At 39.3% G+C, this 56,669-nt stretch carries 58 protein-coding genes and 1 tRNA gene (2 of these 59 only partly in view); 25 read left to right on the forward strand and 34 right to left on the reverse strand.

Translation table 11 applies throughout. From position 1 onward, the window contains the following. From ESB04_RS04475 to carB, 3 genes are all read right to left on the reverse strand, one after another. A protein-coding gene (locus ESB04_RS04475) for a hypothetical protein (RefSeq protein ID WP_129026523.1) crosses the window boundary here: on the reverse strand, nt 1-46 show its start. 275 nt of this gene lie to the left of the window's left edge; the window shows 46 of its 321 coding nt (coding positions 1-46); it begins with the start codon at nt 44-46; the stop codon falls past the left edge of the window. A gap of 73 nt (nt 47-119) precedes the next feature. Then, on the reverse strand, nt 120-368 hold the full coding sequence (locus ESB04_RS04480) for a hypothetical protein (protein ID WP_129026524.1): 249 nt from the start codon (nt 366-368) through the stop codon (nt 120-122). Nucleotides 369-386: 18 nt separating this feature from the next. After that, nucleotides 387-3,215, reverse strand: coding sequence for a carbamoyl-phosphate synthase large subunit (gene carB, locus ESB04_RS04485; RefSeq protein WP_129026525.1), 2,829 nt, complete (start codon nt 3,213-3,215; stop codon nt 387-389). Between the two features lie 208 nt (nt 3,216-3,423). On the opposite strand from carB, the gene ESB04_RS04490 reads away from it, so the two are divergent. Both ESB04_RS04490 and ESB04_RS04495 read left to right on the forward strand, forming a co-directional pair. Beyond that, nucleotides 3,424-3,915 carry a dihydrofolate reductase gene (locus tag ESB04_RS04490; RefSeq protein WP_129026526.1) on the forward strand — a complete coding sequence of 164 codons (492 nt, stop codon included), beginning with the start codon at nt 3,424-3,426 and terminating at the stop codon, nt 3,913-3,915. A gap of 7 nt (nt 3,916-3,922) precedes the next feature. After that, nucleotides 3,923-4,342 carry a molybdenum cofactor biosynthesis protein MoaE gene (locus tag ESB04_RS04495; protein WP_129026527.1) on the forward strand — a complete coding sequence of 140 codons (420 nt, stop codon included), beginning with the start codon at nt 3,923-3,925 and terminating at the stop codon, nt 4,340-4,342. On the opposite strand, the gene ESB04_RS04500 is transcribed toward ESB04_RS04495, so the two are convergent. Then, nucleotides 4,303-5,382, reverse strand: coding sequence for a LuxE/PaaK family acyltransferase (locus tag ESB04_RS04500; RefSeq protein ID WP_129026528.1), 1,080 nt, complete (start codon nt 5,380-5,382; stop codon nt 4,303-4,305). The genes ESB04_RS04495 and ESB04_RS04500 overlap by 40 nt on opposite strands. A 73-nt stretch (nt 5,383-5,455) precedes the next feature. On the opposite strand from ESB04_RS04500, the gene ESB04_RS04505 reads away from it, so the two are divergent. Next, nucleotides 5,456-6,010, forward strand: coding sequence for a hypothetical protein (locus tag ESB04_RS04505; RefSeq protein ID WP_129026529.1), 555 nt, complete (start codon nt 5,456-5,458; stop codon nt 6,008-6,010). A gap of 8 nt (nt 6,011-6,018) precedes the next feature. Next, nucleotides 6,019-8,205: a S9 family peptidase gene (locus tag ESB04_RS04510; protein WP_129026530.1), complete on the forward strand. Its 2,187-nt coding sequence runs from the start codon at nt 6,019-6,021 to the stop codon at nt 8,203-8,205. On the opposite strand, the gene ESB04_RS04515 is transcribed toward ESB04_RS04510, so the two are convergent. Next, on the reverse strand, nt 8,200-9,579 hold the full coding sequence (locus tag ESB04_RS04515; RefSeq protein WP_129026531.1) for a hypothetical protein: 1,380 nt from the start codon (nt 9,577-9,579) through the stop codon (nt 8,200-8,202). The genes ESB04_RS04510 and ESB04_RS04515 overlap by 6 nt on opposite strands. Before the next feature lie 196 nt (nt 9,580-9,775). On the opposite strand from ESB04_RS04515, the gene ESB04_RS04520 reads away from it, so the two are divergent. Together ESB04_RS04520 and ESB04_RS04525 are read left to right on the forward strand one after the other, a co-directional pair. Further along, nucleotides 9,776-10,435 (forward strand): phosphatidylserine decarboxylase family protein, encoded by a 660-nt coding sequence (locus ESB04_RS04520; RefSeq protein WP_129026532.1) that lies wholly within the window; start codon nt 9,776-9,778, stop codon nt 10,433-10,435. 74 nt (nt 10,436-10,509) lie between these two features. Beyond that, nucleotides 10,510-11,010 carry a DinB family protein gene (locus ESB04_RS04525; RefSeq protein ID WP_129026533.1) on the forward strand — a complete coding sequence of 167 codons (501 nt, stop codon included), beginning with the start codon at nt 10,510-10,512 and terminating at the stop codon, nt 11,008-11,010. 4 nt (nt 11,011-11,014) lie between these two features. Here the strand turns inward: ESB04_RS04525 and ESB04_RS04530 are convergent, their stop codons facing one another. From ESB04_RS04530 to ESB04_RS04555, 6 genes are read right to left on the reverse strand one after another with little or no spacing between them, the layout of a single operon-like run. After that, nucleotides 11,015-11,509: a GAF domain-containing protein gene (locus ESB04_RS04530; RefSeq protein WP_129026534.1), complete on the reverse strand. Its 495-nt coding sequence runs from the start codon at nt 11,507-11,509 to the stop codon at nt 11,015-11,017. A 3-nt stretch (nt 11,510-11,512) separates the two neighbouring features. Then, nucleotides 11,513-12,007 carry a hypothetical protein gene (locus ESB04_RS04535; RefSeq protein ID WP_129026535.1) on the reverse strand — a complete coding sequence of 165 codons (495 nt, stop codon included), beginning with the start codon at nt 12,005-12,007 and terminating at the stop codon, nt 11,513-11,515. 4 nt (nt 12,008-12,011) lie between these two features. Beyond that, nucleotides 12,012-12,788 (reverse strand): (Fe-S)-binding protein, encoded by a 777-nt coding sequence (locus tag ESB04_RS04540; protein ID WP_129026536.1) that lies wholly within the window; start codon nt 12,786-12,788, stop codon nt 12,012-12,014. Between the two features lies 1 nt (nt 12,789). Then, nucleotides 12,790-13,671, reverse strand: coding sequence for a sterol desaturase family protein (locus tag ESB04_RS04545; RefSeq protein WP_129026537.1), 882 nt, complete (start codon nt 13,669-13,671; stop codon nt 12,790-12,792). A 4-nt stretch (nt 13,672-13,675) separates the two neighbouring features. Next, nucleotides 13,676-14,671 (reverse strand): alpha/beta hydrolase, encoded by a 996-nt coding sequence (locus tag ESB04_RS04550; protein ID WP_129026538.1) that lies wholly within the window; start codon nt 14,669-14,671, stop codon nt 13,676-13,678. A gap of 4 nt (nt 14,672-14,675) precedes the next feature. Further along, complete coding sequence (locus tag ESB04_RS04555; RefSeq protein ID WP_129026539.1) at nt 14,676-15,998, reverse strand: (Fe-S)-binding protein; 1,323 nt, start codon at nt 15,996-15,998, stop codon at nt 14,676-14,678. A 201-nt stretch (nt 15,999-16,199) separates the two neighbouring features. On the opposite strand from ESB04_RS04555, the gene ESB04_RS04560 reads away from it, so the two are divergent. After that, on the forward strand, nt 16,200-16,820 hold the full coding sequence (locus tag ESB04_RS04560; RefSeq protein WP_129026540.1) for a hypothetical protein: 621 nt from the start codon (nt 16,200-16,202) through the stop codon (nt 16,818-16,820). 63 nt (nt 16,821-16,883) lie between these two features. On the opposite strand, the gene uvrA is transcribed toward ESB04_RS04560, so the two are convergent. After that, a complete protein-coding gene (gene uvrA, locus ESB04_RS04565) occupies nt 16,884-19,721 on the reverse strand; it encodes an excinuclease ABC subunit UvrA (RefSeq protein ID WP_129026541.1) in 2,838 nt (945 codons plus the stop codon). Between the two features lie 85 nt (nt 19,722-19,806). After that, a complete protein-coding gene (locus ESB04_RS04570; protein WP_129026542.1) occupies nt 19,807-22,686 on the reverse strand; it encodes a TonB-dependent receptor in 2,880 nt (959 codons plus the stop codon). Between the two features lie 319 nt (nt 22,687-23,005). Here ESB04_RS04570 and ESB04_RS04575 point away from each other — a divergent pair, with 319 nt between their 5' ends. After that, nucleotides 23,006-24,070, forward strand: a complete 1,065-nt coding sequence (locus ESB04_RS04575) for a mannose-1-phosphate guanylyltransferase (protein WP_129026543.1) — start codon at nt 23,006-23,008, stop codon at nt 24,068-24,070. Here ESB04_RS04575 and ESB04_RS04580 read toward each other — a convergent pair. From ESB04_RS04580 to ESB04_RS04590, 3 genes are all read right to left on the reverse strand, one after another. Further along, nucleotides 24,063-24,947, reverse strand: a complete 885-nt coding sequence (locus ESB04_RS04580) for a MerR family transcriptional regulator (RefSeq protein ID WP_129026544.1) — start codon at nt 24,945-24,947, stop codon at nt 24,063-24,065. The two genes, ESB04_RS04575 and ESB04_RS04580, sit on opposite strands and share 8 nt — an antisense overlap. A gap of 61 nt (nt 24,948-25,008) precedes the next feature. After that, a complete protein-coding gene (locus ESB04_RS04585; protein WP_129026545.1) occupies nt 25,009-25,641 on the reverse strand; it encodes a carotenoid biosynthesis protein in 633 nt (210 codons plus the stop codon). A 25-nt stretch (nt 25,642-25,666) separates the two neighbouring features. Next, a complete protein-coding gene (locus tag ESB04_RS04590) occupies nt 25,667-26,287 on the reverse strand; it encodes an NYN domain-containing protein (RefSeq protein WP_164969598.1) in 621 nt (206 codons plus the stop codon). A 165-nt stretch (nt 26,288-26,452) separates the two neighbouring features. Between ESB04_RS04590 and ESB04_RS04595 the strand changes: the two genes are divergently transcribed. Continuing rightward, complete coding sequence (locus tag ESB04_RS04595) at nt 26,453-27,862, forward strand: alpha/beta hydrolase family protein (protein ID WP_129026547.1); 1,410 nt, start codon at nt 26,453-26,455, stop codon at nt 27,860-27,862. 9 nt (nt 27,863-27,871) lie between these two features. Here ESB04_RS04595 and ESB04_RS04600 read toward each other — a convergent pair. The 7 genes from ESB04_RS04600 to ESB04_RS04630 form a co-directional block, all read right to left on the reverse strand. Further along, nucleotides 27,872-27,945: transfer RNA gene (locus ESB04_RS04600), tRNA-His, on the reverse strand. A gap of 93 nt (nt 27,946-28,038) precedes the next feature. Continuing rightward, nucleotides 28,039-28,650 carry a superoxide dismutase gene (locus ESB04_RS04605; RefSeq protein WP_129026548.1) on the reverse strand — a complete coding sequence of 204 codons (612 nt, stop codon included), beginning with the start codon at nt 28,648-28,650 and terminating at the stop codon, nt 28,039-28,041. 90 nt (nt 28,651-28,740) lie between these two features. Continuing rightward, nucleotides 28,741-29,181, reverse strand: coding sequence for a nucleoside deaminase (locus tag ESB04_RS04610; RefSeq protein WP_129026549.1), 441 nt, complete (start codon nt 29,179-29,181; stop codon nt 28,741-28,743). Next, the gene (gene aroC / locus ESB04_RS04615) at nt 29,181-30,266 is read right to left on the reverse strand and encodes a chorismate synthase (RefSeq protein ID WP_129026550.1); all 1,086 of its coding nucleotides are present in this window, start codon (nt 30,264-30,266) and stop codon (nt 29,181-29,183) included. Before aroC ends, ESB04_RS04610 begins: the two co-directional genes overlap by 1 nt. 5 nt (nt 30,267-30,271) lie before the next feature. Then, nucleotides 30,272-31,696, reverse strand: a complete 1,425-nt coding sequence (locus tag ESB04_RS04620; protein ID WP_129026551.1) for a BatD family protein — start codon at nt 31,694-31,696, stop codon at nt 30,272-30,274. A gap of 43 nt (nt 31,697-31,739) precedes the next feature. Beyond that, nucleotides 31,740-32,486: a transporter gene (locus ESB04_RS04625; protein WP_129026552.1), complete on the reverse strand. Its 747-nt coding sequence runs from the start codon at nt 32,484-32,486 to the stop codon at nt 31,740-31,742. Between the two features lie 37 nt (nt 32,487-32,523). Further along, complete coding sequence (locus ESB04_RS04630) at nt 32,524-33,369, reverse strand: hypothetical protein (protein ID WP_129026553.1); 846 nt, start codon at nt 33,367-33,369, stop codon at nt 32,524-32,526. A gap of 233 nt (nt 33,370-33,602) precedes the next feature. On the opposite strand from ESB04_RS04630, the gene ESB04_RS04635 reads away from it, so the two are divergent. Then, nucleotides 33,603-34,430, forward strand: a complete 828-nt coding sequence (locus tag ESB04_RS04635) for a phytanoyl-CoA dioxygenase family protein (protein ID WP_129026554.1) — start codon at nt 33,603-33,605, stop codon at nt 34,428-34,430. A gap of 32 nt (nt 34,431-34,462) precedes the next feature. Here ESB04_RS04635 and ruvX read toward each other — a convergent pair whose 3' ends face one another. Both ruvX and ESB04_RS04645 read right to left on the reverse strand, forming a co-directional pair. Then, nucleotides 34,463-34,873, reverse strand: coding sequence for a Holliday junction resolvase RuvX (gene ruvX / locus ESB04_RS04640; RefSeq protein ID WP_129026555.1), 411 nt, complete (start codon nt 34,871-34,873; stop codon nt 34,463-34,465). 18 nt (nt 34,874-34,891) lie between these two features. Further along, nucleotides 34,892-35,440: a YcxB family protein gene (locus tag ESB04_RS04645; RefSeq protein WP_129026556.1), complete on the reverse strand. Its 549-nt coding sequence runs from the start codon at nt 35,438-35,440 to the stop codon at nt 34,892-34,894. 95 nt (nt 35,441-35,535) lie between these two features. Here ESB04_RS04645 and ESB04_RS04650 point away from each other — a divergent pair, with 95 nt between their 5' ends. Continuing rightward, nucleotides 35,536-36,039: a phosphoribosyltransferase family protein gene (locus tag ESB04_RS04650; protein ID WP_129026557.1), complete on the forward strand. Its 504-nt coding sequence runs from the start codon at nt 35,536-35,538 to the stop codon at nt 36,037-36,039. Here ESB04_RS04650 and ESB04_RS04655 read toward each other — a convergent pair. Genes ESB04_RS04655 through ESB04_RS04665 form a run of 3 tightly spaced genes read right to left on the reverse strand, consistent with a single transcriptional unit; the run spans nt 36,036 to nt 38,246 of the window. Then, nucleotides 36,036-36,794: a shikimate dehydrogenase family protein gene (locus ESB04_RS04655; protein ID WP_129026558.1), complete on the reverse strand. Its 759-nt coding sequence runs from the start codon at nt 36,792-36,794 to the stop codon at nt 36,036-36,038. The genes ESB04_RS04650 and ESB04_RS04655 overlap by 4 nt on opposite strands. A 1-nt stretch (nt 36,795) precedes the next feature. Further along, nucleotides 36,796-37,434, reverse strand: coding sequence for a VTT domain-containing protein (locus ESB04_RS04660; protein ID WP_129026559.1), 639 nt, complete (start codon nt 37,432-37,434; stop codon nt 36,796-36,798). A gap of 50 nt (nt 37,435-37,484) precedes the next feature. Further along, nucleotides 37,485-38,246 (reverse strand): phosphosulfolactate synthase, encoded by a 762-nt coding sequence (locus ESB04_RS04665; RefSeq protein WP_129026560.1) that lies wholly within the window; start codon nt 38,244-38,246, stop codon nt 37,485-37,487. Between the two features lie 156 nt (nt 38,247-38,402). On the opposite strand from ESB04_RS04665, the gene ESB04_RS04670 reads away from it, so the two are divergent. Both ESB04_RS04670 and ESB04_RS04675 read left to right on the forward strand, forming a co-directional pair. Next, nucleotides 38,403-38,822 carry a DUF2147 domain-containing protein gene (locus ESB04_RS04670; protein WP_129026561.1) on the forward strand — a complete coding sequence of 140 codons (420 nt, stop codon included), beginning with the start codon at nt 38,403-38,405 and terminating at the stop codon, nt 38,820-38,822. Nucleotides 38,823-38,853: 31 nt separating this feature from the next. Then, the gene (locus ESB04_RS04675; RefSeq protein WP_129026562.1) at nt 38,854-39,303 is read left to right on the forward strand and encodes a PaaI family thioesterase; all 450 of its coding nucleotides are present in this window, start codon (nt 38,854-38,856) and stop codon (nt 39,301-39,303) included. On the opposite strand, the gene feoB is transcribed toward ESB04_RS04675, so the two are convergent. Together feoB and ESB04_RS04685 are read right to left on the reverse strand one after the other, a co-directional pair. Next, entirely contained in the window at nt 39,304-41,430 is a 2,127-nt protein-coding gene (gene feoB / locus ESB04_RS04680; RefSeq protein WP_317127018.1) for a ferrous iron transport protein B, read from the reverse strand. Between the two features lie 10 nt (nt 41,431-41,440). Next, nucleotides 41,441-41,665 (reverse strand): FeoA family protein, encoded by a 225-nt coding sequence (locus tag ESB04_RS04685; protein WP_129026564.1) that lies wholly within the window; start codon nt 41,663-41,665, stop codon nt 41,441-41,443. 192 nt (nt 41,666-41,857) lie between these two features. Between ESB04_RS04685 and ESB04_RS04690 the strand changes: the two genes are divergently transcribed. Genes ESB04_RS04690 through ESB04_RS04720 form a run of 7 tightly spaced genes read left to right on the forward strand, consistent with a single transcriptional unit; the run spans nt 41,858 to nt 48,004 of the window. After that, the gene (locus ESB04_RS04690; RefSeq protein WP_317127019.1) at nt 41,858-42,523 is read left to right on the forward strand and encodes a heme exporter protein CcmB; all 666 of its coding nucleotides are present in this window, start codon (nt 41,858-41,860) and stop codon (nt 42,521-42,523) included. Further along, the gene (gene ccsA / locus ESB04_RS04695) at nt 42,511-43,191 is read left to right on the forward strand and encodes a cytochrome c biogenesis protein CcsA (protein WP_129026566.1); all 681 of its coding nucleotides are present in this window, start codon (nt 42,511-42,513) and stop codon (nt 43,189-43,191) included. Before ESB04_RS04690 ends, ccsA (ESB04_RS04695) begins: the two co-directional genes overlap by 13 nt. Beyond that, complete coding sequence (locus ESB04_RS04700; RefSeq protein ID WP_129026567.1) at nt 43,188-43,397, forward strand: CcmD family protein; 210 nt, start codon at nt 43,188-43,190, stop codon at nt 43,395-43,397. Before ccsA (ESB04_RS04695) ends, ESB04_RS04700 begins: the two co-directional genes overlap by 4 nt. Nucleotides 43,398-43,401: 4 nt before the next feature. Further along, on the forward strand, nt 43,402-43,845 hold the full coding sequence (locus tag ESB04_RS04705; protein WP_129026568.1) for a cytochrome c maturation protein CcmE domain-containing protein: 444 nt from the start codon (nt 43,402-43,404) through the stop codon (nt 43,843-43,845). A 2-nt stretch (nt 43,846-43,847) separates the two neighbouring features. Next, nucleotides 43,848-46,400, forward strand: coding sequence for a cytochrome c biogenesis protein CcsA (ccsA, locus tag ESB04_RS04710; RefSeq protein ID WP_129026569.1), 2,553 nt, complete (start codon nt 43,848-43,850; stop codon nt 46,398-46,400). A 3-nt stretch (nt 46,401-46,403) separates the two neighbouring features. Then, on the forward strand, nt 46,404-46,676 hold the full coding sequence (locus tag ESB04_RS04715; RefSeq protein WP_129026570.1) for a hypothetical protein: 273 nt from the start codon (nt 46,404-46,406) through the stop codon (nt 46,674-46,676). Nucleotides 46,677-46,681: 5 nt separating this feature from the next. Next, the gene (locus ESB04_RS04720) at nt 46,682-48,004 is read left to right on the forward strand and encodes a hemolysin family protein (protein ID WP_129026571.1); all 1,323 of its coding nucleotides are present in this window, start codon (nt 46,682-46,684) and stop codon (nt 48,002-48,004) included. On the opposite strand, the gene ESB04_RS04725 is transcribed toward ESB04_RS04720, so the two are convergent. The 3 genes from ESB04_RS04725 to ESB04_RS04735 all read right to left on the reverse strand — a co-directional run bounded on the left by ESB04_RS04725 (nt 48,001) and on the right by ESB04_RS04735 (nt 50,754). Further along, nucleotides 48,001-49,149, reverse strand: coding sequence for a chorismate-binding protein (locus tag ESB04_RS04725; protein WP_129026572.1), 1,149 nt, complete (start codon nt 49,147-49,149; stop codon nt 48,001-48,003). The two genes, ESB04_RS04720 and ESB04_RS04725, sit on opposite strands and share 4 nt — an antisense overlap. Before the next feature lie 57 nt (nt 49,150-49,206). Next, nucleotides 49,207-50,223, reverse strand: coding sequence for an LLM class flavin-dependent oxidoreductase (locus ESB04_RS04730; protein WP_129026573.1), 1,017 nt, complete (start codon nt 50,221-50,223; stop codon nt 49,207-49,209). Between the two features lie 111 nt (nt 50,224-50,334). After that, nucleotides 50,335-50,754 (reverse strand): hotdog fold thioesterase, encoded by a 420-nt coding sequence (locus tag ESB04_RS04735; RefSeq protein WP_129026574.1) that lies wholly within the window; start codon nt 50,752-50,754, stop codon nt 50,335-50,337. A gap of 67 nt (nt 50,755-50,821) precedes the next feature. Here ESB04_RS04735 and ESB04_RS04740 point away from each other — a divergent pair, with 67 nt between their 5' ends. Genes ESB04_RS04740 through ESB04_RS04750 form a run of 3 tightly spaced genes read left to right on the forward strand, consistent with a single transcriptional unit; the run spans nt 50,822 to nt 53,276 of the window. Further along, entirely contained in the window at nt 50,822-51,463 is a 642-nt protein-coding gene (locus tag ESB04_RS04740; RefSeq protein WP_129026575.1) for a histidine phosphatase family protein, read from the forward strand. 2 nt (nt 51,464-51,465) lie between these two features. Continuing rightward, a complete protein-coding gene (locus ESB04_RS04745; protein ID WP_129026576.1) occupies nt 51,466-52,503 on the forward strand; it encodes a sensor histidine kinase in 1,038 nt (345 codons plus the stop codon). Nucleotides 52,504-52,532: 29 nt separating this feature from the next. Then, nucleotides 52,533-53,276, forward strand: a complete 744-nt coding sequence (locus tag ESB04_RS04750; protein ID WP_129026577.1) for a LytR/AlgR family response regulator transcription factor — start codon at nt 52,533-52,535, stop codon at nt 53,274-53,276. Here ESB04_RS04750 and ESB04_RS04755 read toward each other — a convergent pair. Continuing rightward, nucleotides 53,273-54,376: an AI-2E family transporter gene (locus tag ESB04_RS04755; RefSeq protein WP_129026578.1), complete on the reverse strand. Its 1,104-nt coding sequence runs from the start codon at nt 54,374-54,376 to the stop codon at nt 53,273-53,275. The two genes, ESB04_RS04750 and ESB04_RS04755, sit on opposite strands and share 4 nt — an antisense overlap. Before the next feature lie 107 nt (nt 54,377-54,483). On the opposite strand from ESB04_RS04755, the gene ESB04_RS04760 reads away from it, so the two are divergent. Next, on the forward strand, nt 54,484-55,182 hold the full coding sequence (locus ESB04_RS04760; RefSeq protein WP_129026579.1) for a response regulator: 699 nt from the start codon (nt 54,484-54,486) through the stop codon (nt 55,180-55,182). Between the two features lie 42 nt (nt 55,183-55,224). Then, a protein-coding gene (locus tag ESB04_RS04765; RefSeq protein WP_129026580.1) for a glycoside hydrolase family 10 protein crosses the window boundary here: on the forward strand, nt 55,225-56,669 show its 5' portion. Its footprint extends 61 nt past the window's final position; only the first 1,445 of its 1,506 coding nucleotides appear in the window; the start codon lies at nt 55,225-55,227; its stop codon lies beyond the right edge, outside the window.

The raw sequence follows: 56,669 nt of genomic DNA on the forward strand, positions 1-56,669 counted from the left end.
TTAAAACGGCTAGCAAGAAAAAACACCATGTCAACAATTTCCTCATGCAGGTAAGTAATAATTTTACACTTATAATTCAGTTAACCAAAAAAACAGAAAATCGTTCAAAAAATAAAAAATTAATCTTTAATTTCTTCAAAAGGCACATAATCACCTTCATCTACCTTAGGTGATCTTGTCTTAGTCTTAGCTTGTGGGGGAACAAAATCAACATCAATGCTTCCCTCTCGCTTGGTCGTCTTTTGACGATATGCCTGTTCAGATTGCTGCCTGTGAACTTGAGTAATGATATAACTCTTAAAAAGCAATTTGAACAATGGCCTAATGACGTAAATGAACAAGAAAATAAGTCCTAATATCTTTAACATCTTTTTGTTTTTTGTCTACTAACGACTCAAATACAAATTTCGTTCCCCATACACTTTTCTAAAAAATTCATCCTTCAAATCTTCAATAAAGTAAATGGCTTCACCTGTAGATTTCATCTCAGGACCTAATTCCATATTGACATTCGGAAATTTATTGAAAGAAAATACAGGAATCTTAATTGCGTATCCTTTCTTAACAGGCTGGAAGTTAAAATCTTTCACCTTCTTATCTCCCAACATTACCTTGGTGGCATAATTAACATAAGGCTCTTGGTATGCTTTACAAATGAATGGTACTGTTCTAGAAGCTCGCGGATTAGCTTCAATGATGTAAACCACCTCATCTTTCACGGCAAATTGGATATTCAATAAGCCCTTTGTCTTAAGTGCTACTGCAATCTTCTTTGTATGATCTTCAATTTGCTTGATGACATTCTCAGATAAATCAAATGGAGGCAATACTGAGTGAGAGTCTCCTGAATGAATACCAGCCGGCTCAATATGTTCCATAATTCCAATGATGTACACATCTTCCCCATCACAAATGGCATCCGCCTCTGCCTCAATGGCATTTTCAAGGAAATGGTCTAACAAGATTTTATTGCCTGGAATATCACGTAAAATATCTACTACATGCTGTTCTAACTCTTGCTCATTGATGACAATTTTCATGGATTGACCGCCCAAAACATAACTTGGACGAACTAACAATGGATAGCCCAATTCACGACCTAAAAGCACGGCATTGTCTGCATCTTCACAAACACCAAATTTAGGATATGGAATATCTAAGTCTTTCAATAAACTAGAAAATGCTCCCCGATCTTCCGCTAAATCCAAGGCCTCAAAGGATGTTCCTAGAATTTTAATGCCATACTTGGATAATTTTTCTGCCAATTTTAAGGCGGTTTGGCCTCCCAATTGTACAATTACCCCCTCCGGCTTTTCATGTTGAATGATATCGTACACATGCTCCCAAAATACAGGCTCAAAATATAATTTATCAGCAATATCAAAATCCGTAGAAACCGTCTCTGGGTTAGAATTTATCATGATAGTTTCGTAACCCGCCTCTTTGGCTGCTAGTACCCCATGTACACAGGAATAATCAAACTCAATTCCCTGGCCGATTCGGTTAGGGCCAGAACCCAAAACAACTACTTTTTTACGATCTGAGGATTTAGACTCATTGTCCATGGAATCCGTACTTTGTCCAAAAGTAGAATAATAGTAAGGGGTTTTTGCCTCAAACTCCGCCGCACAAGTATCTACACATTTATACAAACGCTTGATTCCTAAACCATTACGCTTATCATATACCTCAGACTCCAAACAACGTAAGGCATGAGCAATTTGGCGATCCGCAAATCCTTTGTGCTTCGCTTCCTCCAATAAATCGGTAGGAATAGTCGCTATGGTATAGCGTTCCATTTCCTTTTCTACTCGAACTAAGTCTTCAATTTGGTTTAAAAACCACTTATCAATTTTAGTTAATTGCTGAATGGTCTTAAATGAGATACCCATTTTAAAGGCATCGTACACGTGGAATAATCTATTCCAAGATGGATTTGCCAAAGAATGCATGATCGCATCTTGATCTCTTAATTCTTTACCATCTGCACCTAGTCCATTGCGTTTAATTTCCAATGACTGACATGCTTTTTGCAAGGCCTCCTGGAAATTACGACCGATACCCATGGTTTCACCTACCGACTTCATTTGAAGTCCTAAAGAACGGTCAGCTCCTTTAAATTTATCAAAATTCCATCTCGGAACCTTCACAATCACATAATCCAATGCTGGCTCAAAATAAGCTGAGGTGGTACCTGTTATGGCATTACTTAACTCATCTAAATTATAACCAATGGCCATTTTAGCAGCAATTTTAGCAATTGGATACCCCGTTGCTTTAGAAGCTAATGCAGATGAACGAGAAACACGCGGATTAATTTCAATGGCAATGATCTCATCCGTTTCAGGATTAAGAGCAAACTGTACATTACATCCACCTGCAAATTTACCAATGGCATTCATCATCATGATGGCCATATCACGCATCCTTTGGTAGACCGTATCTGGCAAAGTCATGGCAGGAGCCACCGTAATGGAATCTCCTGTATGAATACCCATTGGATCAAAATTCTCAATGGAACATATGATAATGACGTTCCCTAAATTATCTCGCAATAGCTCTAATTCATATTCTTTCCAGCCCATAATAGACTGCTCCACCAATACCTCATGTGTAGGAGATGCATGTAAGCCTTTGTTTAAAGCTGCATCGAAATCTTTGGGATCATTCACAAATCCACCTCCCGTTCCTCCCAAAGTGAAGGAAGGACGAATAACCAAAGGGAATCCCGTTTCCTGAGCAATCTCTTTACCTTCCAAAAAGGAACGAGCCGTTCTACCTTTACATACACCCACACCTAATTCCAACATCTTCAAACGGAATTTTTCACGATCCTCCGTGGTTTCAATAGCCTTGATATCTACCCCAATGATCTTCACGCCATACTTTTCCCAAATTCCAGCCTCATCACAATCAATCGCTAGATTTAGGGCCGTTTGACCTCCCATGGTAGGTAAAACTGCATCCACTTGATGCCTCTCCAAAATATGAATGATGGAGTTCTTATCTAGAGGTTTTAAATACACATGATCGGCATTCATAGGATCCGTCATGATGGTAGCTGGATTCGAATTGATGAGGATTACTTCAATTCCTTCTTCACGCAATGATCGGGCAGCTTGAGAGCCAGAATAATCAAACTCACAAGCTTGACCAATTACAATAGGACCAGAACCGATAATAAGAACGGAACGGATGGATAAGTCTTTTGGCACGGGATAAATTTATTTTGTATCAAGAGAAAACAAATTTTAAGACCTTTACACTTAGGCTCAAAAATTGTACAAAGTTAGTCGTTGAAGCCCATATTGGGAAACGTTATCGAAAATAAAAATTAGGAATTTTGCGGATTCAGACCATTTACTTGATTTGATTTCCTTTCGTCCCATTATTTCCCGTAATTTTGATAAAAATTAAAATCGCGTGATCAAAATAATCGTGGCTTGTGACGAAAAAAACGTCATCGGTAAAAACAATCAGCTGATTTGGCACCTACCTGCCGACTTGAAGCATTTCAAAAATTTGACTATGGGACATTCCATCATCATGGGAAGAAAAACCTTTGAATCCATAGGCAAGGCACTCCCAAACCGCAATAATTTAGTAGTAAGTCGCCAAAGCCACCTAAATGTGGATGGAATCATATTATGCCACTCTTTAGAAGAAGCTATTCTAAAAGCCAAAAGCCTTTCGCGCGATGATATTTTCATCATTGGTGGTGCCGAGATATACCGACAAGCCCTTCCACTTGCTGACCAAATTATCCTCACTCGCTTACATGATTATTTTGATGGAGATGCCTTTTTCCCCGAACTTCCCAGCGAGCAATGGGAAGTCATTCATGCTGAAAGAGGAATCACGGATGAGAAAAATCCTTATCAATACAGTTTCATGACTTACCAAAAAATCTCATAGCCAACTCATGGAAAGAAAAGTTGCTTTATTGGAACAGGCTATACAGCTAGATGCTTTTTATCCCTTTTTACAGGATGATGTAGCCGGGGGAATCTGCTTGTTCATAGGTACCATTCGAAACAAGAATCAAAATAAAGAAGTGCTTTCTCTGGATATGGAGGCCTACCCTCCTATGGCTGTCAAGCAAATTAACTTACTGATTGATCAGGCGGGAGAAAAATGGCCCATACAAAAAGTAGTGATGGTGCACCGTACGGGTCCATTACAAATTGGGGATATTGCTGTACTGATTGGAGTAACTTGCATCCACCGAGCGGAAGCATTTCAAGCGTGCCAGTGGTTGATTGACCGACTAAAAGAAGAAGTGCCTATTTGGAAAAATGAATTTTACGAGGATGGTTCATCTTGGCTAGTTCCCCACCCTTGAGCTAACATGAGGTTACAGCCTCTTTGCTCTGAATTATCGAAGCGGCCCAATACCTTGAATCGTAGTCCATCGGCTTCTAATGAGCCCAAATCTTTGGTTTCTATAAAGGAACAAGAATCAATATTGGCCAAATCAATCACTTTAATTCCTCCTACCCTTCCTGCTTGCGTTACATGTCCGAATGGATCATTTACCTCCCTTAGCATGACCCGCATGGATACTCCCGGATTAAAAATTCCGTCCTTTTCGGCATAGGCCTGAGAAAACAATTCCGTCATACCATATTCTGAAGCCACTTGACTAAGGTGCATTTTTCCCTTTAGAAATGCATGGACTTCCTCACGTAACCACTCCTCCCTTCTTCCCTTCATGCCGCCCGTCTCCATGACCATGACCCGACCACTCGCCACCGCTTCTTTCCAAAAAGAAAAATCCTGGCCTGTATCCACCCAGTCCAATAAACCGAAAGTCACCCCCATTAACCATATTTTGCGGTCTGTTTGTAAAGCTGCCTTCAAATTATTCACCAAGGCATCGTATTGATTGAGGTAAAAACCAGCTAATTCCGACCGTGATTCTTTGATAAAATGATCCATCATAAAGACCAAGGAGGAGGTACTTCGTTCCAAATAAGAAGGCAAAAGGGCAAAAATGTGGTAGTCTTGCAATGAACCGTATTGTGCTTCAAAAATTCTTTTGGCCTGTTGTTGGTAAAAACTTGGATCACAAACTACGTGCTTGGAGGGAATTTGTCCAGTGGTACCTGAACTTTCAAATTGAAATAAAATAGGATCAAAACCCGTTTGTACTAAGTGACTTTTAAAAAATTCAATGGGTAAAAAAGGAATTTCTTTCAGCTGAGTAATCGTGGAAGGATCTTTACCCAACAATTCAACATAGAGATGATACAAAGGATTATGGGCAAACTGATATTGAAAAACAGCCAATGCCAAACTTTCAAAATCAGCTTCTTTCATCTGACTCACCCGATTCTTCAAGCTCCGAGAGATGCTTTCCCAATCCTCTTTTCCAACCTGCATAGCTTTTTTTGAAATTATGCACAAAATTAATGCAAATCATTAACTTTACGCTTGTATTGACCATCGAATCTTCATGATTAAACTAGGTAGTCTTATCATTGGTATTGCGCTATGCACCTGGGCCTTCGTTGCCTGTGTTCAGGAGCCGGAATATGGTACTACTCCGAATATTGAATTTGAATCAATCAAAAAAATCACCAAAATAAGTAACGACGGATTCGGAGGCAAAGCCAAGATTGACTCCGTGGTTATGACCATTAAATTCCAAGATGGTGATGGCGATTTAGGAATTACCACAGCTGAAAAAAACTCCGATCCTAAATACAAGGATTACAGAAATTTTGAAGTGGATGTATTACTAAAGAAAAACGGTAGATTTATCCCCATCACTTTTAGTCCAAAACTAGGAGGTTTAATGAATTTCCCTTTTAAACCTGACCAAAAGCCAGGTCCTATAGAAGGAAGTATTTCCTACTCCACCCAATTCGTATACGCATTTTACAAAGGCTATTCCCCAGAATTTACAGAGAAAAATGATACCCTAGCCTTCCGAATATCCATAAAAGACAAAGCATTTCATCAAAGCAATACGGTTGAGACCAGTCCAATCGTCATTTTTCAAGACTAAATTTTCCTATGATTCCACGTTTTTATCAAACCCTCAGCTTTGCTGTCCTATTCCTTTTAGCCCATGCTAGTTTTGCTCAAAAAAGCGTCAGCTTAGAAGATGTTTGGCAAAATTACACCTTCAGACAAAGAAGCATTCAAAACTTAAATTGGACTCAAGATGGCCATCATTATACGGAATTAAAAGAGGGCAAAATCATCAAATATGCTGTAGAAGACCCTAAGAATTCCGAAGTTCTATTTGATGAAGAGTTAAATCGGATCGATGGTAAAAAAATTCAAGTTCAATCGTTTAGTCTATCTTCTGATGAAAAGAAGATTTTAATTTCTACCGAATCAGAACAAATTTATCGCCGTAGTTCCAAGGAAAATAATTTCATCTTTGACCGTCAAACCAAAAGCCTTGTTTCTTTATCTAAAGCCGGCAAGCAAATGCATGCGAGTTTTTCACCCGATGGGAAAAAGGTAGCTTTTGTACGAAATAATAACTTGTTTTTGGTGGATCTAAGTTCTGGTAAAGAAAAAGCAATCACAACATCAGGTAAGTTCAATCATATTATTCATGGCGCTTGCGACTGGGTTTATGAAGAAGAATTTTCTTTTGCAAAAGCCTTCCAATGGTCACCTGACAGCAAAAAAATTGCTTATTATACTTTTGATGAGACCAAAGTACCCGAGTATAATATGCAAATGTGGGGAGATTTGTATCCGAAAGATTATCGCTTTAAATATCCTAAAGCAGGAGAAGCTAACTCCATAGTTAGTTTGAGCGTATATGCCTTAGACTCCCAAAAGAACATCCCTATCCAAGTAGGAAAAGATCAAAATCAATATATCCCACGCATGAAATGGACGGCTAGTTCCGACTGGGTTTCATTCATTCGTTTGAATCGCCTGCAGAATCACATGGAAATTTTGCATGCCTCTGCTAAGGATGGCTCCTCCAAAGTTGTGTATGAGGAAAGAAGCAATACTTCTTTGGAAATAGAATCTATCGGAAATGATATCACTTATTTAGCTGACCAAAAGCACTTCATTTTATCTTCAGAAAAATCAGGTTTCAAGCATTTATATGTGGCTGAAATAGCCACAGGTAAAGTAAATCCCATTACCACTGGCAACTGGGACGTGGATGATTTTTATGGTTACGATGAAAAATCTCAAACACTTTACTTCAATGCGGCTGCTAAAACAGCCATTCAAAGAGAAGTATATAAGGTTCAATTGGACGGCTCCAATTTTCAAATGATCTCGACACAAGCGGGCACCAATACGGCCAATTTCAGCCCAGATTTCTCCTTTTATATGCTATACTTTAGCTCAGCGAAAGAGCCCTTACAAATTAGCTTAAAGAGTAGCCAAGGTTCCTTGATTCGAGTATTGGAAGAGAATAACAAACTAAAGCAGCAGTTAAAAGAGTATGCCATTTCAAGCCGTGAATTTTTACAAATTCCTTTAGCCAATGGCGAATTCTTAAATGCCTATTGCCTTAAACCCAAGAACTTCGATCCGAATAAAAAATACCCGGTATTAATGCATGTATATGGTGGACCGGGTTCTCAACAAGTATTGGACGCCTATCCAGTAAGTAATGATTTTTATTGGTATCAAACCTTGTTAGATAAGGGTTATTTAATCTATTGTGTGGATAACCGCGGAACTGGTGCCAGAGGGGTAAATTTCAAAAGAATCACATACCAGAACCTTGGAAAAATTGAAGTGCAGGATCAAATTTATTCTGCCCAATATTTAGGTAAACTTCCTTACGTGGACGCGTCTAGAATTGGAATTTGGGGCTGGAGTTATGGAGGATTTATGTCGTCCAACTGTTTAATGCAAGGTGCCGATGTATTCAAAACAGCTATATCTGTGGCACCGGTAACCAACTGGCGTTTCTATGATAGTATTTATACGGAACGTTATCAAAGAACACCTCAAGAAAATGCCAAGGGGTATGACGAGAACTCACCTGTAAATCATGTCAATAAATTAAAAGGAAATTTATTGTTGGTGCATGGAACGGGCGATGATAATGTACATTTCCAAAATGCAGTAGCCTTACAGGAGGCATTAATAAAAGCCAATAAACAGTTTCAAAGTTTCTATTATCCTAACAAGAATCATAGTATTGCTGGAGGAAATACCCGATATCATTTATACCAAATGATGACAAACTTCCTTTTGAAAAATTTATAATTTTTTGAGCATTTGATAAACATCCGGATGCAGGCGATAGGTAAACATCCGCTGATCTTTTTCGTCGGATTGAATATCCAAAATCTGTTCTTTACCCAGCAAGAGGCGAAGTGACTTTGTCAAATTTTCAAACATTTTGGCTCTAAATTGTCGTTGTGATTCTGGTGAACTTTTATGTTTACCAAAAAAAGCAATGATTTGATGTCCAGAGATATAGCCTGTTTTGTAGTTCAAAATCAAAAAATCAAGCAACATTTTTTCGTTTTCCCCCAACATGATTTTTAAGTGATTTCGCAATCTTTTCTTTTTCCATTTTTGGAATAGAAATAAAGCTAAGACCAAAAAACCTATGGCTACCAAAATGAAAGTCCCTTGTATAATGGATTGATACCATGGTACTTGATGTAGCTTGCCCAGATATTCCGCCTCACGAAGCAAATCATTTACCATAAATCGATAATTTTTGACATTATTCGGTGAAACTTGAATGGCCAAATTAGTCCAAATCAAGGTATCTCCATTAATATGCAATGCCTTATCAAAATTACTGGCATAGTAACCTTCAAGTACCAAACGATTTCTATTTTTCCAACAATAGGTTTTGAAATCATCCAACACATCAATGATAAACAGGGTATCAAAATTCTTTTCTCTACCAGATTTATCCAACAAAAAGAAATATCGTCCATTGAATAAATAATAACGAGATATATCCTTTTCCAAAAAAGATTTAATTTCCTCCAGTTCGATGGCCCCCTTAATGACAAATTCACTGGTGGAAAAATTGTATTCATATATATTCCAATCAAGTAAATCCAATTTCTTTGTATCCGTATCATTGACCGAGTGATTTCCCATAGTTACGAACCTATCTCGACTGGGAACATAAGCTGACAAACCCATGGTGATTGCAGGAGGAACATCACCTTTTGCTTGAATACTCAACCATTCCTTACCTTCTGCATTGTATTTGGTCAGAATATTGGTAGAAGTCCAAAATCCATATCCTCCAAAAGAATAAAGAATTCCATTTCGATAAAATGTATGACTTAAGCAATTGGCCCCTCGATAATAAGTTTCATCAATTCGCCTAAATACCAATTGCTTTTTATTAATTTGATATACTTGATTAGTACAGGAAATTATAAGATAAGCCCAGTCAGAATTTTCTATTTTAAATTCTTTCACGGCATAATTTGCCGAAATCAAATCTGCTTTTTCAATATTTTCAAGGGAAAGCTCTCCTAAGTTAGACCAGGGTAAACCATTCTTGGTTCTCGAAAGTTGATTATTTTCAAAATTAATCTTGTAAAAATAACCAGCACTTGGACTAAACCATTCTAAAGTTTGGGCAAAGACATTTCCCTGTATCATCAAAAAAAGACTTAGAAAGTAGCTGCCTAAACGCATATTAGATTTCAAATGAATAATAAAAATGCAATTTTTTCAATTAAAATTGTCTAATTCTTAGGTATAGATTAAAGAGCTATACCATATTTTTCAACAAAAATGGCTAATTTTACGGATTAAAGTTTAATCTTTTGACCGGATTAAACCATAAAAATTGCTTATGACCCTACACAGAGAAGGAAAATCGCTCTTATTGACAGCCATCATTATTGTATTGGCTATTAATGCCTTAGTGGCTTATTTTTTACCTGAACAGGTTTATATAAGAGAGGCTGTCGTAGTGGTAACAGCAGTGTTTTACTTGCTTTTAGTTCAGTTTTTTCGCGTTCCAAAACGAGTAACGAATATCAATCCACAACATATCATAGCCCCTGCTGATGGCAAAGTAGTGGTGATTGAAGAGGCTGTTGAAACGGAATATTTTAAAGATAAGCGCAGGCAGATATCCATTTTCATGTCGCCCATCAATGTACACATCAACTTCAATCCTATTTCAGGGATTGTATCATATTTTAAATACCATCCGGGTAAATATTTAGTGGCTTGGCACCCCAAATCCAGCACAGAAAATGAGCGTACAACCTATGTGGTCAAGCACGAAAATGGTACGGAGGTATTGTTTCGTCAGATTGCGGGAGCTTTAGCTAAACGCATCTGCTGGTATGCCAAAGAAGGGGAGGCTGTAATACAAGGTACCGAATTCGGTTTCATCAAATTTGGCAGTCGAATTGATATTTACTTACCTTTAGACGCAGAAATTTGTGTTCAATTAGGGGATAAACCCGTTGGTGGTGAAACTGTCATTGCAAAATTGGCATAATTAATTCTTCTTTTCTTGCTCATCGGTTTCTTGATTGATCATTGATTATTCGTTCTTAATCAAAAAACATTCTAATGTACAGACATTTAACTGATTTTTACTCGGATTGGGCATATGAATCCCAAAGAACTATCCATATGTTTGAGGCGATCGCTGATGAGCATTTTAAAAAAAGTAAACAAGAAAATTTCAGAAGTATCGCTAGGCTTGCTTGGCACATTACAGAAACCATTCCTGAGATGTTGCTGCATGCAGGCATAAAAGGCTTGCAGGAGATTCATCCCAGCACAGCACAGCAGGATGTTAAATCTTTAATTCTTGTCTATCAAACGACATCAGAAGCCGCATTAAAGGCGCTTTCCTCCCAATGGTCCGATAATATGTTGGATGAAAAAATACCGATGTATGGAGATCAATGGAAAAGAGGCGCTGTACTAAGTATCCTAATCAGGCATCAATCACATCATCGAGGTCAATTGAGTGTTCTATTAAGACAGGCAGGCAGGGTTATACCAGGCATGTATGGACCTACGAAAGAGGAATGGAAAAATATGGGCATGGAGGCAATGGACTAATGCTTTAAGCCCAGGTCCCTAAGTTTTTTTCGATCAAGGCGATAATGGCTTGCAAACCTTTTCTATCTACTTCTGAAAAGTCATCCAATTGGTCAGAATCCACATCCAATAACATACTGACTTCACCAGCTGAATTCATAACGGGTAATACAATCTCCGATTTTGAAGCAGAGGCACAGGCAATATGGCCTGGAAATTCATCTACATTGGGAACAATAATACTTTCTTGATTTCTGAAAGCATGTCCACAAACACCTTTATGATAGGGGATGCGGGTACAGGCCACTGGACCTTGGAATGGACCCAATACCAATTCATTTTGTTTATTGAGGTAAAAACCTACCCAAAAAAAGCCAAAATACTCATGGATAGCCGCTGAAATATTGGCTAGATTGGCATATAAATCCGTTTCTCCAGTAATCAATGCCTCTACCTGAGGAAGCAATGCTGCATACTTTTGCTCCCTAGTTCCTTCTACTTTTTTTAAATCCTCCGCCATAAATTAAATGGTAGTTGCCACAAAATACTTACTTAACCAAGAGTTCTTAGCTGAAATTGGCCAATTACTTCTATACTCTCCTAGATCCTTTACCTGAGGGACAGCTATGGATGAGTCAGGGTGTATGGTACCTTCTGCAACCGCTTGCTTTACTCCTAAAAGAGGCAATAATCGCAAATGATCTCCTTCCGCTAGTGCCACAGAACGGTCAAAAAAATCAATTCCTAAGCGAACAGCTAGGTCTTTAAACCAAGTGGTTGAGGCATCTATGGAACAGCCAGAGGCAGCATGAAGTTGCTCATCCACGGCAATCATAATGATTTGCTTGTACTTGATTTCAAAAGAAGCTAAAAGGGATACACCATGTGCATTCCAATCTTGAACAGCTTGCTTTAAATACATCTGAACAAAGTCTAACTCTTCTTCATTCATGGCCCGAGAGGCTTGATATATCCAAACTCGGGAATGATTCGGTAATTCTGGTAAGGCTACGTACATAAATTTAAATCATGGTTTGCTGAACCAATTCAGCTAAATCAACTACTTGTATTTCTTTATCTTTGCCATGTTTGTTCAATCCATCTTGAATCATAACCATGCAGAAAGGACAAGCTAATGCCACTTTTTGGACTCCTGAATCAATGATTTCTTGCGAACGTTTGGACTGAATATCTACATTTCCGGGCTCTGGCTCCTTAAACACCTGGGCTCCCCCAGCTCCACAACACAATCCTTTAGTTCTACAACTTTTAAGTTCTTTTAGTTCCTTTTTAAGACCTTGAATGATATTTCTTGGCGCTTCATAAATCCCATTACCTCTTCCCAAATAGCAAGAGTCATGATATGCAACAGCTTCCTTTTCTTCTTCTTTTAATTGAATTTTTCCTTGGGCAAGGAGCTCTGCCAACAAAGTACTGTGGTGAATTACCTCATAATTCCCCCCTAAATCTGGATATTCATTTTTAAGTGTATGGAAGCAATGAGGGCAAGCTGTGACAATTTTTTTGACGCCATACATGTTCAATACTTCAATATTGGACATGGCTTGCATTTGGAATAAAAATTCATTGCCACTTCGGCGAGCAGGATCACCCGTACAAGATTCTTCGGTACCTAATACGGCAAATGAAATTTGTAAATTTTGTAAAATCTCACAAAAGGCACGTGTTACTTTCTTATGTCTATCATCAAAAGAACCTGCACAGCCTACCCAAAACAAAAATTCAGGGCTTTCTCCACTAGCAGCCCATTCGGCCATTGTTCTAATTTTAAGTTCCATGCTATTCTTTTTTTGACTTTTTTTCTTGACGCATTTGTTCTACAGTTAACCTGCTACCATCAGGACTCCAACCTGGAGGTCCAAGTACATAATTCCAAGCAGTCTTGAGATTATCGGAATGAAGCAGATCTTTAGCAATTTGTACCCATTCAAAAAAGGCTATTTTTGCAGGGTTATAACTTTCTATTTGTTTAGTTAAACCATAATGAGGCCTATTTTCCTCTTGCTGAAAAGTACCAAAAATTCGATCCCAAATGATCAAAACACCAGCATAATTTGTATCTAGGTAATCCAAATCTGTACCATGATGCACTCGGTGATGTGAAGGGGTATTAAAGATGTACTCAAACCATGCTGGCATTTTTTTGATTAACTCAGTATGTATCCAATATTGGTATAACAAGCTAATCTGTTGAAAGAAAAAAACGATGAATGGATGTACCCCCATCAATAGGATCCAGATGTAAAATAAAAATGCACCGGATAAATTCCCCGTCCAGGTTTGTCGAAGCGCAGCCGCTAAATTGTATTTGGGCGAGGAGTGATGAACCATGTGAGAGGCCCAAAAGTATCGTACTTCATGAGATATACGATGAAACCAATAATAGGTTAGATCATCTGCAAAGAAGGCAAAAACCCATACCCACCACCAGTCGACTGATAAATCAAACAATCTCCAATGATCATAAACATAAAAATAGCAAACATAAATGACCGATTTAGTCAGCAAACCAATGAATAAATTACCCAATCCCAATCCGATGGAAGTCATAGAATCTTTGGCTTCCACAAAATCTTTATGTTGTTTAAAAACCACATAGGACTCCAATATGACCGTAGTCAAAAAGAATGGAACCGCATAAAGAATTAAATTCGGATTCATAGATTTAAGGTAAATGAACAACTTCTTTCAAAAACTGAATACTGGCTTGTAAAGGCAGATCCGTTCTTTTGGCAAGTATGGTGGAAGTAATAACATGATTTTCAGACAAAGGAAATGCCATTTCTTTTTTCTGTGAGGCTGAGGTTCCTAATAAAGGAAACATATCTTTCATGGCTTTAACCGAAACAACGGGATCTTGATGAGCCTCATCCTGATAATAATAACCCATGAAAACAGGACATTTCACTTGTTCAAACACTTCTTTTTTCATCTGATGAGTCAAAAAGTTCTGAAGTTCTACCGCTCCCTCCAATCGGTAATGTAAATTCCAATATTTGTCATGGTCCGCATTTTGAGCAGGAATATCCCTGTAATTACCTCCTACCACTTTTCTGGCAATTTGAAGTCCCCAAGGATTATCCATTAAAACTGCTGCCGGATCAGCGATGGCGATACAAGGACTATACAAAAGTAATGCTTTAATTTCTGGATGGCGGGCCGCCAATGCGAGGGATAAGGCTCCTCCAAAAGACGTGGCTAGAACTATCACCTGATCACCCATTTTTTTGGCTAATGCCAATTGATTCTCCACACTTTCAAAATAGTCATCCGCAGTAACATGTTGCAAAACACTATCCGAGGTGACGAAACCATGTCCTGCCACGCGAGCAAGCAATAAGTTGGCTCCAAAAGTTTTGGCAATTGATCTATGAATCGGATCTCCCTCCATTTGAGAAGCCGAAAAACCATGTACATACATAAAAACAATTGGCGTTTTCTGAGGGTGCAATGAATCTGCCCAAACTATTTTAGCCTCATTGTTTGCCTTAATTTGTGGAAAAGCTGCTTCTTTTTCTTGAAGATATTGGGCAAGTGCAGGCAAAGAATCTGGAATATTTTTCCATGTCACCCCTCGATTAAGTTGAGGTGCTTTCGGGCTTGGTCCAAGAGAAAAAAACAGAATTAGACCTATGATAATGGGAATAAAAACCTTTTTCATTTGCTTATGATTTTGCCCAGTTTAATCGATCCGATGGGTTAAATTTCCATGGTGCTTGGTTCGTTTCTATGTTGGCAAACATACTATTCCAAGCAGCTGGGGCATCTGATTGCTCCATAATTTGATAGCGACGTAAGGCCAAAATGATGTTTAATGGAGATAATTCCATGGGACAAGCCTCCACGCAAGCTTGACAAGTAGTACAAGCTCTAAGTTCCTCCGCAGAGATATAATCCCCCAAAAGAGATTTACCGTCTTCGGACCATTGTCCTCTATTTTGAGATAAGACTTTTCCAACCTCTTCAAGTCTATCTCTTGTGTCCATCATGATTTTCCTAGGAGACAAAGCTCTTCCCGTTTGATTCGCGGGACATTGCTCCGTACACCTGCCACACTCTGTACAAGAATAGGCGTCCAGCGCATTTTTCCAAGTTAAGTCCATAACATCTTTGGCACCAAAGCGCAATTGCTCAGGTACAGTTGCATTGGCATCAACAGGTTGACCTAACATCAATTTAACTTCATGTGCCACAGATGGCATATGCGCTATTTTGCCGGAAGATTCGAGGCTCGAATAATAGGCAGCAGGAAAGGCAAAGAAAATATGCAAATGTTTGGAATAGGTAACATAAAGGGCAAAACCTAAAATGCCTAAAATATGGAACCACCAGGCCACACGTTCCAACATCAACAAGGTGGAAGTGGATAAGTCCGAAAACATGGGGATTAAGTTTTTAGAAACAACAAATGCCCCAACCGGCTCAAAATGCTCGACTTGTCTTGCCTGTAAAATGGCATCACTAGCATTCATGGTCCATAAAGCGAGCATCAAGATACATTCAATAGCCAAAATGGTATAAGCATCTTTCAATGGAAAACCAGCTAATTCACGATGGTTTTGAACTTGTAGACGAGGCACCTGAATAATCGACCTTCGCATAAAAAAGACCAAACAGGCTACAAAAACACCCAAGGCTAGCAGTTCAAAAAAGTCTAATAAAAAAGGATAAATGCTTCCAAGATAGGGCGCAAAGATTCGATGCGTTCCGAGAATTCCATCCAAAACAATCTCAACTATTTCCACATTGATTAATACGAAACCAGCGTAAATCAAGAAGTGAAAAAAGCCTACCAAGGGTTTTTGAAACATTTTCTTTTGACCAAAAGCCAACAAAAAAACACGTTTCCATCGCTCGCTGGATTGATCATTTAATTCAATAGGCTTAGCCAACTGAATAGTGGAGATAATTAGTTTGAATCGTTGCGTTACCAAATAACCCAGCCCTGAAAGGACCAAAATAAAAAGTACTTGGAGAATAATTTGCATGATTGATGAGTGTTTTGCTGAATCTTTTTGCCCTAACGCTGTCAAGGTTTTAAACCTTGACAGCGTTGCAGAAATGCTGATAAAGCTAAGTTTTTTTACTCAAAGTTTTTACCACATTTCTGATATTTTTTACCAAAATTTTAAGATTATCTTTTCGAAAAGTTTATGAGAATTAATAACAAACATCCAAATCCACTAATCATGAAAAAAAACACATCTTACATGGTTCCAGACCAACTTTATCATGTCTATAATCGGGGGATAAATAAAGCCAGAATTTTTAAAGAATTTAGGAACTATCGTTTTTTCTTAAGCAAGTATCAAAAGTACATCAGCCCGATCGCTGACACCTATGCCTATTGTTTGTTAGGAAATCATTTTCATTTTCTACTTAAACTTAAATCTGCACAAGAAATATATGATTTTAAAAAAATCAAAATAGAGCAGCGCGACCAAATTGATATTTGTAAACTAATCGCCATTCAATTTGCCACACTTTTTAATAGTTATGCTCAAGCTTTCAATAGGACTAACGACCGAACGGGTGGATTGTTTGAAAGACCATATAGGAGAATTCCAGTGGAGGATGAATCTTATTTCACGCAATTGATTAAATACATTCACCTAAACCCAGAATACCATGGCATAGCGCATGATTTTAAGCAGTATAAAAACTCATCTTATCAAGATTTCACGAGCTTGAAAAGGAGTTTTGTTGATAAAAAATCAGTACTGGATTATTTCGATGGCATGGAAGGATTTAAAGAATTTCACGCGACTGAGATGAATGAAAAAAACATTATCAATTTACTGTTAGAATAAACTGAAAATCATTTCGTTTTCGCAACGCTGTTAAGGTTTCGAACCTTGACAGCGTTAAAAATTTCAAACCATATTCAACTCTTTCTTCAAGAATCTCCCCGTATGACTATTCTTCACTTTGGCCACCTCCTCAGGAGTTCCTTCTGCTACAATTTGACCTCCCGCTAGCCCTCCTTCAGGTCCTAAATCAATGACATGATCAGATACTTTAATCACATCTAAATTATGTTCAATGATTAAAACAGTATTACCTCGATCTACGAGTTTTTGTAATACATCCAACAATAATTTGACGTCTTGAAAATGTAAACCCGTGGTCGGCTCATCCAACACATATAAGGTTTTTCCCGTATCCTTTTTAGACAATTCCTCCGCTAACTTCACACGTTGTGCCTCCCCTCCAGATAAAGTCGTGGCATGTTGCCCCAATGTAATATACCCTAATCCCACCTCCAACAATGTTTTCACCTTCCTGTGAATCTTAGGCTGATGTTCAAAAAATTCTAAGGCCTGCTCCACTGTCATATCCAACACATCTGAAATAGATTTTCCTTTAAATCGCACTTCCAAAGTCTCCCGATTGAAACGTTTGCCTTTGCATGATTCACATTCCACCAACACATCAGGTAAAAACTCCATTTCGATCTTTTTCCTTCCTGCACCCTCGCAACTTTCACAACGACCGCCTTTTACATTAAAACTAAATCGACCTGCTTTATATCCACGAATCTTTGACTCTGGTAATTCGCAGTAAAGCGTCCTAATGTCGCTGTACATATTAGTATAAGTTGCAGGATTAGAACGAGGTGTCCTACCTATCGGCGATTGATCCACTTCAATCACTTTATCGATAAGCTCCAAACCCTCTATTCCCTTGAAATCTTTAGGATCTCGCTTAGCCCGATCAAAGTGCTGTTTTAATTTCAAGACTAAGGTATCATGAATTAAAGTAGACTTCCCCGATCCAGAAACTCCTGTTATAGATATCATTTTCCCCAAAGGAATGGTCACGTTTACCTGTTTTAAATTATTGCCTGAAGCTCCCCATAACTTAATTTCTTTGCCCGAACCCTTTCTTCTTTTTGTTGGCAATTCAATGGCCAATTCCCCACTCAAGTATTTTGCCGTGGGTGTTTGTAATTGTAAGAATTCAGTAGGAGTCCCCTGGCCCACCACATGTCCTCCGTGCCTACCTGCACCAGGTCCTACGTCCAACAGGTAATCAGCCTCCAACATCATGTCTTTATCATGCTCTACTACCAATACGCTATTCCCAAGGTCTCTTAGGTCCTTCAATGCTTGAATAAGTTTTTCATTATCTCTTTGATGCAAACCAATACTAGGTTCATCCATAATGTACAAAACTCCCACCAATTGTGTACCAATTTGAGTAGCTAATCGAATACGCTGGGCTTCTCCTCCAGAAAGGGTTTTCATGGGTCTATCTAAGGTCAAATAGGTTAACCCAATCTGAGTTAAAAAACCAATTCGCTTTTGAATCTCTTTCAATACTTCCTGCCCTATTTGCTGTTGCCTAGAAGATAGTCTAAGATATAATCCCTCCATCCATTGCTCCAATTCCAAAATATCCATCTGAGCCAACTCTCCAATATGCTTACCATCTATTTTGAAACAAAGAGCTTCCTTTTTTAAGCGGTAACCTTGGCAATCAGGACAAGTTTTTACCTCTAGAAAATCTTTCAGCCAATCTTGTGTTTTTTCAGATCCACTTTCTTGCTGCCTCTTTAAGAAATTGATTATCCCATCGTATTTGGTTGTCCACTCTGTTCCTACATATTTCTTAGAAGGTACCGGAACTGGTTCATCCGTTCCATACAACATGATTTCAACAGCCTTGCGTGGGAACTTAGCTATAGGTGTAGATAAACCTACTTGAAATGGCTTCAACAAAACTTCCAATTGCTTAAATATCCACAAATCACGGTATTCACCTATGGGCGCAATTGCACCACGAATGATACTTAACTCTGGGTTTGGGATAACAGATTCCTCCGTAATCTCTTCAATTTGGCCTAAACCATTACAGGTTGGGCAAGCTCCATATGGACTATTGAATGAAAAAGTATTGGGTGCTGGCTCATCATAAGACAAGCCCGTCAATGGATCCATCAAGGTTTGAGAAAAATAATGAATCTGAAGTTTTTCATCTAAAATATAGACCTGCCCCTTACCCAAATTCATGGCCGTCTGCAAGCTTTGAGAAATCCTAAAACGATCTTCCTCTTTGACAATTAATCGATCGACCACAATCTCAATATCATGCACCTTAAATCGATCTACCTGCATTTTAGGTTCTAGCTCCAAGATTTCTCCATCTACCCGAACTTTGGTATACCCCCATTTAGCAATTTGCACAAACAACTCACGGTAATGACCCTTTCTTCCTTTTACCACAGGTGCCAATAACAGAACCTTCCCTCCGTCAAACTGCTGCAATAAAGTTATAATGATTTGATCGACCGACTGCTTAACCATTTTTTCACCCGATAGGTAACTAAATGCTTCAGAGGCTCGAGCATACAGTAAGCGTAAAAAATCATAAATTTCAGTGGTTGTGCCCACTGTAGATCTAGGATTTTTAGAGGTGGTTTTTTGCTCTATGGAAATCACGGGAGAAAGACCCTCTATTTTATCGACGTCAGGGCGCTCCATGTTTCCTAAAAAACTTCGGGCATAGGCAGAAAAACTTTCCATGTATCGCCTTTGTCCTTCAGCATAAATAGTATCAAAAGCTAAACTGGATTTTCCCGAACCCGAAATACCTGTGATAACCACTAATTGATTTCGGGGGATTTGAACATCGATGTTCTTTAAATTATGCTCTCGAGCACCTAAAACTTCTATGTGAGAAAATCCGGTTAAATCTTTAGGTGGCTGCATATATGGCTACAAATCAATCCATAAAAATACAAAAAAAGAGGCCGTCCTAGTAGGACAGCCTCAATAAAAATTAATCTGAAATATATTATTTGTTCAACAACTCGTCAAACGTAATACTTACGTAGTAAATACTTCCCACCGTTGGGTTACCCCATCCAGTAGTATAAGCAGTTCCCAACAAGTTAGAAGCCCCTACTTTTACTATGGACTTAATGCTAGCTACCTTCTTGCTGATTTGAGCATCTAAAGTACTAAACGATGGTATAATACTTTGTTGGGTTTGATTTAAGATTTGATTTACAAAACTTGACTGCCAAACGTACTCATCTTGGTATCTCCATACAGTGCTAAAGCCCCATCCTGAACCACCAATATTACGGTTACCTAAAGTAAGGTTGGTACGGTAAGCTGGAGTGTTATATGCCAATTGATAATTGCTTAATCCTCCATTATCATTCACTGTGTTATAAGATACATTACCTCCTAAAGTCCAGTTAGATGGCAAACGGTAATCTAAGCTCAAACCCCAGCCGCTAGTTTTCACCAAGTTGTCTACATTAGATGGGAATGAGAAAACTTTATTACCTACCACTGTATTGTCTCTATGCTGCTGTGGAGTTTGTACTACCACTTGACCTGCTGAGAAATTCGTGAAGGTACTTTGATAGTAGTAGAAATCCGCCAATAAGTTATTGCCTAAGTTTCCTTTGTAACCCACTTCAAAAGTACGAACCTGCTCAGGCTTCCAAGCTTTAGCCGTATATACTTCAGGCTTTCCAGCTAACACCGATTGTAAAGTAAAGGAGTTGCCTGACAATTTATAACGATCTTGTACTACTGGAAGTCCTCCCAATAAACGAGCAGATGGAGTATTCAAGTCGATGTACTGATCTTGCGTGGTAGGAATACGGAAACCTGTTTGATAAGACGCTCTGAAATTTGACTGACCTACGGTTAAAACCCCAGAAATTCTTGGGCTAAATTGTCCTTCGAAGTTCTCGTTTTTATCATAACGCATGGAACCAGTCAATTTAAATTTATCTTGGAACATCTTCTTGGCTAATTGTAAGTATCCACCATACTCATGAATGGAAAATTCTTGGCCATTATCTTGACGGGCAAATAAAGTTCCCTCTGAGTTCAAAGCATAAATACGGTAATTGGCCCCAACAATCATTTCTAATTTATTATTCATTGCCTCCGTGAAGTTGTACATACCTTCATAGTGGTACAAAGCCGACTTATCTAAGAATCTTGCTCCCTGTGGAAGTGGCTTACCTTTGATTGCCTCCACCGCATTAGTAAATGCAGCAGTTCCTGGAATCAAGCGACCCACATCCGCTGTAGCGCGTGCATTGTTATGATAAGTTGGGAAAGCCGCCTGAGTTGTTGCAATGGCATTACCTACTGCTAAGGTTGGATTACCTGTTTGTGCCAAGGTGGTTGCTAATACCGTTCCAAAATTAGTCAATGCCTGGCCAGCAAAAGTCGAGAAATACTGAGGGTACCATGAAGTACTAGGCTTAGCGGCTTCATTCACTAATTGACCTAATGTTCCCGTAGCATAAGCATCTCCAGAATTCTCCTGGGTAGTATAAGCTCTTACAAAGAAGTTCGATCCTTTTAATTCAGCCTTGTATTGGCCCATACTAAAGTTCTTGATTGAATAACGGTCAGCACCTGTATAAACTGTAGTTCCTTGTCCATAAGAACCTTGTAAAATCAATTCCACTTTGTCGTTAAAACGGTAATGCAAGGCTGCATTGAACTTCATATTACGATTAGCGTAAGAAGCCAAATCGCGCTCAGCATATCCTTCACGTGAGATGTTGACATTAGGTACAATGTAACCTAAAATAGCCGAAGGAGACAATAAACCTCCCGTAGCTCTAGATATCTGATTTATACCTGCCGTCAAAGGGTTTGTAGGATCGCCTAACAATGGAGTCAGGGAGCTTAACATGTTCACATTGGTCTCATCACCATAGATGTTTACACCATTATATGCCAAGTTGGTAGAACGACCCCCAAAATCCAACGTTCTTCCATTCAATAAACTTTGGTCACGGTAATCAGATGCTTGCCAATCTTCCGCACTCAATGTATTGAAATTCAATTTGAATGCCCATTTATTATTGAACGCTTTGGCATAACGAAGAGAAATATCGCTGTAAGGAGTGTTTTGGACGGTACGGTTGGGTGCATCCATAAAACCACCTTTCACTTGTGCGCTTAATCCTTGGTATAAGAATGGGCTCTTAGAGTTCATTAATAAGATACCATTCATGGCATTAGGACCATATAAGGCAGAAGATGCTCCTGGCAAAACCTCCACGTTTTCTAAGTCCAATTCAGAAATACCGACAATATTACCTACAGAGAAGTTCAAACCTGGGGCTTGGTTATCCATACCATCAATCATCTGAACTACACGCACGTTACCGTTACTTCCAAATCCACGCATGTTCACCGAAGAAAATGAAACTGATTGAGTCACCAATTCCACTCCTTTTAAATTGCGAAGTGCATCATAAAATGAAGCAGATGGAGTTTCTCTGATGCTTCTAATATCCATTTTCTCTACAGATACTGGAGATTTCATCACGCTTTCTTCCACTCTACTGGCCGAAACTACTACGTCTTGACCCAAGACAGACTGCTCTTTAAGACTAATTTTTAAGTCGGTTTTGTTACCAGTGACATTAACTTCTTGCCTCTCATATCCCACCATGGAAATTACCAAAGTAAATGGTGTTGGAGTGGATGTACTCAAGGAAAAATTTCCCTTGGCATCAGTAATAGTACCAATAACTTTACCTTTAACGGCAACACTGACACCAATTAAAGCTTCTTTGGATGCAGCATCTGATACTTGCCCCCCTACTTTGGTCTGAGCAATCACAGAAAAACTCATCAAAAACACGACTAAAATAGCGGGTAGGAATTTGGAAAATAGTCTTTTCATGTTGATAAATTTAGATAACAATTTAAATATGGGCCTAGACCTCAAACAAAACTAATGAAGAAAATAGAATTGCCCACTTATTTTATTAAAAAATTACTAGTTTTTCAATAAATACTTAAATATTGATAGTTAGTCTTCGGTGGTCAAAACCAATGGATTGGGTATTATTTTACATCCAATAAAATTCTTGTTAGTTTTGAATTCCATTTTTGAATGAAAAAATTCTGTACTTGGTTAACCAAAAAAGAAAAATTCTTCGTTTCAAGTATGCAGTAAGCAGGTTGCATCCTTCAATATATATTTGAACGTAGTAGAACATATGAAAGACAATTACCTCATCATCATGGCAGGCGGAATAGGCACTCGCTTTTGGCCAATTAGCAGAAGTACCAATCCCAAGCAATTTCACGATGTGTTAGGTGTGGGTAAAACGATGCTTCAACAGACTGCAGAACGTTTTCAGGGCATCATTCCTTCCGAAAACGTGTATGTAGTGACCAGTGATGAATTTGCTGATTTGGTGAAAGAACAATTGCCATTTTTAAGTGATGAACAAATATTAAAGGAGCCGCAGCGTAAAAACACGGCCCCTTGTATCGCCTATGCGGCCTATAAAATTTCCAAAAAGAACAAGAAGGCCAAATTTGTGGTAGCCCCTGCGGACCACGTTATCTTAAAGGAACAACTCTTTCAAGAAAATATTAAAAAAGCCCTTCAAGAAGCTGAAAAAGAGGTATTTGTCACCTTGGGCATCATCCCTACTCGTCCAGATACTGGCTACGGCTATATTCAATATGTACCCTCTGCAGAAGATGCTCAAAAAGTAAAAACCTTTACTGAAAAACCCAATTTTGAATTGGCTCAAGCCTTTTTAGAAAGTGGCGACTATGTGTGGAATGCCGGGATTTTTATCTTCAAACTTCCCACCTTCAAAAAAGAATTAGAGAAACACCAATCCCGCATGGCGGAACAATTTGAGGAGGGATTAGCTCATTATTATACACCAGGCGAGGAAGACTTCATTAAAAAAGTATACGGCGTGTGTAAAAACATTTCCATAGACGTAGGTATCATGGAAAAGGCTCAAGAGGTTAAAGTTATCCTTTCAGATATTGGTTGGTCCGATTTAGGTACTTGGCAATCCCTCTATGAAATCAATGAAAAAGATACCAACAACAATGTCATTGAAGGAAATGTCATCGCTTATGACACTACCAATTGTATCATCAAAACACCCCATAACAAACTCGTGGTGATACAAGGTTTACAAGGGTACATTGTTGCCGAACAGGGAAATGCACTCATGATTTGCCCTAAAAACCTGGAACAAGAAGTAAAAAAATTTGTGGAGGATGCGACCCAACTAGACCCTAAGTTTAGTTAGCATTAGCCAAATCAATCAAATCCTGAAAATTATTCAGCACTTGAATGCGCTCAGGGACCTCTTGTTCTAAGGCCATCATTTGATACCCTGTAAGTAATAGTTTCGCTTCAGGGATTTTATCTGTCAATTCTACTAAATAATCGTTGATCTCTTCAGGATTGGGCCGAGAAGTAAATACACTCAATACATAATCTGGCTTGAATATGTCATAGGCGCAAACTAACTCGTCCAATGGAAGAGATTGACCTAAATAGATAACTTGATGCTTCCTAGAACGCAACAAATAATTGGCAAAAAGTAAACTTATTTCGTGTAATTCGCCATCAGGCAAATAAAGAAGAAATTTCTTAGCATGGGGCTTTAAACTTAGATCTAACTGATCTATCTCAGACATCACCTTTTGACGAATTAAATGACTGATAAAATGTTCTTGGGCAGGACTAACTGAACCAGAAAGCCATAAGGTTCCAAGTCTCAACATGAAAGGATGAATGATATGAATCAAGAAATCCTCGAATCCATACTTTCTAATGATATTATTGGTAAGTTGCTGAAACATCACCTCATTCAGTTCCAGCATGGCAATGGTCAGCGCTTGGATTTGATCAGGAAAATTTAGAGTTCCTTCGGAGAGCCGCAATAAGTGGGCAGAACGCTCACTATCACTCATTTTGGCAATTTCGGAAATTTTATAGTCCCCTCGGTTTTGTAAAATAGCGATATTTAACACCAACTTTAATTCCTCGTCACCATAGGTGCGAATATTGGTATCCGTCCTAACTGGATTAAGAATCCCGTAACGTTGCTCCCAAATCCGAAGGGTGTGAGCTTTAATACCACTAAGATGTTCTAAATCCTTTATCGAATAAACACTCATTTCCTTAGAAAAACAATGTTAAGAAAACACGATTTGACTAAAATTGTTTTAAGTTTTATTACTAGGATTGTAAAATTATCCAATGACCTAAAAAAAACATAAACTGTAATAACAAAATCCACCTGAACAAAGAGGATTTGCTCGTGAATTCTCCACTTTGGAACACCCAATGAAAAAAGAAACTAACTAACCACCATGCACCAAAATTTTGCAAGGGTACTTGTCCCCCAGACCATTGCCAAAAATCAAAATGCATGGCTACAGGCTCAATTAATAGATCCAATGCCGTCATCATGCCCGCTCCTAAAGCTGCCCTTCCAATTTTCCCTCCCACATTCCACTCTTCCACTACGGCGCTAGAACCTAATAAAAGCACCATCCAATTAAGTCCTATTGTGATGGGTACCTCCATTACCTTGAAACCGAGCGTTTCGCCATAATAATATTCTCCAAATATCTTTCCCGTTCTTACTCCTACTACTTCTAAAAACCAGGAGGCAACCACGATAGACCCTAAGGTTAAATAGGCAGCCATACTGGGCTTGGGAAAATAATACAAGCAAAAAAAGCCGGTGAACCAAAGAGTAAGTGGCACTAATGAAACAAACAATTGACTGGTTGCCGGCAGATTCATCCCAATCAGCCCCGCTGCATATAATACTATGAGAAATCTTTTTAAATTCACTCCAGACATAAGCTATCTTATTTCTTTTTAAAAATTAGGCCCATTCATCAGGTCTTTCTAATACAAAACCATCGGATTTACGGACATGCAAAGGAAATTGATTCTCCACTAATTTCTTGCGTCCAATCATTTGAAATGCCCTCGCCACAGCAACCACTGATTCATTTCTCCGAAGAGGCGGAAAAAAAACAACCACTGATTTATCCAAAAAGTTTTCATTGACACTTTGTATACAAGGTACAAAATCACTATCCCCTGAAACTACAATAGCGATGTCATACTGATCTTGAAAAGCGTCCATCAGGAGATGAGTGGCCAAATTTACGTCCGTCATTTTTTCATTAGGAATCACCCAGCTGTTACCACACTTTCTGCAATCAGTGAATTTAGCCTGGTAGGAGCCATAGATTAAATTAACTCCTGTCGACTCCAAAGCCTCCAAATAAGTCGTTTGACGCTTTTGTTTGGGAGGATTATGGGTAATCCGACTGGTGAAATACTTAATCTCCACTAGCTCTTGATTTGCTCGCAAAAAGCTCCTAATCAATTTATCTACATTCAACCACTTACAATTTCGAAAACCGGCATCCATCATTCCAAAGTATAAATTGGAACCATCGACGTAGGCCTTTACACGATATTTTTTATTATTCATGAACTTTTTTCTTCCTTGAATTGTATCTTTGTGCAAGAACTTCTCCAAAGATAGCATCTTTGGAATGATGCCCCACCCCGGTGGGGCATTTACTTTTTAGGAGCTTTACTTATTTTGAAAATCAAGAGTAAAAAATTCTTAATATCGTTAAATCAATTACTAACGATGAAGTTTAATCAAGTCTTTCTTTTCCTACTTTTTATACTGCAACCTTTTCTTGGCTTGGCCCAGATAGCTAGAACTTCTGAACAAGACAGCGTCCTGGCTGATCGACAAAGAAAGACGCAATTGGATTATGAGCAGATGCTAAAACAATTATCCATTCAACACCTCCGAGCAGGGGTAAACGGGAGTAATCCCCAAGCTTCCAATGCGGCTAATTATGATGAAACGAAGGCAAATATATACCCCAAGCTTCCTGAGGTACTACAACTAAACAATGGTAAGCCCGTTGACTCCAAAAGAACCTGGTACTACCACCGAAAACCAGAAATAATAGAAGATTTTGAAAGAGAAATCTACGGCAGGGTACCTGATAATATCCCTCCAATCTCTTGGGAAATAGTTTCTAAAGAACATAAAACCATGGCGGGATTCCCTGTTGAGATACAAAAGCTGATAGGCACTGTGAATAACCAACGCTTTCCTTCAGTTAATGTCAACCTGGAAATTAGCATTGGATTTAGGACAGATATCAATAAACCGGTGCCTGCCATAATGGAATTCACGTGGATATTTCCTCCTGGAATGAATAGACCTACTCCACCTACGAATGAAGTCCCCTGGTCAGAACAAGTTATTGCAAATGGCTGGGCATTCATTCAATTCAATCCCACCACAGTACAGGCTGATCATGGTGCTGGGTTACGATCAGGAATTATTGGGCTCATGAACCGAGGAGAATTTAGAAAACCAGATGATTGGGGTGCTTTGAGAGCTTGGGCTTGGGGTGCTAGCAAAGTCTTAGATTATTTGGAAAATTTACCTCAAATCAAATATACCCAAGTAGGAATTACGGGACATTCCCGCTATGGTAAAGCCGCAGCCCTAGCCATGGCCATGGATTCTCGCTTTGCCATAGGCTATATTTGTTCATCCGGTGCAGCTGGATTAAAATTATATCGAAGAAATTTTGGTGAGACCGTTGAAAACGTCGCAGCCAAAAATGAATATCATTGGATGGCAGGGAATTTTCTCAAATATGCCGGTCCATTACAATGGAATGATTTACCCATCGATGCGCATGAGTTGATTGCTCTGATCGCTCCAAGACCTATGTATATCGGAGTGGGAGGAAATGGCGACCAATGGACAGATCCCTATGGAATGTTTCTAGCGGCCAAGGAAGCTAGTCCAGTATATGAGCTATTGGGCAAAAAAGGGCTTGTTTCCACTGAAGCACCCAAGATCAATGAAGCTCTTATTGAGGGAAATCTCGCCTATCGCATGCATGATAAGGGGCATGTTACGGGACCCAATTGGCCAAATTTTATTGGGTTTACCTCCAGATTCTTTGATCAGGTGGATGCTAAAAAAACAAAAGTCAGGAAACAAAAAAGTCTCAGTAAAAACTGAGACTTTTTGGGCGGATGATGGGATTCGAACCCACTACCCCTGGTACCACAAACCAGTGCTCTAACCGAGTGAGCTACAACCGCCATTTGGGATTGCAAAAATACACAAATCAAGGTATATCGCAAGTCTGAATAGAAAAAAATTGGGGATAAAATCAAATTTTACCCCCATAACTTTTATTTCTGTGCTGCTAAATATCTCTTTTCAGCCGCATTCCAGTCAATTACATTCCAAAATGCATCTACATAATCAGGACGTTTATTTTGGAATTTCAAGTAATAAGCATGCTCCCAAACGTCCAAACCAATCACTGGAAAACCTTTCACTTCAGCCACATCCATCAATGGATTATCTTGATTTGGCGTTGATGACACGGCGATAGATCCATCTTTTTGAGCCACTAACCAAGCCCATCCTGAACCAAAACGAGTAATACCTGCTTTTTTGAACTCTTCTTTGAACGCATCAAAAGAACCAAATTTAGCATCAATAGCTTTCGCTAATGTACCCACTGGAGCTCCACCACCGTTTGGTGATAAAATATTCCAGAACAAATCATGGTTATAGTGTCCTCCTCCATTGTTTCTGATAGCCGGACTAAGGCTAGATACATGACTAAACAATTCCTCTAAGGTCTTACCCTCTGATGGGCTACCTGCTACTGCAGCATTTAAATTGGTCACGTAAGCATTGTGGTGACGGTCATGGTGGATTTCCATGGTTAATGCATCAAAATGCGGTTCTAAAGCATTATTTGCATAAGGTAGGGGTGCTAGTTCAAAAGCCATAATATAGGTTTTAAAATGTATATGTTTTAAATAAAAAATCTATTTTGACTAAATCGTCGATAAGCAAAACAAATAAATCACTATTTCGGTTCAGCGGCGCATAGAAAAAAATTCTTTTAATAAAGATTCTGATTCTTTGGCCCTTACTCCGCCTAGTACTTCCGTTTTGGGATGCAATACCATTTGCCCCACTCGTTCAAAACCTCGTTTTTCTTCCTTGGCTCCATAAACCAAACGGCCTAATTGAGACCAATATAAGGCTCCTGCACACATTAAACATGGCTCTAAAGTCACATACATGGTACAATCCTTTAAATATTTAGCTCCAATGGTTTGAGCCGCTGAAGTAATCGCAATCATTTCGGCATGTGCGGTTACATCCGTTAAAACCTCTGTTTGATTGTAGGCTTTCGCCACTACCTTACCTTGACAAACCACCACAGCACCCACAGGAATCTCCTCTTCGTCTAAAGCCTTTTGAGCTTGTACAAGTGCCAAACCCATGTAATATTCATCTTCCTGACTATGCATTAGGCGGGCATCTGTATTACTCGATTTCTCAAATAAAAATCCACTAGAACCAATGCAGCCATGGCCTCCACAATAGGAACAGCCCTGGGCACCACACAAGGGTCATGACGCCCTTTACCCGAAACGGTAATTTTATCTCCTTTCTCGTTGATACTATCTTGGTCTTGCATAATAGTAGCGACCGGTTTAAATCCCACACGGAAATAAATAGGTTCACCATTAGAAATGCCTCCTTGTATCCCTCCTGAGTGGTTGGTTAAGGTCCTAACTTTTCCATCCGCATCTTTCACTATGACATCATTATGCTCTGAACCTCTCAAGGCAACGCCATCAAATCCACTTCCATATTCAAATCCCTTGACAGCATTGATACTTAGCATGGCTTTACCCAATTCAGCATGTAATTTATCAAATACAGGTTCACCTAAACCAGCAGGACATCCCTTGATATAGGCAGAAATGACTCCACCAACGGAATCTCCCTGTTTTCTAATTTCATCTATGTATTGAAACATCTGCTCAGCCATAGTAGGATCAGGGCAACGAACCGCATTCGATTCAGTTAGACTCAAATCCAATTGCTCCACAGGTGTTTGAAGCTTCAAGGTGCCCACTTGAGAAACATAAGCTTTTATATCTACACCTAATTGAGCTAATACCAATTTGGCCAATGCACCTGCCGCTACCCTAGCCACCGTTTCCCTAGCAGAGCTACGGCCCCCACCCCGATAATCCCGCAAGCCATATTTTATAAAATAAGTATAATCTGCATGAGAAGGGCGAAATTGGTCGGCAATGTGGGAATAATCTTTTGACCTTTGGTCACCGTTCCAAACCAACATGGCTATGGGAGTTCCAGTCGTTTTTCCTTCAAAAACGCCAGATAACACTTCCACGCTATCGGCTTCTTTTCTTTGGGTCGTAATTCTGGACTGACCTGGTTTTCTGCGATCTAATTCGGATTGAATAAAATCCAAATCAAAATTGATCCCTGCCGGACAACCTTGCACTACTACACCCACGGCTGCCCCGTGAGATTCACCAAAGGTACTAATCTGAAATATTTTCCCGTAAATACTCCCCATATCCATTATTTTTTTGTCTTCCAAACTAGGAAAACCAAGACTACAAAAATTGAAAAAATGGTCAAATTCGCTAATTGCCTCCAATTTGCCCAACGATTCCAAACCACTTCATCGGAACGTAAATTTTCGATACCCCGATATAAACCCTCCATTTCTCTTTCGGTATTCACTCGAGAATCCGAGGGCTGCCCCTTTATTTCTAAGTTAATTTTAGATCTTAGGGTATCAAACTTTTCAGTCCGTGTGTTGAAATAAATCCAGTAAAAATACTGCTTTAATGCAAATTTACCCGGTTGTTTAGGAATAATCTGAATAATTTCTGTTTTATCACCAAACATTTTGTCCATGGAGGGATAGACGGAACTTTGCGTAGACAATCGATTAAAATCTAAGAAATAATCTGAGTCAAGTCCCTTGGAATCCCATAAAATACCATTCCCATCACCTATGACACTGGAGGTGTACACCAAGTTTTCTCCCGTTTTTGCCTGTTTTTTTGAAATAGACTCTTTCAACTCATACACTCCCACGGGCACTTTGGAAGCCAATGGATGATTGGGCAAAGACCTCGGTTGAATTAGTAAAGCTGGAGATTTAAAAATAATGGGAATGGACTTTAATTCACCCGCTACTTTTTCCTTTTTTAGAATTTGTAAACTCAAGGAAGGAATTTGAATGGGCCGATCATTTAGGGCAAAATAGGTAGCTTGGAAAAAACGGTATTCCGTATATTTCTTTCGTTTAATTTCCACTTGAGAAACCTTTTCCACTTGTAATCCAAAGCTTTCCTCCCAGCAATTCCTGGGCCTTAATTGCTGTATCAACTTAGGTAATTGTATATCATTTCGATCAAAAGCCAATTCCTGAGTATTGCTCTCTGGAACAAACAAGGAGAATTTCAATGTAAATCCTTGACCAACGAAAGGTCGGATATGATTGCTAGAAACCAATAAAAAAGGCTGGTTAGCCTTAGCCAAAAGCTCATTGGAGATAGAAACCTCGTCTGAATTACTTTCTGATGTGGCCAATCCATTGCTTGGACTAACAGAAACATAAAAAGGATCAAATTTTTGAACTTGTTGATTCACAACCACTTCCTCGGAGGGAATATAAAATTGCCCCACGCCGATGGGTTGATAATGCTGAGAATAAATGACCCGTTGTTCTATTTGACCATTTTGGTAATTGGAAGATTTGCCTCGACTAATTCCCAACTTCTGAAAATTGGGTAATTCAGGGAATTTGTAGGTGATGGACTCAGGGGTATTTCCATTGGCTGGTACTGTAATCGATATGATGAAATTTTCGTCTTGATTAATGTTCTTGGAACCAATCTGTATAGAAAAATCGACCTTGCTTTGAGCCATCAAAGCTTGAAAGGCCAACAAAAAATAAAGAAATACGCCTAAACCGGCATTCCGTGAATTCATTGTAGCAATTTAAGCATTTGTACCAAGCTCTTTAAACTACCAGCTAAAAAACTTTAAATCGGAAGGATAAACCTAGAGCTACATACCAAGTCTGCTCAGACTGCAAACTTTTTCCCGCAGAAATATCCAACTTGAGGTCATCACTGATATAATAAGCCAGACCACCATCTACCCATTGGTCTGTCTGACTGGAAGATGGCACCCTACCGAAAACCTCCACATAAGCATATCCTCGTTTACCAATGTTCATATTTGGTGCAAAACGATAAATGCATTCGGCTGTACCATTGCTGTGCATCTCTGCCCCTACATTATAACCTAAACCAAATCCTTTGGCAAAATCATGCTGTACAGTAAAAACGAAATCTCCTACTGAATGTCGCTGATTATTCCTTTCACTCTCATCTCTTTTTTGATCATTGATTCGATAATGTGCAATGAGCGACACACGAGCAAAGGATTTTTCTGGAAACAATAAAGCATACTTGAAACCAACGGCATCGGATTGGTAAGTGGATTGACCTTCTTCTCTTCCCCAAACAGATGTGTATCGGGCTTCCCAGCGCTTACCTAATCCTATCTTCATCAATGAAGTAGGATAAGTCCAGGAAAGAACCCCTGATTCCACTTGTCGATTAAAGCCCCATTCCATTTGAATATAGCCTTTTTTGACAATGAAGGGACATTCTGTTTGGTCTGGGCGGTCGGTTTCCAACCTGCCTTCTTGCTGGGCCAACAAGGAAAAACTGAACAAAGAAAATACCAGGAAAAAGAATTTTGCTCGCAACATACTGCGAGTTTACAAATTTTTAGACTAAACTAAAAATTTATTTAGCCTTTCCTATTGAAAAACCAAGGGCTCCATAAAATTCCCCAAACCAAATGCTTTGAGAAGCATGGTCAACTGATCTACCTGTGGTATGTACTTCCCACAAATTGGTATAACCTCCCTTGAACATGGCCTCGAAGAACAAAAGCTTACTCAAATTCAATCGCAATCCCGATTTTAAGGAAGCTCCCGCTCCTGCCAAATTCCAGAAATTATTGGTTCCAACGGTAAAAAGTCGGACATCTGATCTTGGTACAACGGCTCCAATACCTACCCCATTGATCCAGTCCAACTGTTTTCTGGAGTTAGCTTTTTTCCAGATAGGTTGATAATTTTCAATTTCCACAGCGGCATAATTGTAACCATCTGTATGCTCATATTGTAGAAAATCTCTTGATTCTATGATGAAGGGAGTATTGGAATAATTACCTACGTATGCAGGATTAACAGAAATTTGCGGATTAGATACTTGTGGATCAATATGTCCCGTGATGTGAGAGACCTGATCCGGAGTCATAACATATTTCATGTGGTCCCAGCCCAAACTAAAGGACCAATTATCACGGAAAAAGTAACCTCCGTGTAAATTAAACTGAGGGATAGAAAATAAGGATGGATTAAAATACGTTTCAAAGCCGTCGAACTGTGTAGGAGAATCACTGGCATGAACCGATGAGAGGGTAAAATCATACCCTGGACCTTGAAAACGAATATCAGAATTCGGATAGGCAGATCGATTATAACCCCAAAATACAAAAAATGTGCCCTTGCGATGTAAATAATCTGATTGTGAAAAGGATAGAAAAGGGAGAAATATAAAAATTAAAAACAGGTACTTAGACATGATAAAATTGTATTAAAAAATTTGATTGGCTAACATTTTCCTACAGGCTGAAAATGAAATACAAAGCTGCTATTTTTTCCACAAACTATCTCTAAAATATCATGATTTTCATCAGAAAATTAGGGTATAATAATCAAATTTTAGTAACATTGGCGTATCTTGCAAGTCCAAATTTATAATTAGCAAACCAATTACTTAGCGAGAAACAAAATCCGCCAAGTTGGCCATAGAATATGAAAAAATCATCACCAAAGTTTGAATACAAGACATTTACTTTAGGTAGTGAAATAACCCAAGAGCAGAAAGACTACTTTACAAAACATGGAGTTATTCAGTTTAAGGGTTTCATTACCAATGAAACAGCTGAATTATTTATTCAAGAATTAGCTCAAATTGAGAAGAAATGGTTAGCGGATAAAGTGGAGAAAATCAACGGAATACCTCTTAAATTCGGAAAAGATCCTCAGGGTAATGACATGATTCAACGCATGTGTTTTACCAATAAACACAGCACGGTTTTAGGTGAATTTTTGAAAGATCCTCGTTTGCAAATGCTTACTGAGTTTTTGGCTCCATATGAAGGTAGGATTAGTGAAGATGAAAAAGATGGTTTAGTGTTTAACCATTACGTAAATCAACCTAATTCTAAGTTCACCCAAATGGGTTGGCATACGGATAGTCCACGCGACTTATTTTTAGGTCAAAAGATTTTACCGATGTTAAACGTGGGTATTCACTTAGACAACTGCCCTTCTGCTAATGGGGGACTTCGCGTGATTCCTGGTACCCAGAATCAAAGTGTGCTTAAATTATTATTTGGCAAAAAACAATTCATAGATCACCGTCCGGATCCTCGTGAAGTAGCGTTTGAAATTGAGCGTGGTGACTTAACCATACATGATGGTCGTTTGTGGCACCGAGTGGAAGTATCTCCTAACTTTGGAGAAAAATCCCGTAGACGTGTTATGTACGTACCTATCATAACTGGTAAGTTCAAACCTAAGTCTGAAAATAGCAAAACTCCTTTCTATCACCGATTTGCGAAAGTGGTTCAGAAATAAAGAAAAGCCCTCAAATTGAGGGCTTTTTTATGCTATTTTGATTCCATATAGGATTGCAAAATGATGGTCGCCGAGACTCGGTCCACCGTGGCCTTTACCCTTCTGTCTTTTTTAGACATCCCCCCGTCAATCATAGCCTTCATGGCCATCTGTGAAGTAAAACGCTCATCATGTAAGATTAGGGGTACTGTCGGAAATTTCTTTTGAATCTGTTTCACCACTTGCCTAACGGCCTGGGTAGAATCGGTATCAGTATTGTCTAAGTTCTTAGGCATCCCAATCACCATTTCATCCACGGGCTCTTTTGCTATATAATTAGCCAAAAAAGACAACAACTGGTGAGAAGGAACAGTATCTAAGCCATTTGCTATAATCTGCAAAGGATCTGTAACCGCAATTCCCGTACGTTTTAAGCCATAATCGATGGCCAATATCCTTCCCATGTTGGATTATTTGAGCTATTACTGGACTAGTAAACCTTTGTCACGCAATATCTTATCCATCAATTTACGGTCATTATCACTCGTAAATACGCTAAAAGGCAAATGAATGAATTGATATTTACCCATAGTTAATACATAAGCATCTTTATCCTTATATACACTAAGTATCATATCCCACTTAATCATCCCCCCTTCTTTATCAGAGATTTTCATGAAAATCTGTCTACTGTCAATCTCATAGCGATACTTATCAAACAATTGTTTGTACTGAGCTAATTGAGTAATACCTGTAAATTGAATTAACCAGAATAGAATATATCCGATCACACCTACCACTATAAAAATATAAATCCAGTAATTTTTATATACAGCCGTTAGATTCAAAGCCACATTACCTAAAATCAATGCCAAAGGTAAAAAGGACCATTTCCATTGATTAGAGAAAAGCTGGCGCATGCACAATCCGATGTACTTATTCTTTTCAAGGCAGAATTTCTTTGTCTTAATTGCTAAGGGGTTACTTGGTGCTTGCTGCACTCGCTGCTGTGCCCCATACATTTTGGCCATATTTCTGTATTTTAATCGCTAAATAAGTCGCAAAGGTACAAAATTTGAATACTTTTTGGTAATTTCAGAGGCTATTTTGAATGAATCCTATCTGCATGAATTCCAAACAAATACTTGACGGTCCTGCATTGCTCCAAAAAATTCGTCGAATTGCTTTTCAAATTTTTGAAAACAACTTTGAAGAAAGTGAAATCATCATTGCTGGAATCGTTGGGGAGGGCTATTCTCTAGCCAAATTGCTCTGTCAAAATATCTTGGAAATTTCTTCCATTAAAGCTCAAGCAGTGGCCATTCAACTGAACAAAGAAATTCCATATGAGAGTCCTGTTCAGTTTGATTGCGACAAAAGCATATTTGAGGGAAAGGTAATCATAGTGGTGGATGATGTATTGAATACAGGGAGAACTTTTTCTTACAGCCTAGCTCCTTTTCTAAGTATGCATGTCAAAAAAATTCAGGTAGCTGTGGTAGTCGATAGAAATTACCGAAAATTCCCCATTTCAGCTGACTATATTGGATATCAATTATCCACGACTCTCTCCGAACACGTAGAAGTGGTATTGTCTGATCAGTCCAAACTAGGCGTTTATTTGCGTTAAGCATTCCAAATTTCCCAAGCTTTATCTGCTTGTCCATGCAGCATGGCTAGGCCTTCATAGATTCCGCCCACACCATGTGCTATACCTTTTTCCAAAAAAGCCGTACGCAATGGATTATATACAATGTCATACAAATAATGTTGACTCTTTAAGCGAGAATAATCAATAGGTGGGAAAGTGTCCACCTTGGGGTACATCCCAAGAGGGGTTGAATTAACTATCAGGCCCACTTCATCCATTTGCAAAGCCAGCGTTTCATAGGAGATTTGTCCTTCCTCAGGCGTTCGCGAGACTTTCCAAACCGACATCCCGAGATCTTCTAAGGCTGCAATAATCGCTTTGGCGGCTCCTCCCTGACCTAAAACTACGGCGACTTTCGACTTGAATAATGAATAAGCATCCCAAGTTTCAATAGTTTGGCGAAAACCCCAATAATCCGTATTAAAGCCCTTAGTTTTACCTTCCGGGTATATTTTGATGGTATTCACCGCCCCTATTTTAGCGGCAGCTGGATCCAGTTCATCCAACAAAGGAATGATTTGTTGCTTGTATGGAATAGTAACATTTAGGCCTTTTAAAATGCCTTGATGTTCAGCTTTCACCTGCAAAAAATCCTCTATTTGAGGTATTTCAAATTGTCTATATTCATGACTCTCTGACAAAGCCAGGTTTTCAAATTTCTCAGTAAAATACTTTCTGGAAAAGGAGTGCCCTAATGGGTAACCCAATAAACCATAGAGATGAGAAATAGACATACTATTTAGAAGAAAACTTTTGTTTAACAATTCCTAAAATAATGGGCAAAACAGAGACTCCCACGATACCTAGAACCACCTTTTCAAAGTTGGACTTAACCCAGTCATTGTCTCCTAGAAAATACCCTGCCAAGGTTATGCTGGTAACCCAAAGGCAAGCCCCGAGAAAACCAAACAACAAATATACCGAATAGGACATACGACCTGCACCAGCCACAAAAGGCGCCACAGTTCGTACAATAGGTACAAAACGCGCGATAATCACTGTTTTCACCCCATACTTTTCATAAAATTTCTCTGTTTCCTCAAAATGGGAACGTTTCAAAAATAAGATCTTATCTTTTGAGCGTACATAAGCACTGAAATATTTCCCCATGAAATAATTCACTTGATCGCCACTCAGCGCGGCTAAGATCAACATAGGAATCACAATCACGACAGATAACTGTCCGCTAGCAGCAGCAATTAGACCAACCGAAAAAAGCAAGGAATCTCCTGGTAGCAAAGGGGTAACCACCAAACCCGTCTCCATAAACACAATCGCGAACAACAAGGCATAAGTTAAGGAGCCATGAGCTGCGATAAATTCAGTCAAAAAATGAAGAGGATCTTTTAATAAATCTAAAGCTTGTTGTAACATGATTGTTCCATTAGGTGACATAAAAAACCCCGAAAACTCGGGGCTTAACTCTATTTGGTTAAGAAATGGTCAAAGGTGTCTCCGCGCAGACCTAATCGAATTGTTTCTAGGGAAATCACCTCATTAGGTGCAATATTACCTACGTTAACATTAGCTCCTACCAATTTTACAAACCATACTTGCTGGGATTTTTGTGGTGCCTCCCAAATAATGCTCTCCTCTGGAATTTCTGTTAAAATTTCTTCCACTAAACCCTGACGAACTTCGCCAGAGGAACGGAATAAACCCACATTACCACCCTCTCTAGCTTCTCCAATCACCTTCCATGCACCTGCTTCCAACTCCATGCGCATCAACTTTATCCATTTGTAAGGAGGAATAATTTTGGCTTCATCTTTAGAGCCTACCTCCGAAAGGACAGTTACCTGCTTAGATAATTGATGAATAAATTCACACTTTACATCTGAATTCATCTCTACTGAACCATCCGAAATTTCTGCATATTCCATCCCGTATTGATCCAATACACGGCGGTACTCATCCACTTGACCACGGATGTAAAATGCCTCAAATAAAGTTCCTCCAAAATAAACTGGAATACCCGCTGACTTATAAATAGCTAACTTCTCTTTTAAGTTGGGCGTCACATAAGATGTTGCCCAACCCAGTTTCACTAAATCCGTATAACTTCCCGCGACCTCTAAAAAATCTTCGACTTGTCGAAGGCTAAGCCCTTTGTCCATAACCATGGTCAAGCCCTTCTGACGTGGCTTCTCAAATCTTTCAGGTATTTGCGATAAATTATAGTTCATATAGAAACAATCATTAGGTTATTTTGTTGACTAGTAGTTTTCTTGCTATCCTACAAAATTAAGCATTACATCTGATTGAGCCAAACCTCCTATAATCCAATTCTATGGAAAGCTCAAAAGAACATATCCTTTTGTATATTTGTAAAAAATAAACGTATGAAAAACGCGATTTTACTCCTGTTGTTTAACTGCCTTTTCGTGACCATCAGCCTAGCTGAACCGCCCAGTGACGTTATTTTGGGGGATTGGATTTCTCAACAGAAAGATGGGAAAATTACGATTTATAAGCAGGGAGATAAATTTTATGGAAAAATCTCCTGGAGCAAAACTCCTGGCAAAAAGGATACAAAAAATCCAAATGAAGCCCTAAAAAGTCGGGACTTATTAGGCGCAGTAATCCTAAAAGATTTTAGTTTTACGGGCTCTGCATGGGAAAATGGAACCATTTATGATCCACATTCCGGGAAAACCTATGACTGCATTCTCAAAATAAAGGACAATAACAAAACCCTAGACATCCGGGGATTTGTGGGAGTAGCCATGTTCGGAAGAACAAGTACTTGGACTCGTCCTTAAATAGTAACAATACCGCCTACACATTCATATCATGAAAGCAAACGAAAAAACTATTGCCTTTTTATCTCAATACATCGGCAAAAAAATGGGGGACGAAAACCCGAATCCCATCACCCGATATTTGGACGGAATCTTGAAATCAGTTTCTGCGGGTTCTATGACTGCTGAGTTTGAGGTAAGAGAAGACCAATGCAACCATGCGGGCGTTTTACATGGAGGAGTTATTTCTATGCTGTTAGATGAGATGATGGGAACTACACTCATAACCTGTGAAATTGAACACCTTTATGTGACTATTAACCTAAGCATCGACTTCCTATATGGAGCTAAGGCTGGCGAGAAAATAACGGTAGTTTCCGAAGTTTTTCGGGTAGGTAAAAAAGTAGCCAATGTAGAAGCTAAAATGTACAATGCAGAAGGCAAGCTCCTAGCTAAAGGCTCCAGCAATCTAGCGGCCACATCCATTCCTTTCAGAATGTAATTAGGATAAAATTTGGTAAACCAAAAAGGCCGCTACATAAGCCAGAGTGGTCATGTAACCAAATTGAATCAAAGGATATTTCCAAGACTTCGTTTCACGATATGTGGTAGCCAATGTACTCATGCATTGCATGGCGAAGGCATAAAAAATCAAAAGAGAGAAACCAAGCGCGGCATCATACATCGGTTTTCCGGTATCTGGATTAATCTCTGCGCGCATACGATTCTTGATGGTGGCATTTTCATCATCAACTTCGCCTCCTAAACTATAAATGGTAGACATAGTTCCTACAAAAACCTCGCGAGCAGCAAAAGAAGTAATTAAAGCAATCCCTATTTTCCAATCGTATCCCAATGGCTTGATAGCCGGTTCAATCAATTTCCCAAAATGACCCGCATAGGAGTTTTCTAATTTCTCTGAAGCGATTTTATTCGTTAAATCCACCCCTGTCAAACTCGGATTGTTTACTCTCACTTGCTCCTCAATCTTGGCCATGCTATCGCCAGGTCCATAGCTAGCGAATACCCATAAAACAATGGAAATGGCTACGATGATTTTACCCGCCTCAAACACAAAAGCTCGAACGGAATTATAAATCGAAATGGCCACATGTTTGAATCTAGGCCCTTTGTAAGTAGGCAATTCCATGATGAAATAGCTTCTCTCCTTGGCTCTCAAGATTTTTTTCAATACCCAAGCAGAAAACAAAGCCATGAAAAAGCCTAATAAATACAAACCAAACAGCGCTACGCCCTGTAAATTGAAAACTCCAAACAAAGTGTTTTTCTCAGGTACCACCAAGGCAATCAAAACGGTATAAATTGGCAATCGCGCCGAACAAGACATCAAAGGGGTAACCAAAATGGTAATCAATCGATCTTTCCATGAACCAATGGAACGGGTACTCATAATGGCTGGAACAGCACAAGCAATACCAGAAATAAGAGGAACTACCGATTTACCATTTAAACCAAATCTCCGCATCATTTTGTCCATGATGAACATGACTCTAGACATGTAACCCGTCTCTTCCAACAAAGAGATAAACAGAAACAAGAAGGCTATTTGTGGAACGAATATCAGAACACCTCCAACTCCCGCAATTAAACCGTCAGTTAACAATCCTGTCAGAGCAGATTCTGGTAAAATTTCCTTTAACCAGTCGTTCAACTGCGCCACTCCGCCATCGATCAAATCCATGGGGTAGGTTGCCCAAGTAAAAACGGCTTGGAACATGACAAACAATATGGACAAGAAAATTAAATACCCCCAGAAAGAGTGTATAAAAACCTTATCGAGCCGGTCTGTCCAAGTTTTCACCGGTTCGGCATCCCACTGTCTATTCAGGTTGATGACACAGCGCTCTACCACTTCCGAAATCTGCTCATATCGCCTGACAGTTTCCGCCGATTTATATTTTTTTGATTCAAAATGATGCTTTTCCATCAAATGATCAAATGATTCACGTTGCTCTTCACTGAACATTTTCATTCGATCATGTTCCATCAACCACAACAAAGACCTATATGGATCTGCTTCCCCAAACTGCTTCTGGACATCCTCGATCAATTGTTCGGACACAGGCAAAGGTAAGGCATCATTGGAAGCATAGCGATGTTTTAAGGTTTTGATGGCGGCCAACTTTAATCCACCTACACCAATTCCTTTTTTGGCATTGATTTCCGCTACCTCCACGTTTAACTCACGGGCTAGCTTCAATGAATTGATGACATAACCTTGGTTTTCAGCCACATCAATCATATTCAATGCTAAGACTGTAGGAATCCCTAAGTCGCGCACCTGAGAAAACAACAATAAATTTCGCTTTAAATTGGAGGCGTCCGCCACCACGATGGCCATATCAGGATAATCAGGGTGCTTGGGATTGGCTAAGATATTGATCACTAATTCCTCATCGATGGACTTAGGATAGATACTGTAGATACCTGGCAAATCCAACACTTCCACATTTCGACCTGGTTCAAGCTCCCAAACCCCTGTCAATTTGTCCATAGTCACACCAGGAAAATTGCCTGTTTTTTGGTTCAAGCCCGTTAAGGTATTGAACAAAGAAGACTTCCCTGCATTGGGATTACCGATAAGCGCAATTCTGGTTACGTTAGCCAAGGTCAAAAATTTATTTCCGTTTAATTTGAATAGTCGCTGCTTCTTCTCTTCTCATGGTCAGGGTATAACCAGAAACCTTTAAAGCAATAGGGTCACCAAAGGGAGCGTGATGTGTCAAAATCACCTCAGTCCCAGGCAAGCAACCCATTTCCAAAAGCTTTAAAGAAAGTATTTCATCCGTAAACCCAGTTATTTCACCATGTTCCCCAATCCGTAAATCCGCCAGTGTCAGCATATATTAAATTCCTATTCTTATTTAGAATAATTCAAAATTAGGCACAAATGTACTAAGTATTTTCGAGCTAAAAAATGATAATTCTTAGTTTTGAGTGTTTTGATTTTAATTCCCCAAAATACTCTTCATAATATTCACCAAAGCCAACTTTCTGTCGTAAATTGCGGGTTCTTAGTTAAGTAGATGTTTAAAATGCTTCAGGAGATCAAAGTTTTATTTCAAAAAGAGCTACAACTCGAATGGAGGCAAAAATATGCCGTCCATGGTTTGTTGCTTTATTTGGCCTCCACCATCTTTGTTTGCTACTTATCCTTCAAAGCTAGACAAGAATCCATCAGTCCAATTACATGGAATGCCCTTTTTTGGATTATTTTACTTTTCATTGCGATCAATGCCATTGGCAAAAGCTTTACTCAAGAGTCAGCCCAACGAGGCTTATTTTATTATACCTTGGTAAAACCTGAATCGGTCATATATTCAAAAATCCTGTATAATTCCTTACTGATGCTAGGGATTTCCTTAGTGGGAATAATCATGTACTCCTGGGTTATGGGAAATCCTGTGGGTAATATGACATTGTACATCATCGCCCTTGTTTTGGGCGCTGTAGGTTTTGCATCCACGCTTTCACTCGTGGGGGGAATTGCAGCACAAGCAGAAAATACCTCCACACTAATGGCTGTACTAAGCTTTCCTATTATCATCCCCTTGCTACTTTTCCTTTTAAAACTTTCGAAAAGTGCCATGGACGGAATTTCTATCTCAGAAAATTGGGATGAAATTTCGGTGTTAGCCTCCTTGGACATTATTGTCGTGGTTTTATCTGGCATTTTATTTCCTTACATATGGAGACATTAAAAAAACATTATTGGAAAGGAGCTGGCATGATCTTGCTGGTTTATACGATGTACATGGGCTTTTTAGGTCATGTGCCCCGTCAACCAATTTTAAATGAGACCGTGCGCAATCTTTACTTCCACGTAACTATGTGGTTTAGCATGATTGCCTTATTGGGTGTTTCGGTATATCATTCCATTCAATACCTGCGCAAATCTGACCCTATGCATGATTTAAAATCCAATGCCTATGTGATTACGGGATTGGTTTTTGCCACATTAGGCTTGTTGACTGGTAGTATTTGGGCCAAATTCACTTGGGGCGACTGGTGGACCAATGATCCCAAATTAAATTCGGTAGCTATAGGAATGCTGATATACTTAGCCTATGGTTTAGTTCGTTCTTCTTTACCCGATGAACAACAAAAAGCGAGAATTTCCTCTGTCTATAATATTTTTGCCTTCATCATTTTCATGGTACTAATCTGGATTTTACCTCGAATGACAGATTCATTACATCCTGGAAATGGGGGCAATCCTGGCTTTAATTCCATGGATTTAGACAACCGTATGCGCATGGTATTTTATCCAGCCATCCTCGGATGGATGTCGCTGGGATTTTGGTATGCTCAGTTACGCATCCGCATCAGAAAAATTGAAGTTTCATTAGAAGAAAAAGAAGAAGCATGAAAAAATACATCATCACCTTACTATTCAGCTTGACGAGTTTACTAGGTCTGGCTCAAACAGACATAGAAATGGCGGATAAATTCCGTGCAGATGGTAAAATCTACGTGGTTATTGCCGTGGTCCTTGTCATCCTTGCAGGCTTGTTTATTTATTTAATTAGCCTAGACAGAAAGGTCAGCGCACTAGAAAAAGAAATAAAAAAATAATCCTATGAAAAAGACACATATCATTGGTCTGATCCTGATTGCGGTGGCTATTGGAATCATATTGATCACCACAGGTGATGCAAGCACTTATGTGGGCTTTGATGAGGCTGAGCGCATCTCACAAAATGACCCTAATCAAAAAGTACATGTGGTAGGGACATTAAAAAAAGATGCCCAAGGGAAAATTGTGGGAATGAACTTCAACCCAGCCCTAGATGCTAACCGTTTGGAATTTATCGTGGAAGATAGTTTGGGTAGAGAAAACCAAGTAGTATATGCAGCTCCTAAACCTCAGGATTTTGAACGTTCAGAGAAAATTGTGTTGGTGGGAAGTATGAAACCTGACAAGATTTTTTATTGCGATAAAATTCTTTTGAAATGCCCTTCTAAATATCAGGAAGGAAAAATTTCGGCTGATTCTACAGCCACATATGAAGCTAAAAAATAATTATGATACACGAGACAATTGGATCAGTTGGTCACCTATTAGTCATCATATCCTTTGTAACTGCCTTATTGGCTACATTTTCCTATTTTAAAGCCACACAATCCACCGATGAATCGGTCGCTAGAGACTGGAAAATACTGGCTAGAAGTATATTCATTGTTCATTTAATAGCCGTCATTGGTGTGGCGTCAAGTTTGTTTGTCATCATCTATAACCATTATTTTGAATACCACTACGCGTTCTCTCATTCATCCAGAGCCCTACCATTGGCTTTCATGATTTCCTGTTATTGGGAAGGACAAGAGGGTAGTTTTTTATTATGGATCTTCTGGCAAGCCATCCTTGGAATCATTTTGATGGTAAAAAATCCAAAATGGGAAGCTCCCGTCATGACGGTTTTTGCCTTGGTACAAACATTCCTTACTTCGATGATTTTAGGGGTAATTCTTCCTTATATCGACTTAAAAATTGGGTCTTCTCCTTTCTTACTTTTGAGAGAAGCGCAACCAGACCTACCGGTTTGGAGCATGCAACCAAATTTCATCCCTAAAGATGGCCGAGGTTTAAATCCACTTTTACAGAATTATTGGATGGTTATTCACCCACCTACCTTGTTCTTAGGATTTGCTTTGACTTTAGTACCATTTGCCTATCTTATCGCAGGTCTATGGAAAAATCAACTAACCGAGTGGATTAAACCAGCTTTACCTTGGGCACTTTTTGGCGCAGGTATTTTGGGCATAGGTATCATGATGGGGGCCTATTGGGCCTATGAAACCTTAAACTTCGGAGGCTATTGGAATTGGGATCCCGTAGAAAATGCCTCATTTGTTCCTTGGTTGGTCATGATTGGTGCCATTCATACGATGTTGGCCTATAAGCATTCCAGCGCTGCCTTGAAAAGCTCCATTATTTTGGTAATTGCTACCTTCATATTGGTCCTATACTCCACCTTCTTAAATCGTTCCGGTATTTTAGGAAATGCCTCTGTGCACTCTTTTACCGACCTAGGCCTATCTGGGCAGTTACTTATTTATATGCTTACCTTCTTGTTGGTGGCCATATTTTTTGCAGTCATTCGTTGGAAAAAATTACCTGCCGATGAAAAAGAGTTAGGCATGTATTCTCGCGAATTTTGGATTTTTGTGGGAGCCTCCATTTTAGGCCTATCCGCATTTCAGTTGATTTTCACCACATCCATTCCTGTTTACAATAAAATCGCGGAAGCCTTTGGAGTGGTTTCAAATATTGCTTTACCAGCAGACCAAGTGGAACATTATAGCAAAATTCAAATATGGATTTTCTTAGCCGTGGCAGGATTGAGTGCGGTAGGACAGTACATTTGGTGGGGTAAATTAAAAGAATCGACTTCATTTAAACCATTAACGAATTCCGCTTTAGTAGCCACCTTACTGACAGTGCTTTTTGTGAATTTGGGTAAGGTTTATACGGTTTCCTATATCTTATTGCTTTGGACTAGCTTGTTTTCTGCCATAGCCAACTTCAACATACTCCTATTTTTAATTCGTCAGCGTTTCAATTTGGTGGGAGGTGCCATGGCGCACGTCGGATTAGCTATTATGCTAATAGGTATTTTATTCTCATCTGGCTATTCCAAAGTGGTTTCTTTAAATCGCTCGGGATTTGCGATATCCAACAAGGTGGAACAATTTACAAAAGATGACAATAAAGAAAATAAAGAAAACCTACCTCTTTGGTTGGGGCAAGGCGCTCAAATGCAAGATTATTTGGTGACCTATAAAGGTCGCATGATTGAATTGCGTGGCAAGCCGGGTTATTATCCAAGGAAAGATTTTGAAGTCATCGAAGGAGATTTCCATGCGATAGCATTGCGCAATGTGGAAAAAGACGGACAGCTCATTGCTAAAAAAGGTGATACCTTGACTGTGGAGCCAGAAAACACCTATTATGAATTAGAGTTCAAAAATGCGGAAGGTAAAACGGTTTCCTTATACCCACGCTGGCAGGTGAATCCTAAAATGGGTACGGCCATTTCTCCCGATGTGAAACACTCCTGGAATCATGATATTTATACCTATGTTTCCTTGGATCCACGACTTGCCGCGGAGGCTGGGGAAGAAAAGCAATGGAGTCAAACGGTAAATTCTACCGTCAGCATAGGAGATACCTTATTTTTGAATGACTTCGTGGCTATTTTGCAAGATGTTTCCCGAGTTAATACGGTAGAAGATATGACCTTGGGGCCAAATGATGCAGCGGTCAGAGCCCAGTTCCAGGTATTAGGTAAAAACTTCCAACAGTTCTCTTTATCACCTCTATTCATTATTAAGGACGGTATGGTGGCCATGCCATCTTTTGAAAGCGAAGAAACTGGCATTAGAATTAAATTTACCGCTATTAATCCTAAAACTCAGCAGTTTAGTTTTGCTGTTAATACAACCCAACAAGATTTGATTATTATCAAAGCTTTGGAAAAACCATACATCAATTTGGTTTGGATTGGTTCAATTTTGATATTTATAGGATTATTTGTGGCCATGTACCGTAGGTTGCAACAACCCAAAGCTGCTTAACAAATGACCAGGAAAGAAATTATCATTTTATCTGCCGGATTGGGCTTTTTAATCATTTGGATCATTGATTTAAATGCCCCTACTCCTGTTGAAATCAAAGGAAATTTTTGGTTAGAAATATACTTTCATTATGTTTGGCTTATGTTTGGCCTGGGTTCACTCCTTTATTTTCAGTACACCAAGAACATGCGCATCAAAGAAGAGGAAAAAAAAGCGGGTGAGGCTAAACCAGATATTCGTAGTCGAGCTATGAAAAGTAGCAAGCGTAAAAACTAAATTCAATGGACCCAGATCCCGGATTATATACCACGCAAGTTGCAGGAATTATCATTTCCATGATATTCTCAGCCTTCTTTTCTGGCGTAGAAATGGCTTTTGTTTCCTGCAATAAATTGTATTTTGAGCTTAAGGCCAAACAAAACATCTTAAGTGCCAAAATCATTTCTAACTTCAACCAATCACCATCCCGTTTCATTGGAACTATGCTGATTGGAAATACCTTGTCCTTAGTGGCCTATGGTATTTTTATGGAGGAGTTCTTGCACCATCAAATACTCCAGCATATTCCTTTTTTGCAAAATGAAATCTTGGCTCGCCTTTTGGCTTCTATCATTGCCACGGTGCTCATTTTAATAACCTCAGAATTTACGCCCAAAAGCATTTTCTTAATCAATCCGGACGTTATTCTCGAATTTTTGGCCATTCTGATTTGGTTGGTTTATATGCTCATGTTTCCATTGGTTTGGCTGACGGTTGGACTCTCTAAATGGTTTATTACCAAAGTACTCCGACTGACCTATTCGGAGGAGAAGCCGGCCTTCGGACTGACAGATTTGAATAATTATTTACAAAATCTGAATAGAAAAGTGTCAACCGAAGAAGAAGCTGAGGTCGACACTAAAATTTTCCATAATGCCCTGGAATTTAAGCAGGTAAAAGTACGCGACTGTATGATTCCTCGTACAGAAATTACTGCCATAGACGTAGAAGAAGGTATTGAAGGCTTAAAACAAGTATTTATTGATTCAGGTCATTCGAAAGTATTGGTATACAAAGAAAGCCTAGAGGATGTTCTGGGCTATTGCCATTCATTAGCCCTATTTAAGAAACCCAAAGACATACAATCCATCCTGACGAATATACTGATCGTCCCAGAAGCCATGCCAGCCAATGACCTGATGTTAAAGTTTTCTAAAGATAGAAAATCCTTAGCCTTGGTGGTGGATGAATTTGGCAGTACTTCAGGCCTTGTCAGTATGGAAGATGTCATGGAAAAGATTTTTGGTGAAATTCAGGATGAGTATGATGACTCGGAAGATTGGATTGAAAAGAAATTAGATGATAACTCCTATTTGCTTTCTGGCCGCCATGAAATTGATTATCTGAACGGGAAATATGATTGGAACTTCCCGGAGGGAGATTACGAAACTTTGGGTGGAATGTTGATTAGCCTATATGAAGATATTCCAAAAGCAAACGAAATCATCACACTGGCTCCTTTTCAATTTCAGATTTTAACCACCACGGATACGCGTATTGAAACCGTCAAAATGACGATCATCGGACCTTATTCACCCAAAGAAGAATTTAAAATTAAACACTAGCCTTCTAAAACCTGCTGTAGAGTTTGGCATTTCATGACAGTCTCTTGCCATTCTTTTTCAGGGTCAGAGTCCTCGGTAATACCACATCCAGCAAAATAGGTAGCCCGACATACGGTTTCCTCTTGTGCTATTTTTACCGTTCGTAAATTGACAAATAAATGAATTTCATCCCCCAAATTTACCGGGCCTAAATAACCTGAATACAGTTCACGGGCATGTTTTTCCGCCTGGCTAATCCACTGTATTGCCTCCACTTTAGGGGTGCCGCAAACAGCCGAAGTGGGATGTAAAAGAGATAATAAAATACCGGGCAACTGAGAAAAATTAAGGGCTTGGGTATCTACTGTAAATTCTGTTTTTAGGTGTAAAAGATTCCCTGCCAAAATAGTTTTAGGGCCTATTTCTTGATATTCTCTGAGTCGTATTTTCTTAAAGCATTCGATGATGTAGCGACAAACATAAGCCTGTTCTTCAATTTCTTTCTGAGACCAGCGGGCATTTTGAGGCGAAACTATCTGACCATCTGCATCCAAAGCTGATTGCGTACCCGCCAAGGCTATCGTTCTAAAAATCCCTTGAGCATCCTGCTCCACCAATGTTTCAGGAGTAGCACATAACCAGGTACTAGCTAGTTCAGGAATATACAATGCACAGACAAAAGCATTAGGATAAGCTTGACATAGTTGACCAAAGGCCTTAAGGGTGGAAAAATTTCCCGGAAATTCTACTTCATCTGTCCTCGAAAGTACTACTTTTTGAAATGTACCTGACTTGATTTCCTCTATCGATTTGCTAACCCAATGAACAAAATGTTGATGTTTCTGCTCATTTTGTACCTGATCATGCTTCGCTTTTTGTCCAAATGCAGCCCGGATTTCATCTGACGTAAATGAGCCTTCCAATAATGTTTCCGCCTTTAAAAAATAAGGTAAGCCAGTGAAGGGCGCTACTAAAAATCCTGCTGGAAAGCTCTCCAAATCCAAAGAACCTACTTTTTCCCCACCAGAGGAATCGACTAAAAAATATCGTTTATCGCTTTTAGGTAATCGCCACACGGCCATTCCACCCCGTTTTTGAACGGTCTCTTTCCACAATTGTTCCCAATCGAGTAAGGAGGTGTTGTTATATGATATGGCTGTTGGCATAAAATTATCTGGGGCCACAAAGTTAAACAATTCGGCTAATCCATTATCCTTTTCTTATCAATAGTCAAATCCCACGGAGCTTAATTGATGGATGGCCTCTCTTAAGATGGTATAGGATTTCTTTTTCTTCTCACGATCAAAAATATAGGTAGCCACCATCAATTCATCAATGCCTGTTTCTTCAATAAAGGCCCCCAAATTCTGTTGCAAGGTTTCCTGACTGCCAAAGAAGCTGCAAGCCAGCATTTTATCTGCCATAGCCTTAATTTCTGGAATATGGTAGGCCTCAGGTAAAGGCCCTGGAGGCGCTAAAGGCACGCGTTGGTTAGTAATGATACCAACAAACATACGTATCAAACTGCTGCGAAGATGCTCCGCCTCCTCATCTGTATCTGCTCCTACTACATTCACACAAGCCATTACATATGGCATTCCCAAAGCATCTGAAGGAGTGAAATTTTTACGATATATTTCAATAGCTTGTCGGAACTGAGCAGGAGCAAAATGTGCGGCAAAGGCATAAGGCAATCCCATTTTTGCAGCCAAATAGGCGGAATCCGTACTAGACCCTAAAATCCAAATGGGTACTTCAAGGCCTTCTGCAGGAAATGCGCGCACAGAGGACAGGCTATTTTCTTCACTAAAATATTGCTGTAATTGAGCCACATCCTGAGGGAAATGGTAAGCCGTATCCGTATTGTCCCTTCTCAACACTCTGGCTGTCAGCTGGTCTGTTCCGGGTGCTCTTCCTAATCCTAAATCTATACGACCAGGATACATAGTAGCTAAAGTCCCAAACTGTTCTGCCACCACTAAAGGACTATGATTAGGTAACATGATTCCTCCGGAACCTACCCGAATGCGAGAAGTCTTTCCTGCCACATGTCCAATTAACAAAGCAGGAGAAGAACTCGCAATAAACTCCATATTATGATGCTCTGCCAACCAAACTCGGCGAAATCCCAAAGTCTCCGCATGCTGAGCTGTTTCCACCGTCCTTTCTATGGCCAGAGCGGCGTCTCCCCCTTGAGGAATAGGCGCTAATTCTAAAACAGAAATAGGTATGGCAGGCATGGATTGATTCAACTAATAAATGACAAACTACGATTCATAGATTTATGTTCCCAATCTAATTCATAAAATTTTAATAGATAAAATCTAAAATGAACAGAATCTATTGAATATTTAAGCTGACAAGATAGCTACAGTCAAACGACTCACACAAATTAAGTCGCCCTGCTCATTGTGAATCTTAATATCATAGACATGCATGGTACGCCCAATTCGAATGGGCGAACAGGTGCCTATCACCCAGCCATCTCGAGCAGATTTTAAGTGGTTGGCATTGATTTCCACGCCTACGGCCTTCATGTTTTGAGGATCTTTGGCGGCCAACATGGTGGCCATGCTACCCATGGTTTCAGCTAAGACCACGGAGGCTCCACCATGTAACAAGCCAAATGGCTGCTTTGTCCGGTGGTCTACTGGCATACGTGCCGTGAAATAGTCAGAATGTACTTCTAAAAATTCTATTCCCAGATGCTCCAGCATATTACCCTTGCTGAAGCTATTTAGCTGTTCCGATGAGATGGATGTATTAAACATATATTTCGTATTTTTGTGATCAAAATTCGCAATAATTTACTAATTACTCCTCCAATTCTCCTTTTTTATGCACCCTACCAAAGACATTTACCTGATACGCCACGGAGAGACAGATTACAATAGAATGGGGGTAGTACAAGGCAGTGGTATCGATGCCCATTTAAATGAGTTAGGACGCAGACAAGCCCAAGCTTTTTTCGATCATTATGGTGACTTAGCCATTGATAAAATTTATACTTCCGAATTAATCCGTACCCACCAGTCGGTAGATGGTTTTATACGTAAAGGAATAGCCTGGGAGAGACATGCTGGATTAAATGAAATATCATGGGGAAGTAAGGAGGGGAAGTCGCCCAACACGGATGACGACCTTTACTATAAAAATTTAACCAGAACTTGGCGAGAAGGGAACATTCATGTACCTTCGGACGAGGGTGAGAGTCCCGTGCAGGTACTGGAAAGACAAAAACCCGTGGTGGATTTAATACTTTCTAGGCCTGAGGAACAAGCCATTTTAATAGCCATGCATGGAAGAGCTATGCGTGTTCTATTAACGTATTTGTTTGAGCAACCCTTGAAAAAAATGGATGATTTTGCGCACAGCAATCTCTGCTTATACCATTTACAATATTCCTACCCTGACCGCGCATTTAAACTTATTAAAGGCCCGCTAACCGAACATTTGAGGCATTTACCTGATTCCATGTAATAATGAGAAGACAAAAGCTTTATTGGGTATTACAATTTACAGGCTGGTTTGCCTGGACGCTCAATGAGGCACTGTTGTACACGATGCAATACGGCTGGCGCTGGGCATGGCTTTATGCTTTTGTTGGCAATATTTCCTTAGCCATATTTCTGACCCATCAGTATAAACTGATTACTCAAAAACATCAATGGCAAAATTTCCCCCTCTTTAAATTATTGAGAAGGAATGTATTTGCACTATTGGTTATGTCGATGGTTTTGTTGGGTTTCAATTTACCACTAGACTTTGCGCTGCTCCAAGAGAATTATGAGGTGAAGTTAAACTCCTTCATCATCTTGCAGTATTTATTCAATTTCATGAAGCCACTAGCTATCTGGCAATTGATTTATTTCTTTTTCCAGTATTCGCAGAAAAAACTGGAAATAGAAAGACAAAACGACCAGCTAGAACGAACCATTCAGGAAACGGAGGGAAAGGTCTTAAGAGCTCAAATGAATCCGCATTTTGTATTTAATGCCCTCAATAGCATCCGAGCATTAATCACAGAAGACCCCAATAAAGCGAAAAAAGGCATCAATCAGTTGTCGAAACTATTGCGTAGTTCTTTACTTACCGAAAGAAAAAAGACTATTCCTTTAGCTGAAGAAATCGAAACCATCATCGACTACCTTTCCTTGGAAAAAATACGTTATGAAGATCGCTTATTTTGGGAAGTTAATATTGAAAAAGAACACTTGAAAGCCGAGGTGCCACCCATGATATTACAGACTTTGGTAGAAAATGCCATCAAACATGGGATTTCACATTCGGTGAAAGGTGGAACCATTTTAATTCAGGCACAAAAGGAAGGGAATTATTTACACGCCCAAGTGATCAATCCAGGTAGCATTAAGACGAAGGAGAGTGAAACAGGGGTAGGAATGAAAAATTCTATTGCTCGTTTGAAAATATTATTTGGAGAGACCGCTCAACTAAGGCTAAAGCCTTTCGACAAAAATCAAGTGATTGCCGAATTAATTATACCTTATCTTGTGCCTTAAATCCTGTGTATTTATAAAATTGCCCTACTATGAATGCTATTATAATTGATGATGAACGTTTAGCCAGAAATGAACTAAAAAGACTTTTAGAGAACTTTCCTCACATTCAAGTGGTGGGAGAAGCTTCCAATACCGATGAGGCAGGAGCGCTCATTGAAGAATTACATCCCGATGTAATTTTCCTCGATATTCAAATGCCTGGCAAAACTGGTTTTGAATGGTTAGAAGAATGGGATGGCTATTTACCAGAAGTAATTTTCACCACAGCATTTGATGAGTACGCCTTAAAGGCTTTTGAAGTAAGTGCGTTGGATTATGTCTTGAAGCCCATCGAACTTTCTCGCTTGAGTGAAAGTATTCAAAAACTGGAGAAGCATTTAGCGAATAAAACCAAAGTTAATCCAAACCAAAATACGGTAGCACCTCTACATTATTTGACTGCGCAAGATCAAATTTTCGTCAAGGATGGTGAGAAATGCTGGTTTGTTAGACTAGATAAAGTACGTCTATGCGAGTCGATGGGAAATTACGTACGCTTATTTTTTGATGATCAAAAACCATTGGTTTTAAAATCACTGAATGCTTTGGAAGACCGACTAGACCCTAAGGTATTTTTTAGAGCCAACAGAAAACACATCATCAACCTTAATTTTATCGAGAAAATTGAGCCTTGGTTTTCTGGAGGTCTGCAAGTAACACTACAAGGAAAAGGTGAGAAAATAGAAATCTCTAGAAGACAGTCGATTCGATTCAAAGAATTGCTATCCCTCTAGGTCTCCTCATTTTCATCAGGTTCCATTTTTTCCAACTTAACCTCTTTCTTTTTCCTAGAAGGTGCTTCACCCAGCACATAACCATAAGCCTGTAGAGATGGCACATAGTCAAAGATCACTTTGACTATGGCTGTCAGAGGTAATGCCAATATCAATCCAGGAATTCCCCAAATCATTTCCCCCAACAATAAAGCCAACATGGCAACCATGGGATTAATACTTACCTTGGAGCCTATCACCAGAGGGGTAATTAAATTGGCCTCAATAAACTGAACTGAAGCTACCCATGCAATGACTGCAAAGGCATGGGAAGGACTGAGTACAATCAAACTTAAAATAACTGGGCCACTCGCCCCCATCCAAATTCCTATATAAGGAATTAACAACAATAGACCTGTCAAAATGCCAAAGAAAAAAGGATAATCCACTCCAATCCACCAAAAACCAATGGTATTTAACATGGATACAATTAACATTACAACCATCAATCCTACCAAATAACCCTGTACCACCTGACCGGTCTTCCTCATGATAACCTTCAATACATGTGACTCCGTATTAGGAAATACCATTTCCAGAAACTGAGCAAAGAAACTACGGTAGTACAAAAAGAAAAATACAAAAATGGGAATCAGAATGATGGTCGTAATGGAATGTATAATTGTTCCAAAAGTTGTACTCAGAATAGTACCAGAATTCTTCAATAAATTGATTGTTTGATTGGAAATTTCAAGCATTTGTTTCTTTCGCGAAATGTTCAGATTACGAGACAAGAAACTTTGCAAACTGGAAATATACGATTCCGCTTTTTTAATAAATATGGGCCAATCAGAAGCAAATTCCACCATCTGAACAGTCAAAATAGCTAAAATGCCAGAGATGACCGCCACAGTCAAAATGAGGCAAATGGCAATAGATAAAGATCGAGGAAATCCTTTTTTTTCTAACCATGAAGCCAAAGGATGCAGAAGCAAGGCCAAGACCAAAGCAGCGGCTAGAAGGATTAATAAGTCTTGCAGCAGGTACAGGCCCAAAACCAATAAAGTAATGGAAATTAGGGCAGCAGCTAAACGAATGATATAAGAAGATTCTTTCGGCATAAACCAAAGCTAATGATTAAATTTAGTCGAAAAAAATTAATAATTTGGTAACATAGCCCTCTCTATCTTTGCACCAAGTTTAAAAAACACTTCCTTATTTTCATCTTATGAGCCAGGCAGCCGCCCATTCAACAAAGATCCTTTTGGTAGATGATGATCCTGATATTTTAGAATTACTAGAATATAATTTGGCAAAGGAAGGTTTCACTTTGGCCAAAGCCATGGACGGCAAAGAAGCTATTTCATTAGCTCAAACGTTTAATCCCCAATTGGTCATTTTGGATGTGATGATGCCTGCCATGGACGGCATTGAAACCGCCCGAAGGATGAAATCCATGCCAGAATTGAAAGATGTACTCATTTTATTTTTGACGGCCAGAGGAGAAGAATATACAGAAGTAGCAGCATTTGATGCAGGAGCTCATGACTACATCATCAAGCCCATAAAACCAAGAGCCTTGGTGAGCCGAATCAAAGCCATGCTCAAGCGAGAAATAGTGGAAGACCTACAAGACCTCATTGAAATTGGAGGCCTGGTCATTAATCGAACAAAGTATGCGGCTACTTTTGAAGGCAAAGCCTTGGTCTTGCCAAAAAAAGAATTTGAACTACTTACATTTTTAGCTCGTAATCCCAATAAAGTATTTAACCGAGATGAATTATTGGAAAAAGTTTGGGGCTCAGATGTCTATGTGGTAGAAAGAACCATCGACGTACATATTCGTAAGCTAAGAGAGAAAATCCCTGAATACTATATCAAAACTTTGAAAGGGGTTGGCTATTTATTTTCTATCGAAAAGAACTAAGCTCATCACATTTCCATCATTTATAGGTAAATTGCGCCTTCAATGAAGGGGTCCTATTTAATTGTAGCATTATTTTTCTTGATTCATTCCTTGGCGGCTCAAAGTCCCAAGCGAGAGCTCCGTGGAGTTTGGGTGGCTACCGTGCAAAATATTGATTGGCCCTCAGCTAGAAATTATAATAGTATCAAACAAAGGGAAGAATTCATCGACTTAGTGGAATCCCATCATCAAACAGGCATGAACGCTATTTTTGTGCAGGTTCGTTGTGCCGCTGATGCCCTTTATGCCAAAAGTACCGAGCCTTGGTCGGCTTATTTATCTGGATTACAAGGCCAAGCTCCCAGTCCATATTATGATCCTCTGGAGTTTATGATTGAACAAAGTCATGAACGGGGGATGGAATTTCATGCATGGCTTAACTTGAACCGAGCTACCATGTCCTCCAAATCCATCCTGAGTTCTGATCACCTAGCCCGAAAACATCCAGAATGGCTTTTCTCTTACAATGGCCAATTAATCCTAAACTTTGGCATTCCTCAAGTACGTCATTACATTACGGAACTGGTTAGAAATTTGGTGAAAAATTACGATATCGATGGTATCCATTTTGACGATTATTTCTACCCTTACCCCATCAAAGGAGCCCAAATTGCCGACGAAAAAACCTATCAGCTGTATAAACTTCCTGATGAAAGCAAAGCAGATTGGAGAAGAAGAAATATCAATATGCTCATCAAAGAAATTGCTGAAACGGTAAAATCTACCAAGCCAAAAGTCAAATTCGGAATAAGCCCATTTGGCATATGGAGACATCAGAGCATCGACCAAAAAGATGGTTCCCCCACCCGAGCAGGCTTACAATCATATGATGATTTATTTGCCGATACCGAATTATGGATTAGAAAAGGTTGGGTAGATTATTTGGCGCCTCAATTGTACTGGGGAACGACCCACCGAGTGGCGCCTTACCAAGCATTGGCAACCTGGTGGAATGATCATAGCTTTGAAAGACCTATTTATATAGGTCATGCTGCTTATCACCTTAGTGATACTTGGGCAAACGAAGAGTTAGCGAAACAATTACGTATTTCCAGAAGTTTAGATAAAGTCAAGGGAGCTATTTATTTTAGTTCCAAACAAGTTAGCCAAAACGTAAAAGCTTGGAAAGATAGTTTAAGCACTAAACACTTTAAACATATTGCCTTGATTCCGCCCATGCTTTGGTTAGACAGCATCGCTCCAACGGCCCCCCATCAGGTAAATTTATCCAAACAAAAAGACCGTTGGGTATTACGATGGAGAGAAGGCGAAGCTAGCTTAGACAATGACCCACCGGCTTATTACCTTGTTTATCGTATTCAAAAAAATGAGATAGAACCTTTAGATAAAGCAGAAAATATTATTTATAAAGGTTCAGATAAACAATTAATTATTGATAACCAGTGGATCAAAACGGGTACAGGTTTTGTTGTAACAGCTGTGGACCG

This window comes from Aquirufa rosea (genome assembly GCF_004118285.1).
GTDB classification, from domain to species: domain Bacteria; phylum Bacteroidota; class Bacteroidia; order Cytophagales; family Spirosomataceae; genus Aquirufa; species Aquirufa rosea.

What these genes read in the sequence shown, in the direction of transcription:
- ESB04_RS04495 (WP_129026527.1), top strand. Translation starts at nt 3,923, where the DNA reads ATGGAAAGAAAAGTTGCTTTATTGGAACAGGCTATACAGCTAGATGCT.
- ESB04_RS04525 (WP_129026533.1), top strand. Translation starts at nt 10,510, where the DNA reads ATGTACAGACATTTAACTGATTTTTACTCGGATTGGGCATATGAATCC.
- ESB04_RS04480 (WP_129026524.1), bottom strand. Translation starts at nt 368, where the DNA reads ATGTTAAAGATATTAGGACTTATTTTCTTGTTCATTTACGTCATTAGG.
- ruvX (WP_129026555.1), bottom strand. Translation starts at nt 34,873, where the DNA reads ATGGGAAGGATATTGGCCATCGATTATGGCTTAAAACGTACGGGAATT.
- ESB04_RS04530 (WP_129026534.1), bottom strand. Translation starts at nt 11,509, where the DNA reads ATGGCGGAGGATTTAAAAAAAGTAGAAGGAACTAGGGAGCAAAAGTAT.
- ESB04_RS04650 (WP_129026557.1), top strand. Translation starts at nt 35,536, where the DNA reads ATGAATTCCAAACAAATACTTGACGGTCCTGCATTGCTCCAAAAAATT.
- ESB04_RS04555 (WP_129026539.1), bottom strand. Translation starts at nt 15,998, where the DNA reads ATGCAAATTATTCTCCAAGTACTTTTTATTTTGGTCCTTTCAGGGCTG.
- ESB04_RS04760 (WP_129026579.1), top strand. Translation starts at nt 54,484, where the DNA reads ATGAGCCAGGCAGCCGCCCATTCAACAAAGATCCTTTTGGTAGATGAT.
- ESB04_RS04575 (WP_129026543.1), top strand. Translation starts at nt 23,006, where the DNA reads ATGAAAGACAATTACCTCATCATCATGGCAGGCGGAATAGGCACTCGC.
- ESB04_RS04665 (WP_129026560.1), bottom strand. Translation starts at nt 38,246, where the DNA reads ATGAACTATAATTTATCGCAAATACCTGAAAGATTTGAGAAGCCACGT.
- ESB04_RS04740 (WP_129026575.1), top strand. Translation starts at nt 50,822, where the DNA reads ATGCACCCTACCAAAGACATTTACCTGATACGCCACGGAGAGACAGAT.
- ESB04_RS04690 (WP_317127019.1), top strand. Translation starts at nt 41,858, where the DNA reads ATGCTTCAGGAGATCAAAGTTTTATTTCAAAAAGAGCTACAACTCGAA.
- ESB04_RS04625 (WP_129026552.1), bottom strand. Translation starts at nt 32,486, where the DNA reads ATGTTGCGAGCAAAATTCTTTTTCCTGGTATTTTCTTTGTTCAGTTTT.
- ESB04_RS04670 (WP_129026561.1), top strand. Translation starts at nt 38,403, where the DNA reads ATGAAAAACGCGATTTTACTCCTGTTGTTTAACTGCCTTTTCGTGACC.
- ccsA (WP_129026566.1), top strand. Translation starts at nt 42,511, where the DNA reads ATGGAGACATTAAAAAAACATTATTGGAAAGGAGCTGGCATGATCTTG.
- ESB04_RS04675 (WP_129026562.1), top strand. Translation starts at nt 38,854, where the DNA reads ATGAAAGCAAACGAAAAAACTATTGCCTTTTTATCTCAATACATCGGC.
- ESB04_RS04720 (WP_129026571.1), top strand. Translation starts at nt 46,682, where the DNA reads ATGGACCCAGATCCCGGATTATATACCACGCAAGTTGCAGGAATTATC.
- ESB04_RS04500 (WP_129026528.1), bottom strand. Translation starts at nt 5,382, where the DNA reads ATGCAGGTTGGAAAAGAGGATTGGGAAAGCATCTCTCGGAGCTTGAAG.
- ESB04_RS04730 (WP_129026573.1), bottom strand. Translation starts at nt 50,223, where the DNA reads ATGCCTGCCATACCTATTTCTGTTTTAGAATTAGCGCCTATTCCTCAA.
- ESB04_RS04535 (WP_129026535.1), bottom strand. Translation starts at nt 12,007, where the DNA reads ATGTACGTAGCCTTACCAGAATTACCGAATCATTCCCGAGTTTGGATA.
- ESB04_RS04755 (WP_129026578.1), bottom strand. Translation starts at nt 54,376, where the DNA reads ATGCCGAAAGAATCTTCTTATATCATTCGTTTAGCTGCTGCCCTAATT.
- ESB04_RS04590 (WP_164969598.1), bottom strand. Translation starts at nt 26,287, where the DNA reads ATGAATAATAAAAAATATCGTGTAAAGGCCTACGTCGATGGTTCCAAT.
- ESB04_RS04620 (WP_129026551.1), bottom strand. Translation starts at nt 31,696, where the DNA reads ATGAATTCACGGAATGCCGGTTTAGGCGTATTTCTTTATTTTTTGTTG.
- ESB04_RS04520 (WP_129026532.1), top strand. Translation starts at nt 9,776, where the DNA reads ATGACCCTACACAGAGAAGGAAAATCGCTCTTATTGACAGCCATCATT.
- ESB04_RS04635 (WP_129026554.1), top strand. Translation starts at nt 33,603, where the DNA reads ATGAAAAAATCATCACCAAAGTTTGAATACAAGACATTTACTTTAGGT.
- ESB04_RS04645 (WP_129026556.1), bottom strand. Translation starts at nt 35,440, where the DNA reads ATGGCCAAAATGTATGGGGCACAGCAGCGAGTGCAGCAAGCACCAAGT.
- ESB04_RS04505 (WP_129026529.1), top strand. Translation starts at nt 5,456, where the DNA reads ATGATTAAACTAGGTAGTCTTATCATTGGTATTGCGCTATGCACCTGG.
- ESB04_RS04715 (WP_129026570.1), top strand. Translation starts at nt 46,404, where the DNA reads ATGACCAGGAAAGAAATTATCATTTTATCTGCCGGATTGGGCTTTTTA.
- ESB04_RS04510 (WP_129026530.1), top strand. Translation starts at nt 6,019, where the DNA reads ATGATTCCACGTTTTTATCAAACCCTCAGCTTTGCTGTCCTATTCCTT.
- ESB04_RS04545 (WP_129026537.1), bottom strand. Translation starts at nt 13,671, where the DNA reads ATGAATCCGAATTTAATTCTTTATGCGGTTCCATTCTTTTTGACTACG.
- ESB04_RS04735 (WP_129026574.1), bottom strand. Translation starts at nt 50,754, where the DNA reads ATGTTTAATACATCCATCTCATCGGAACAGCTAAATAGCTTCAGCAAG.
- ESB04_RS04685 (WP_129026564.1), bottom strand. Translation starts at nt 41,665, where the DNA reads ATGCTGACACTGGCGGATTTACGGATTGGGGAACATGGTGAAATAACT.
- ESB04_RS04610 (WP_129026549.1), bottom strand. Translation starts at nt 29,181, where the DNA reads ATGCATAGTCAGGAAGATGAATATTACATGGGTTTGGCACTTGTACAA.
- ESB04_RS04515 (WP_129026531.1), bottom strand. Translation starts at nt 9,579, where the DNA reads ATGATACAGGGAAATGTCTTTGCCCAAACTTTAGAATGGTTTAGTCCA.
- ESB04_RS04605 (WP_129026548.1), bottom strand. Translation starts at nt 28,650, where the DNA reads ATGGCTTTTGAACTAGCACCCCTACCTTATGCAAATAATGCTTTAGAA.
- aroC (WP_129026550.1), bottom strand. Translation starts at nt 30,266, where the DNA reads ATGGGGAGTATTTACGGGAAAATATTTCAGATTAGTACCTTTGGTGAA.
- ESB04_RS04570 (WP_129026542.1), bottom strand. Translation starts at nt 22,686, where the DNA reads ATGAAAAGACTATTTTCCAAATTCCTACCCGCTATTTTAGTCGTGTTT.
- ESB04_RS04745 (WP_129026576.1), top strand. Translation starts at nt 51,466, where the DNA reads ATGAGAAGACAAAAGCTTTATTGGGTATTACAATTTACAGGCTGGTTT.
- ESB04_RS04560 (WP_129026540.1), top strand. Translation starts at nt 16,200, where the DNA reads ATGAAAAAAAACACATCTTACATGGTTCCAGACCAACTTTATCATGTC.
- ESB04_RS04550 (WP_129026538.1), bottom strand. Translation starts at nt 14,671, where the DNA reads ATGAAAAAGGTTTTTATTCCCATTATCATAGGTCTAATTCTGTTTTTT.
- ESB04_RS04595 (WP_129026547.1), top strand. Translation starts at nt 26,453, where the DNA reads ATGAAGTTTAATCAAGTCTTTCTTTTCCTACTTTTTATACTGCAACCT.
- ESB04_RS04660 (WP_129026559.1), bottom strand. Translation starts at nt 37,434, where the DNA reads ATGTTACAACAAGCTTTAGATTTATTAAAAGATCCTCTTCATTTTTTG.
- ESB04_RS04585 (WP_129026545.1), bottom strand. Translation starts at nt 25,641, where the DNA reads ATGTCTGGAGTGAATTTAAAAAGATTTCTCATAGTATTATATGCAGCG.
- ESB04_RS04750 (WP_129026577.1), top strand. Translation starts at nt 52,533, where the DNA reads ATGAATGCTATTATAATTGATGATGAACGTTTAGCCAGAAATGAACTA.
- ESB04_RS04630 (WP_129026553.1), bottom strand. Translation starts at nt 33,369, where the DNA reads ATGTCTAAGTACCTGTTTTTAATTTTTATATTTCTCCCTTTTCTATCC.
- ESB04_RS04655 (WP_129026558.1), bottom strand. Translation starts at nt 36,794, where the DNA reads ATGTCTATTTCTCATCTCTATGGTTTATTGGGTTACCCATTAGGGCAC.
- ESB04_RS04580 (WP_129026544.1), bottom strand. Translation starts at nt 24,947, where the DNA reads ATGAGTGTTTATTCGATAAAGGATTTAGAACATCTTAGTGGTATTAAA.
- ccsA (WP_129026569.1), top strand. Translation starts at nt 43,848, where the DNA reads ATGATACACGAGACAATTGGATCAGTTGGTCACCTATTAGTCATCATA.
- ESB04_RS04540 (WP_129026536.1), bottom strand. Translation starts at nt 12,788, where the DNA reads ATGGAACTTAAAATTAGAACAATGGCCGAATGGGCTGCTAGTGGAGAA.
- uvrA (WP_129026541.1), bottom strand. Translation starts at nt 19,721, where the DNA reads ATGCAGCCACCTAAAGATTTAACCGGATTTTCTCACATAGAAGTTTTA.
- ESB04_RS04725 (WP_129026572.1), bottom strand. Translation starts at nt 49,149, where the DNA reads ATGCCAACAGCCATATCATATAACAACACCTCCTTACTCGATTGGGAA.
- ESB04_RS04705 (WP_129026568.1), top strand. Translation starts at nt 43,402, where the DNA reads ATGAAAAAGACACATATCATTGGTCTGATCCTGATTGCGGTGGCTATT.
- ESB04_RS04700 (WP_129026567.1), top strand. Translation starts at nt 43,188, where the DNA reads ATGAAAAAATACATCATCACCTTACTATTCAGCTTGACGAGTTTACTA.